62 protein-coding genes, 2 tRNA genes, 1 pseudogene and 2 other annotated features (1 of these 67 cut by a window edge) are annotated in these 56,995 nt (G+C 39.8%); of the genes and pseudogenes, 27 read left to right on the top strand and 38 right to left on the bottom strand.

The window, feature by feature from the left end:
* Positions 1-104: 104 nt before the first annotated feature.
* Positions 105-2,063 carry a lipoteichoic acid synthase gene (gene ltaS / locus NFS43_RS15850; protein WP_251553719.1) on the bottom strand — a complete coding sequence of 653 codons (1,959 nt, stop codon included), beginning with the start codon at positions 2,061-2,063 and terminating at the stop codon, positions 105-107.
* A gap of 449 nt (positions 2,064-2,512) precedes the next feature.
* Between ltaS and NFS43_RS15855 the strand changes: the two genes are divergently transcribed.
* Complete coding sequence (locus NFS43_RS15855; protein ID WP_251553720.1) at positions 2,513-2,692, top strand: hypothetical protein; 180 nt, start codon at positions 2,513-2,515, stop codon at positions 2,690-2,692.
* A gap of 34 nt (positions 2,693-2,726) precedes the next feature.
* Complete coding sequence (locus NFS43_RS15860) at positions 2,727-2,906, top strand: H-type small acid-soluble spore protein (RefSeq protein ID WP_251553721.1); 180 nt, start codon at positions 2,727-2,729, stop codon at positions 2,904-2,906.
* Between the two features lie 28 nt (positions 2,907-2,934).
* Here NFS43_RS15860 and NFS43_RS15865 read toward each other — a convergent pair whose 3' ends face one another.
* Both NFS43_RS15865 and NFS43_RS15870 read right to left on the bottom strand, forming a co-directional pair.
* Positions 2,935-3,096, bottom strand: a complete 162-nt coding sequence (locus tag NFS43_RS15865; protein ID WP_251553722.1) for a hypothetical protein — start codon at positions 3,094-3,096, stop codon at positions 2,935-2,937.
* A gap of 64 nt (positions 3,097-3,160) precedes the next feature.
* Positions 3,161-4,318 carry an acyl-CoA dehydrogenase family protein gene (locus NFS43_RS15870; protein WP_251553724.1) on the bottom strand — a complete coding sequence of 386 codons (1,158 nt, stop codon included), beginning with the start codon at positions 4,316-4,318 and terminating at the stop codon, positions 3,161-3,163.
* 187 nt (positions 4,319-4,505) lie between these two features.
* Here NFS43_RS15870 and NFS43_RS15875 point away from each other — a divergent pair, with 187 nt between their 5' ends.
* Positions 4,506-5,753 carry an ATP-binding protein gene (locus NFS43_RS15875; protein ID WP_251553725.1) on the top strand — a complete coding sequence of 416 codons (1,248 nt, stop codon included), beginning with the start codon at positions 4,506-4,508 and terminating at the stop codon, positions 5,751-5,753.
* 214 nt (positions 5,754-5,967) lie between these two features.
* Positions 5,968-7,473, top strand: coding sequence for a nitrate/nitrite transporter (locus tag NFS43_RS15880; RefSeq protein ID WP_251553726.1), 1,506 nt, complete (start codon positions 5,968-5,970; stop codon positions 7,471-7,473).
* A gap of 37 nt (positions 7,474-7,510) precedes the next feature.
* Here NFS43_RS15880 and NFS43_RS24415 read toward each other — a convergent pair whose 3' ends face one another.
* Together NFS43_RS24415 and NFS43_RS15890 are read right to left on the bottom strand one after the other, a co-directional pair.
* Positions 7,511-8,347, bottom strand: coding sequence for a 3D domain-containing protein (locus NFS43_RS24415; RefSeq protein ID WP_277613955.1), 837 nt, complete (start codon positions 8,345-8,347; stop codon positions 7,511-7,513).
* A 243-nt stretch (positions 8,348-8,590) separates the two neighbouring features.
* Entirely contained in the window at positions 8,591-11,131 is a 2,541-nt protein-coding gene (locus tag NFS43_RS15890) for a PAS domain S-box protein (protein ID WP_251553727.1), read from the bottom strand.
* A gap of 289 nt (positions 11,132-11,420) precedes the next feature.
* Here NFS43_RS15890 and yhfH point away from each other — a divergent pair, with 289 nt between their 5' ends.
* The gene (yhfH, locus tag NFS43_RS15895; RefSeq protein ID WP_251553728.1) at positions 11,421-11,555 is read left to right on the top strand and encodes a protein YhfH; all 135 of its coding nucleotides are present in this window, start codon (positions 11,421-11,423) and stop codon (positions 11,553-11,555) included.
* A 183-nt stretch (positions 11,556-11,738) separates the two neighbouring features.
* Complete coding sequence (locus NFS43_RS15900) at positions 11,739-11,924, top strand: hypothetical protein (RefSeq protein WP_251553729.1); 186 nt, start codon at positions 11,739-11,741, stop codon at positions 11,922-11,924.
* A gap of 76 nt (positions 11,925-12,000) precedes the next feature.
* On the opposite strand, the gene NFS43_RS15905 is transcribed toward NFS43_RS15900, so the two are convergent.
* Entirely contained in the window at positions 12,001-12,246 is a 246-nt protein-coding gene (locus NFS43_RS15905; protein WP_251553730.1) for a cold-inducible protein YdjO-related protein, read from the bottom strand.
* A 29-nt stretch (positions 12,247-12,275) separates the two neighbouring features.
* Between NFS43_RS15905 and NFS43_RS15910 the strand changes: the two genes are divergently transcribed.
* Both NFS43_RS15910 and NFS43_RS15915 read left to right on the top strand, forming a co-directional pair.
* A complete protein-coding gene (locus NFS43_RS15910; RefSeq protein WP_251553731.1) occupies positions 12,276-12,413 on the top strand; it encodes a hypothetical protein in 138 nt (45 codons plus the stop codon).
* Positions 12,414-12,511: 98 nt separating this feature from the next.
* The gene (locus NFS43_RS15915; protein WP_251553732.1) at positions 12,512-13,114 is read left to right on the top strand and encodes an SCO family protein; all 603 of its coding nucleotides are present in this window, start codon (positions 12,512-12,514) and stop codon (positions 13,112-13,114) included.
* A gap of 82 nt (positions 13,115-13,196) precedes the next feature.
* On the opposite strand, the gene NFS43_RS24420 is transcribed toward NFS43_RS15915, so the two are convergent.
* Positions 13,197-13,328, bottom strand: a complete 132-nt coding sequence (locus NFS43_RS24420; protein ID WP_277613956.1) for a hypothetical protein — start codon at positions 13,326-13,328, stop codon at positions 13,197-13,199.
* Positions 13,329-13,525: 197 nt separating this feature from the next.
* Here NFS43_RS24420 and NFS43_RS15920 point away from each other — a divergent pair, with 197 nt between their 5' ends.
* Positions 13,526-15,145 carry an ABC-F family ATP-binding cassette domain-containing protein gene (locus tag NFS43_RS15920; RefSeq protein ID WP_251553733.1) on the top strand — a complete coding sequence of 540 codons (1,620 nt, stop codon included), beginning with the start codon at positions 13,526-13,528 and terminating at the stop codon, positions 15,143-15,145.
* Positions 15,146-15,183: 38 nt separating this feature from the next.
* Here the strand turns inward: NFS43_RS15920 and NFS43_RS15925 are convergent, their stop codons facing one another.
* Positions 15,184-15,318: a YuzL family protein gene (locus NFS43_RS15925; RefSeq protein WP_251553785.1), complete on the bottom strand. Its 135-nt coding sequence runs from the start codon at positions 15,316-15,318 to the stop codon at positions 15,184-15,186.
* 98 nt (positions 15,319-15,416) lie between these two features.
* Between NFS43_RS15925 and NFS43_RS15930 the strand changes: the two genes are divergently transcribed.
* Positions 15,417-15,659 carry a YkuS family protein gene (locus tag NFS43_RS15930; protein ID WP_251553734.1) on the top strand — a complete coding sequence of 81 codons (243 nt, stop codon included), beginning with the start codon at positions 15,417-15,419 and terminating at the stop codon, positions 15,657-15,659.
* Between the two features lie 121 nt (positions 15,660-15,780).
* Here NFS43_RS15930 and NFS43_RS15935 read toward each other — a convergent pair whose 3' ends face one another.
* Entirely contained in the window at positions 15,781-16,944 is a 1,164-nt protein-coding gene (locus NFS43_RS15935) for a D-alanyl-D-alanine carboxypeptidase family protein (RefSeq protein WP_251553735.1), read from the bottom strand.
* 88 nt (positions 16,945-17,032) lie between these two features.
* A pseudogene (gene mprF, locus NFS43_RS15940) lies at positions 17,033-19,567 on the bottom strand (bifunctional lysylphosphatidylglycerol flippase/synthetase MprF).
* Between the two features lie 215 nt (positions 19,568-19,782).
* On the opposite strand from mprF, the gene NFS43_RS15945 reads away from it, so the two are divergent.
* The 3 genes from NFS43_RS15945 (at position 19,783) to pflA (ending at position 23,701) form a co-directional block, all read left to right on the top strand.
* The gene (locus NFS43_RS15945) at positions 19,783-20,238 is read left to right on the top strand and encodes a cupredoxin domain-containing protein (RefSeq protein WP_251553736.1); all 456 of its coding nucleotides are present in this window, start codon (positions 19,783-19,785) and stop codon (positions 20,236-20,238) included.
* 314 nt (positions 20,239-20,552) lie between these two features.
* A complete protein-coding gene (gene pflB, locus NFS43_RS15950; protein ID WP_251553737.1) occupies positions 20,553-22,811 on the top strand; it encodes a formate C-acetyltransferase in 2,259 nt (752 codons plus the stop codon).
* A 131-nt stretch (positions 22,812-22,942) separates the two neighbouring features.
* Positions 22,943-23,701 carry a pyruvate formate-lyase-activating protein gene (pflA, locus tag NFS43_RS15955; RefSeq protein WP_251553738.1) on the top strand — a complete coding sequence of 253 codons (759 nt, stop codon included), beginning with the start codon at positions 22,943-22,945 and terminating at the stop codon, positions 23,699-23,701.
* 98 nt (positions 23,702-23,799) lie between these two features.
* Here pflA and NFS43_RS15960 read toward each other — a convergent pair whose 3' ends face one another.
* Positions 23,800-24,093, bottom strand: a complete 294-nt coding sequence (locus tag NFS43_RS15960; RefSeq protein ID WP_251553739.1) for a hypothetical protein — start codon at positions 24,091-24,093, stop codon at positions 23,800-23,802.
* 99 nt (positions 24,094-24,192) lie between these two features.
* The gene (locus NFS43_RS15965; RefSeq protein WP_251553740.1) at positions 24,193-25,221 is read right to left on the bottom strand and encodes an IS1595 family transposase; all 1,029 of its coding nucleotides are present in this window, start codon (positions 25,219-25,221) and stop codon (positions 24,193-24,195) included.
* Positions 25,222-25,734: 513 nt separating this feature from the next.
* Between NFS43_RS15965 and yidC the strand changes: the two genes are divergently transcribed.
* Complete coding sequence (gene yidC / locus NFS43_RS15970; protein WP_251553741.1) at positions 25,735-26,538, top strand: membrane protein insertase YidC; 804 nt, start codon at positions 25,735-25,737, stop codon at positions 26,536-26,538.
* A gap of 42 nt (positions 26,539-26,580) precedes the next feature.
* Here yidC and NFS43_RS15975 read toward each other — a convergent pair whose 3' ends face one another.
* The 3 genes from NFS43_RS15975 to NFS43_RS15985 form a co-directional block, all read right to left on the bottom strand.
* A complete protein-coding gene (locus tag NFS43_RS15975; RefSeq protein WP_251553742.1) occupies positions 26,581-26,928 on the bottom strand; it encodes a fluoride efflux transporter FluC in 348 nt (115 codons plus the stop codon).
* Positions 26,925-27,320: a fluoride efflux transporter CrcB gene (gene crcB, locus NFS43_RS15980; RefSeq protein WP_251553743.1), complete on the bottom strand. Its 396-nt coding sequence runs from the start codon at positions 27,318-27,320 to the stop codon at positions 26,925-26,927. Before crcB ends, NFS43_RS15975 begins: the two co-directional genes overlap by 4 nt.
* 77 nt (positions 27,321-27,397) lie before the next feature.
* Positions 27,398-27,601, bottom strand: a complete 204-nt coding sequence (locus tag NFS43_RS15985; RefSeq protein WP_251553744.1) for a DUF6501 family protein — start codon at positions 27,599-27,601, stop codon at positions 27,398-27,400.
* Positions 27,602-27,830: 229 nt separating this feature from the next.
* Here NFS43_RS15985 and sda point away from each other — a divergent pair, with 229 nt between their 5' ends.
* Positions 27,831-27,956 (top strand): sporulation histidine kinase inhibitor Sda, encoded by a 126-nt coding sequence (sda, locus tag NFS43_RS15990; RefSeq protein ID WP_420910337.1) that lies wholly within the window; start codon positions 27,831-27,833, stop codon positions 27,954-27,956.
* Positions 27,957-28,035: 79 nt separating this feature from the next.
* Here sda and mnmH read toward each other — a convergent pair whose 3' ends face one another.
* The 9 genes from mnmH to trpE all read right to left on the bottom strand — a co-directional run bounded on the left by mnmH (position 28,036) and on the right by trpE (position 36,354).
* Positions 28,036-29,109, bottom strand: coding sequence for a tRNA 2-selenouridine(34) synthase MnmH (mnmH, locus tag NFS43_RS15995; protein ID WP_251553747.1), 1,074 nt, complete (start codon positions 29,107-29,109; stop codon positions 28,036-28,038).
* A gap of 192 nt (positions 29,110-29,301) precedes the next feature.
* A complete protein-coding gene (locus NFS43_RS16000) occupies positions 29,302-29,733 on the bottom strand; it encodes a hypothetical protein (RefSeq protein ID WP_251553748.1) in 432 nt (143 codons plus the stop codon).
* Between the two features lie 232 nt (positions 29,734-29,965).
* Complete coding sequence (trpA, locus tag NFS43_RS16005; RefSeq protein ID WP_251553749.1) at positions 29,966-30,751, bottom strand: tryptophan synthase subunit alpha; 786 nt, start codon at positions 30,749-30,751, stop codon at positions 29,966-29,968.
* Positions 30,744-31,952 (bottom strand): tryptophan synthase subunit beta, encoded by a 1,209-nt coding sequence (gene trpB / locus NFS43_RS16010; protein ID WP_251553750.1) that lies wholly within the window; start codon positions 31,950-31,952, stop codon positions 30,744-30,746. Before trpB ends, trpA begins: the two co-directional genes overlap by 8 nt.
* Positions 31,949-32,572 carry a phosphoribosylanthranilate isomerase gene (locus NFS43_RS16015; RefSeq protein ID WP_251553751.1) on the bottom strand — a complete coding sequence of 208 codons (624 nt, stop codon included), beginning with the start codon at positions 32,570-32,572 and terminating at the stop codon, positions 31,949-31,951. Before NFS43_RS16015 ends, trpB begins: the two co-directional genes overlap by 4 nt.
* Positions 32,569-33,360 carry an indole-3-glycerol phosphate synthase TrpC gene (gene trpC / locus NFS43_RS16020; protein WP_251553752.1) on the bottom strand — a complete coding sequence of 264 codons (792 nt, stop codon included), beginning with the start codon at positions 33,358-33,360 and terminating at the stop codon, positions 32,569-32,571. The genes NFS43_RS16015 and trpC overlap by 4 nt, the downstream gene beginning before the upstream one ends.
* On the bottom strand, positions 33,361-34,386 hold the full coding sequence (gene trpD / locus NFS43_RS16025) for an anthranilate phosphoribosyltransferase (protein ID WP_251553753.1): 1,026 nt from the start codon (positions 34,384-34,386) through the stop codon (positions 33,361-33,363).
* Positions 34,358-34,969: an anthranilate synthase component II gene (locus NFS43_RS16030; RefSeq protein ID WP_251553754.1), complete on the bottom strand. Its 612-nt coding sequence runs from the start codon at positions 34,967-34,969 to the stop codon at positions 34,358-34,360. Before NFS43_RS16030 ends, trpD begins: the two co-directional genes overlap by 29 nt.
* A complete protein-coding gene (trpE, locus tag NFS43_RS16035; protein ID WP_251553755.1) occupies positions 34,966-36,354 on the bottom strand; it encodes an anthranilate synthase component I in 1,389 nt (462 codons plus the stop codon). Before trpE ends, NFS43_RS16030 begins: the two co-directional genes overlap by 4 nt.
* A gap of 61 nt (positions 36,355-36,415) precedes the next feature.
* Positions 36,416-36,665: a binding site (T-box leader), on the bottom strand.
* Between the two features lie 40 nt (positions 36,666-36,705).
* Positions 36,706-36,955: a binding site (T-box leader), on the bottom strand.
* Positions 36,956-37,136: 181 nt separating this feature from the next.
* Here trpE and NFS43_RS16040 point away from each other — a divergent pair.
* From NFS43_RS16040 to NFS43_RS16050, 3 genes are all read left to right on the top strand, one after another.
* Complete coding sequence (locus NFS43_RS16040; protein ID WP_251553756.1) at positions 37,137-38,432, top strand: bacillibactin exporter BcbE; 1,296 nt, start codon at positions 37,137-37,139, stop codon at positions 38,430-38,432.
* Positions 38,433-38,514: 82 nt separating this feature from the next.
* A tRNA-Gly gene (locus tag NFS43_RS16045) sits at positions 38,515-38,588 on the top strand.
* A gap of 11 nt (positions 38,589-38,599) precedes the next feature.
* Positions 38,600-38,691, top strand: a tRNA-Ser gene (locus tag NFS43_RS16050).
* A gap of 42 nt (positions 38,692-38,733) precedes the next feature.
* On the opposite strand, the gene NFS43_RS16055 is transcribed toward NFS43_RS16050, so the two are convergent.
* From NFS43_RS16055 to NFS43_RS16070, 4 genes are all read right to left on the bottom strand, one after another.
* Positions 38,734-39,627 (bottom strand): DUF362 domain-containing protein, encoded by an 894-nt coding sequence (locus tag NFS43_RS16055; RefSeq protein ID WP_251553757.1) that lies wholly within the window; start codon positions 39,625-39,627, stop codon positions 38,734-38,736.
* Positions 39,628-39,697: 70 nt separating this feature from the next.
* Positions 39,698-40,285 carry a DMSO/selenate family reductase complex B subunit gene (locus NFS43_RS16060; protein WP_251553758.1) on the bottom strand — a complete coding sequence of 196 codons (588 nt, stop codon included), beginning with the start codon at positions 40,283-40,285 and terminating at the stop codon, positions 39,698-39,700.
* Between the two features lie 13 nt (positions 40,286-40,298).
* On the bottom strand, positions 40,299-42,692 hold the full coding sequence (locus NFS43_RS16065) for a DMSO/selenate family reductase complex A subunit (RefSeq protein ID WP_251553759.1): 2,394 nt from the start codon (positions 42,690-42,692) through the stop codon (positions 40,299-40,301).
* A 1-nt stretch (position 42,693) separates the two neighbouring features.
* Complete coding sequence (locus tag NFS43_RS16070) at positions 42,694-43,356, bottom strand: TorD/DmsD family molecular chaperone (RefSeq protein ID WP_251553760.1); 663 nt, start codon at positions 43,354-43,356, stop codon at positions 42,694-42,696.
* 198 nt (positions 43,357-43,554) lie between these two features.
* Here NFS43_RS16070 and NFS43_RS16075 point away from each other — a divergent pair, with 198 nt between their 5' ends.
* On the top strand, positions 43,555-43,848 hold the full coding sequence (locus tag NFS43_RS16075; RefSeq protein WP_338150614.1) for a DUF6509 family protein: 294 nt from the start codon (positions 43,555-43,557) through the stop codon (positions 43,846-43,848).
* A gap of 32 nt (positions 43,849-43,880) precedes the next feature.
* Here NFS43_RS16075 and NFS43_RS16080 read toward each other — a convergent pair whose 3' ends face one another.
* Positions 43,881-44,084: a cold-shock protein gene (locus NFS43_RS16080; protein WP_251553762.1), complete on the bottom strand. Its 204-nt coding sequence runs from the start codon at positions 44,082-44,084 to the stop codon at positions 43,881-43,883.
* Positions 44,085-44,305: 221 nt separating this feature from the next.
* The gene (ku, locus tag NFS43_RS16085) at positions 44,306-45,190 is read right to left on the bottom strand and encodes a non-homologous end joining protein Ku (protein ID WP_251553764.1); all 885 of its coding nucleotides are present in this window, start codon (positions 45,188-45,190) and stop codon (positions 44,306-44,308) included.
* 125 nt (positions 45,191-45,315) lie between these two features.
* Here ku and NFS43_RS16090 point away from each other — a divergent pair, with 125 nt between their 5' ends.
* Positions 45,316-47,157: a DNA ligase D gene (locus NFS43_RS16090; protein ID WP_251553765.1), complete on the top strand. Its 1,842-nt coding sequence runs from the start codon at positions 45,316-45,318 to the stop codon at positions 47,155-47,157.
* Between the two features lie 8 nt (positions 47,158-47,165).
* Here the strand turns inward: NFS43_RS16090 and dapF are convergent, their stop codons facing one another.
* From dapF to NFS43_RS16105, 3 genes are all read right to left on the bottom strand, one after another.
* Positions 47,166-48,149: a diaminopimelate epimerase gene (gene dapF, locus NFS43_RS16095; RefSeq protein ID WP_251553766.1), complete on the bottom strand. Its 984-nt coding sequence runs from the start codon at positions 48,147-48,149 to the stop codon at positions 47,166-47,168.
* A gap of 77 nt (positions 48,150-48,226) precedes the next feature.
* Entirely contained in the window at positions 48,227-49,009 is a 783-nt protein-coding gene (locus NFS43_RS16100) for a hypothetical protein (protein ID WP_251553767.1), read from the bottom strand.
* Between the two features lie 181 nt (positions 49,010-49,190).
* On the bottom strand, positions 49,191-50,045 hold the full coding sequence (locus tag NFS43_RS16105; protein WP_251553768.1) for a patatin-like phospholipase family protein: 855 nt from the start codon (positions 50,043-50,045) through the stop codon (positions 49,191-49,193).
* Positions 50,046-50,487: 442 nt separating this feature from the next.
* Between NFS43_RS16105 and NFS43_RS16110 the strand changes: the two genes are divergently transcribed.
* Positions 50,488-51,048: a GNAT family N-acetyltransferase gene (locus NFS43_RS16110; RefSeq protein ID WP_251553769.1), complete on the top strand. Its 561-nt coding sequence runs from the start codon at positions 50,488-50,490 to the stop codon at positions 51,046-51,048.
* A 146-nt stretch (positions 51,049-51,194) separates the two neighbouring features.
* On the opposite strand, the gene NFS43_RS16115 is transcribed toward NFS43_RS16110, so the two are convergent.
* Both NFS43_RS16115 and NFS43_RS16120 read right to left on the bottom strand, forming a co-directional pair.
* Positions 51,195-51,353 (bottom strand): hypothetical protein, encoded by a 159-nt coding sequence (locus NFS43_RS16115; protein ID WP_251553770.1) that lies wholly within the window; start codon positions 51,351-51,353, stop codon positions 51,195-51,197.
* A gap of 104 nt (positions 51,354-51,457) precedes the next feature.
* Complete coding sequence (locus tag NFS43_RS16120; protein WP_251553771.1) at positions 51,458-52,231, bottom strand: SDR family oxidoreductase; 774 nt, start codon at positions 52,229-52,231, stop codon at positions 51,458-51,460.
* A 178-nt stretch (positions 52,232-52,409) separates the two neighbouring features.
* Between NFS43_RS16120 and NFS43_RS16125 the strand changes: the two genes are divergently transcribed.
* The 5 genes from NFS43_RS16125 (at position 52,410) to NFS43_RS16145 (ending at position 54,334) form a co-directional block, all read left to right on the top strand.
* The gene (locus NFS43_RS16125) at positions 52,410-52,652 is read left to right on the top strand and encodes a spore germination protein (RefSeq protein ID WP_251553772.1); all 243 of its coding nucleotides are present in this window, start codon (positions 52,410-52,412) and stop codon (positions 52,650-52,652) included.
* Between the two features lie 18 nt (positions 52,653-52,670).
* The gene (locus tag NFS43_RS16130) at positions 52,671-52,913 is read left to right on the top strand and encodes a spore germination protein (RefSeq protein WP_251553773.1); all 243 of its coding nucleotides are present in this window, start codon (positions 52,671-52,673) and stop codon (positions 52,911-52,913) included.
* 78 nt (positions 52,914-52,991) lie between these two features.
* Entirely contained in the window at positions 52,992-53,411 is a 420-nt protein-coding gene (locus tag NFS43_RS16135; protein ID WP_338150615.1) for an Hsp20/alpha crystallin family protein, read from the top strand.
* A gap of 74 nt (positions 53,412-53,485) precedes the next feature.
* Positions 53,486-53,944, top strand: a complete 459-nt coding sequence (locus NFS43_RS16140; RefSeq protein WP_251553775.1) for an Hsp20/alpha crystallin family protein — start codon at positions 53,486-53,488, stop codon at positions 53,942-53,944.
* Positions 53,945-53,959: 15 nt separating this feature from the next.
* Entirely contained in the window at positions 53,960-54,334 is a 375-nt protein-coding gene (locus tag NFS43_RS16145) for a hypothetical protein (protein WP_251553776.1), read from the top strand.
* Between the two features lie 68 nt (positions 54,335-54,402).
* Here the strand turns inward: NFS43_RS16145 and NFS43_RS16150 are convergent, their stop codons facing one another.
* On the bottom strand, positions 54,403-54,864 hold the full coding sequence (locus NFS43_RS16150; protein ID WP_251553777.1) for a FixH family protein: 462 nt from the start codon (positions 54,862-54,864) through the stop codon (positions 54,403-54,405).
* Positions 54,865-55,004: 140 nt separating this feature from the next.
* Between NFS43_RS16150 and NFS43_RS16155 the strand changes: the two genes are divergently transcribed.
* Entirely contained in the window at positions 55,005-55,250 is a 246-nt protein-coding gene (locus NFS43_RS16155) for a DNA alkylation repair protein (protein WP_251553778.1), read from the top strand.
* 72 nt (positions 55,251-55,322) lie between these two features.
* On the opposite strand, the gene NFS43_RS16160 is transcribed toward NFS43_RS16155, so the two are convergent.
* Together NFS43_RS16160 and NFS43_RS16165 are read right to left on the bottom strand one after the other, a co-directional pair.
* A complete protein-coding gene (locus tag NFS43_RS16160) occupies positions 55,323-56,144 on the bottom strand; it encodes a hypothetical protein (RefSeq protein WP_251553779.1) in 822 nt (273 codons plus the stop codon).
* Positions 56,145-56,296: 152 nt separating this feature from the next.
* Positions 56,297-56,995, bottom strand: partial view of a lmo1851 family serine protease gene (locus NFS43_RS16165; protein ID WP_420910338.1) — the 3' portion only. 765 nt of this gene lie beyond the right edge of the window; the window shows 699 of its 1,464 coding nt (coding positions 766-1,464); its start codon lies off the right edge, out of view; it ends in the stop codon at positions 56,297-56,299.

Raw genomic sequence — 56,995 nt, forward strand, 5'->3', positions numbered from 1 at the left:
AATATTATATCATATTAACGCGGTGAATTAATAAAGAATAAAGATAAAATAAAAGCTGTCGAAGGTTTTTCGACAGCCTGAGAAGAATTTAATCTTCTCTCGGATTAATCACTTTCTTCAGTTTTCTCTGTTTTGCTTCCTTTTGGTCCTAAATATTCATAGTCATTTGGATTAATTGGAGTATACCCTTCTGGCTTGTAAAAACGCAGCAAGTCTTTATATACTATTTCATCTGACATTTGAAGTTCGGTATTGACTTTGTCTGAAATAGCTTTACATGCATCAGCATTTTCAGCTAACTCTTCAGTTACTGTAGAATAACATTTGCCCTTCACTTGCAGCACATCAGGAGACATAAAGTCTCCATTTCTAAATAGAGCCCAGTTTCGGTGGTCTGGTGACAATAGGTCTGAACCAAACTCAAGATAGTCTTTCGTATCAACACCCAATAAATGCAATACTGTCGGACGCACATCGACTTCACCGCCGTATTGTTCCTGAATGCCGCCAGTTACGCCAGGGACATGGATAAATAATGGCACCCGCTGCAGGTTGGCATTGGTTACCGATGTGATTTCATCAACACCAAGGACTTTTGTCATTGCTTCGTTATGGTTCTCAGAGATACCATAATGGTCACCATACATGACAACCATTGTATTGTCGTATAGTCCGGCTGCTTTTAAGTCGTTAAAGAATTGTTCCAAAGCCTCATCCATATAATGGGCAGATTGGAAATATTGATTCACTACTTGGTCATCTGTATCTCCAGCAGGAAAATCCGTATCCCCTGGATCCATTTCAAATGGGAAGTGGTTCGATAACGTAATAAATTTCGTATAGAATGGCTGCTTTAAGCTAGTCAGCAATGGCATCGATTCAGTAAAGAACGGCTTATCCTTTAAACCATAGTTCTTCACATCTTCATCATTCATATCGTAGAATTCAGCATCAAAGAACTGGTCATAGCCAAATGATTTATAAATGACATTTCGGTTCCAGAATGTTTTATAGTTCCCATGGAATACTGCAGAACTATATCCCTGCCCTTTCAAAATAGCAGGCATTGCCTGATAGGTGTTTTGTGCTTTATTGACAAACACTGCCCCTTGGCTCATTGGATAAAGTGAATTCTCCATTAAAAACTCTGCATCGGATGTTTTCCCCTGTCCGGTTTGGTGGAAAAAGTTTGGAAAATAGAATGTATTTTGGTCACGAGTTAACGAATTAAGGAATGGAGTAACTTCCTGACCATCAGGCATTTTATAATCAATCATGAACGATTGGAATGATTCCAATGAAATATAAATGACGTTCATGCCTTTTGCCTTGCCAAAGTATTCTGGGTTTGGGGCTGCGTAGTTTGCTTTGCGGTAGTTTTCTACCTCAGTCACATCACTGGAATCCGCTAAAGCACGCTGGCTTGAAGAACGGACATTTTGAATCGCATCATAGATTGTAAAGTTATAGGCCCCAAGATATTTGACTAAATAGTTCCTGTCAAAAGAGCGTGTCAGAAGCTGAGGGCGATCCTTTTCAGCAAGCCCTAAATTAAACAAAAATGTTGTAATGGAAAACAAGAGAACAATTTTATAGGATTTTCTATTTGTTTCCATTGAATGTTTGAACACTGTTAAAGCAAGGACAATTAGGATAATAAAGTCGGTAAAATAAAATACATCTAACGGTGACATTAACGATAGAGCACTGTCTCCCAGCTGTCCGGCATTTGTTTTTGTCTGCATAATGACCGGGATGGTAATGAAATCACTAAAGAAACGATAATACGCGATGTTTGCGTATAACAAGAATGACAAGATAAAGTTTGTGATAATCATAACAAGTTTAGTCCGCTTTTTAAACAGCAGGGCAATTCCAAAGAAAAACAGCGCGGAACTAAGCGGATTAATCGCAAGCAAAAATTCCTGAAGACTATTATCTATTCCTAAATTAAATTCGATTTGATAAGCTGCATAGGTTTTGATCCAAAATAACACGACAGCAATTGCAAAAAATGTAAGGTTATTTTTAGTTATTTTTTTAATAAAACTTATTTGTTCCATTTTAATTCTCCTCTCACTTACCAGATTTATCATCGGTAAACGAACCTCAATTACTATAGCACATTTTATATAAAAAGAAAAACATAAAATGCTGTATAGCTGAGATCTTTCTCTTCCTCAACATGCTTCATAACAATACAGCTGATACAAAAGCTTGGACATATTTTCCTGTTCTTAATAATCTTTCTTATGTTTATGCATCTGTTTTATTGGACATGACTGCTCAAATATATTAGACGATTATTTTGCTAATTAGTTTCAACAAATTTATAAAAAATTATTTTGCTTCAGGAACGGTTTATATTTACTATTTAACCGTTTGATTGTTCTACATATCATATACTTGAACGGCTATTTGTGCAATAAGATTTTAGTCTCAAATTTGCATGATTTTTGCCGGAATGGCAAATCCTATTAATGAATGTAGATGTTGAAAAGAGGAGATAAAAGTGCCAAGAATCAGGCCAAACTTTACAAAAAGCCCCTATTTTGTTGATGAACCGGGAAACTGGCATTTACAGCCTGGTGCTCCAAAAGAACTTCAGAAGGAGCTTGAAACCTATTTGAGGGATTTGGAAACAATTGATGAACCCGGCACGATAAATGGAATCAGGATCGACCCTTTGTAAACTGAAGCTGGTATAACATAGGAGGAGTGACAGTATGGATACAAGACGTGTAAAACAAATTTTATCTTCATCAGCCGATATAGAGGTAAAATACAATGGCGCTTCTGTATGGATTGACCAATTAAACGAGGATGGAAGAACAGCTACCGTCCATTTGCGCGGTCCACTTGAAGAACGGACCATCGTTGAAATACATGAACTCGTAGAAGAATAAAAAAAGAGGCAGGGTCGTAGTTCCTGCCTTAATTCATGTCTTCATTTTCTCTGGTTAATGTACTTGGCTGCGGCTGCTCGTTTTGCACAATACTAGTTAGGCTTTCCCTCTTGTATTGGCTCTTATCCTTTCCGGCGCCAGGCAGTGCATTAGCCATCGGAAGCCGCTCAAGTTCTTTGCCTCTTGGCATATCCCACACTCCTTTTAAAGATAGGGTATCCAGCAATTCTCAGTTTAATCCTGGCTGCCTCGAATTATCTTTTAAGAAGGTTTTCGATACTATATGCGGCAAGCAGTTGAATCGTCATATCATCCATAGGAGGATTATGGAGACCCGCTCTAACGTCCCGATAGTAGCGCTGCAATGGATTTTTTAAGGATAGGCTTCTAGCGCCTACCAGCCGCATGGCTATATCCACAATTTCAACTGCGAGGTTGGTAACGGTTAATTTTGCTGCTCCAAGAGCTGGCCCCATGCTATCTTTTTCCAGCTGATCCGCATGGTCCCATTGATTGGCTGCCCCATACAAGAAATACTCCGCTTGCATAATTTTCAATTCCATTTCGCCAATTTTTTGACGGACGGCAGGCAAGCTGATAATCGGCCCCTGAATGTTGTTTGGTGCATATTCATTAGCAAACGCGATAGCAAATTTTCTGGCCGCTTTGGCAATCCCCAGGTAGCAGGCAGGAATATGCAAAAGCCAGCCTTGTGCACTTTTTTTGCCAGGAACCATTTTTTCCACAAGATTCTCTTCGGGTATTCTCACCTGATTCAAGACAAGGTCATGGCTTCCAGTCCCCCGGAGTGCAATGCTATCCCATGTTTCTTCTATCTGCACCCCTGCGGAATCCCGTGGAATTAGGAAGTTTGCTGTCTCATTTGTGTCCTCGATACTGGCGCTGACAATAAAGTAATCCAAAACAGGAGACATCGTGGTAAAGGTTTTTCTTCCATTAATAAGCCAGCTGCCCTCTGATTTTTTCGCAGTGGTTTCAGGCCTTCCACCACGTGTCGGGCTTCCTGTTTTCGGTTCTGTTGCAGCACTGTTAATTAATGCGCCTGCTTTGACCTCTTCGCATAAGTTTTTATAGATTGGTTCCTGCCAGCTTTGCTTTTCATGTAAATTCATGATAATGCCCATATGCCAGCCAATGGCTAATGAGGTTGAGCCATCCCCCATTGCAATCAATTCTTGAAGACGGAGCAGCTCGTACAGCGATATTTGTTTTCCGCCATATTTTTTTGGTACCGTTAAAAAGGTATAGCCTGTCTCCTTTAGGTCCTGGATATTTTCAAAAGGAAATCGGCCAGCTTCATCTACTTCATGTGCTCTTGATAAGAAACGATTTGAAAGGTCTTCCATAATAGCCAGCCGCTCTTCAGTTGTCATAGCATTTTGGAAATTCAATGTAATCTCTCCCTTTTTGTTTTCATTTTTTATGAAGTATTTTAGTTTAAATAATTCAAAACTTTCATTTTTTGGTATAATTTTAATGAAAACTGGAAATCCCTTATTTACTGGTTCCCACTATTGACAATACCATACTTTAAGACTTGGCTGCTGCTTAAATGCCCAAGTTGGGAGGTTGTTTGCTGTGGCTGATTTTATTAAAGATTTAATCCTTCACTTTTTTATTATGATGCTTATCCCTCTCACATACATCTTACTGTCCAGACAAAAAAAGGAATTGAATTTTCAAATTATCTTTGAATCTGTCCTGTTAATCACTTTATATTTAACCATGTTTTTCCCGGTTTACATTGGAAATGGTGCTGAATTTGATTTAAAATTTATTCCAATATTTATTTCATTAATATATGGCGGACCTTTGTTAGGGTTTATCGCGATCCTTGCGTTACTTATCATGGAGCTATCTGTTCACGGCGCACAAGGTTTCATTATGCTCATTAATTATACCATCATTATGCTTCCATTATTGCTTGTACGAAAATGGTATCTCCGTACATCCATGCAAAAAAAGATGGCAGTTGCCTTCTGCTGCTATTTAGCGATTACCATTACCCGATTTATTTTCCTTATTAATATAGAAAGAAATGATCTTTTTGTCTATTTGCTGTTGTTTTCTATAGTATCATTCCTTTCATTAGGCTTTACGATTTATTTAATCGAAACAAATGACAGGCAATTATATATGATTCAGCAGCTCCAGAACGCTGAAAAATTAAACTCTATCAGTCAATTAGCCGCATCTGTCGCCCATGAAATCAGAAATCCAATGACAACTATTCGTGGATTTATGCAGCTATTAAAGGATGAAGAAAACCTAACAGCCAATCAACAATTGTTTGTGAAGATATCTTTAGAAGAGTTGAACAGGACTCAAGCCATTATTGATGATTTTCTCTCATTAGCCCGTCCCAATAAAAATGAATGCCAATTGATTAATATATCCTTGTTATTAAAAGAAGCCATCGAATTTATGAAACCTTATGGAACCATTTCCGGGGTACAAATATCAGCCAAGGTTACTGATGATCTATATATCAATGGCTATCAACATGAGTTTAAACAACTGATGATTAATTTAATGAAGAATGGGATTGAAGCTATGCCTAACGGAGGGGAATTAAGTGTAATCGCCTGCTCTGACCCAAAAAGCCATGTGGTGATGATAAAGGATGAAGGAATTGGGATTTCGGAAACCCAATTAAAGCAATTAGGACAGCCCTATTACTCAACCAAAACCCGTGGAACGGGACTTGGGCTATTAATTTCATATAACATTGCCAAAAGAATGCAAGGGAAAATAATCATCGACAGCAAGGTGAATGTAGGAACCGTCTTTACACTTACTTTCCCCAAAAAATCTCTCCCCTCATAACAAAGTGGAGAGATTTTTTTTGAAATTTAGGCCTCCAAAAGATGGAAGTGTTTTAATGTTTTTATCTGTAACGATGATGTAATTGTGCCTTTCCTCACTGATGATGAAGCACATATGTAATATACTCAATTATGGGTTAAAAGAACCATATTTATATTTCTTTCGTTTTCAATAGGATGGAAAAAATGCACGAAATGGGATTAGGGGGATCTTTATGAATAGTGGATTCATACAGCTTACCATTCAAACTGGGAGTCTGGCTGCTGGATTTATGGTATGGGTTATTATTTCATTCTTAATGCCGTTTATCAATGCGGAAATCCCATTATCCTCGACTCAGGTTTCCATTGCAACGGCAGTGCCGATTATCCTGGGTTCTCTTCTTAGATTTCCAATTGGTTATTGGACAAACCGTTACGGTGCAAGAGTGGTATTTACAATTAGTTTTCTGCTTTTATTAGTGCCCATTTTCATTATCAGTTATGCCCATACCTTTACCATGCTCCTTGCTGGAGGCTTCATCCTCGGGATAGGCGGAGCTGTGTTTTCTATCGGAGTGACATCCCTGCCTAAATATTATCCAAAATCGAAGCAGGGAATGGTCAATGGCATTTATGGGGCGGGAAATTTCAGCACAGCCGTTACTTGTTTTTTTGTCCCGTTTCTTGCTGAAGAGTTTGGCTGGAGATCGACCCTTAAAATTTATCTGGTGATTATCCTATTTTTTGCCTTGGTCAACTTCTGCCTGGGTGATCGAAAGGAACCAAAAGTCATCGTTCCCATGAAAGAGCAATTCGACCAAGTTTATAAAAATCCAAAACTATGGTTTTTAAGCTTGTTTTATTTTATTACATTCGGGGCATTAATGGCCTTTACCCTGTATATTCCATCCTTTCTGGTTAATCATTTCGAATTATCCAGTGTGGATGCGGGATTGCGGACTGCAGGTTTTATCATGATCACCACCTTGTTTAGGCCCGTCGGAGGCTGGTTAGCCGACAAGTTTAATCCATTTTTAATCCTAATGGCAGTATTTTTTAGTTTAACCTTTGCTGGATTTCTGCTTTCTTTCACTCCCTCCCTCCCTATCTATTCTTTTGGGTGTTTATTGGTAGCCATTTTTGCCGGGATAGGAAATGGAGCCATCTTTAAGCTGGTGCCTTTTTATTTTTCAAATCAAGTAGGGATTGTAAATGGAATTGTATCAGCCATTGGAGGGCTTGGCGGATTCTTTCCTCCCATTATATTAACTGTTTTATTTAATATCACCGGAAATTATGCGATTGGATTTATGTCATTATCGGAGTTCTCATTGGCTAGTTTAGTTATAGTCGTTTGGCTGTTTAGCCAGGAAAAATTGGAGGTATCTGCAAAAATTGTTCACCATGCTGTCGAAGGGATTTGCATCACAGATGTGGATGGGATCATCCAGCAAGTCAATCCAGCCTTTACAAGAATTACCGGCTATACCCTAGAGGAAGTAGCTGGAAAAACATTAAGTGTCCTGCAATCTGGTGAACATGATCTGCATTTTTATAAAGACATGTGGGATAGTATACTAACAAAAGGTTTTTGGGAGGGCTATATCTGGAATAGGCGAAAAAATAATGAGATTTACAAGGAATGGCTGACGATCGTTGCCATCAAAGATGATTCAGGAGAAACAAAGAATTTTGCAGGAATGTTTATGGAAGAAAAAGATATTCCCAAGTTTATGTAACTAAATTAAAACAAAGCTGCACGAAGGCAGCTTTGTTTTAATTTATAATTTGAAGTGTCACTTCTTTTTTACCCCATTCAAGTGCATCCTGCTCTGAAGGAATAAACACATCAATGCGGTTCCCTTTTATGGCGCCTCCAGTATCAGCAGCAATCGCTTCCCCATATCCTTCGACATACACCTTTGATCCAAGTGGAATCACATTTGGATCAACAGCAATTACTTTTTCATGAGGATTTGATTTAATGTCTACCCCTGTAGCCGTAATTCCTGAACACCCTTCACAATAAGCAGTATAGGCAGTGGCTTTAACCGTTAATTCCTTTACAGGGGGCTCATTTGCTGCTGTTTCTGCCTTTTGATTATCAGCTGTTACAGCTTCCCCCGAATTTTCATCCGTTTCCTCGGCTATTGGCAGGCTTGATTCAGGTTCTTCAGAAGGCTGCTGTATCTGATCAGTAGTCTCTTTACCACTATCCGGAGCTTGAACCTGTTCTTGACCTGATTCTGCCATTCCTATTTGATTATTTGGTACAGCTGCGGTTGGTGTAATCATGCCAAAATCCACATCGTCATCTATTAAATGACCAGCCATGGTGACCGGTGCAGCTGATTTAAGTTTATTTGTTTTAACCCAAAATAAATGGCTGTCATTCCCTTTCTTCTGATTAACTTGTCCCGCCATCGGGTACAAATCAGAGGAAACCATTTTGGATGAAATTGTATTCCATTTTTCAAGGTCTAAAACCGCCAATTTTTCAGGTTCCATTGAAAAACCGCTGGTTCCAGCCGTTAACACGGCTGCTTGTACATTAGCGCCAACAGATACGGAGAGTACTGATGCAGCGATAAATGTTTTGATTTTAAAAAGCATTTTCATACCTCCTATGTTCTTTAAAGCTAACGGTTATGTCCATGTTAACATAAAAAATGCGGATATAAAGAACAGGAGGATGATAATTGGTTTACAACCAATTCAGTTATATTACAATAGCATTTCGAGTGGACCTATCCTTTCCTTGACTTCCAAATATTACACAAAAATAAAAAGCGAAGGGGTTCCTTCACTTTTTTTAAATAATAAATAGAGTTACAAATCGAAAATAATCTCTCGTTATTAGGCCGTTTTTGCCGGCAGCAGGATATTAAATGTGGTCCCTTTATTTGGCTCACTTTCTACAAATACTTTTCCATTATGGCTTTCGATAATTTTAAAACTCATCATTAATCCTAGCCCATTGCCCTTTTTCTTTGTTGTGAAGAAGGGCTCACCCAGTTTCTTCAATTTATCCTTGGGAATTCCTACCCCAGTATCTTGAATGGATATTTGCACATTATGATCACGAATCATCGTTTTCACATGGAGGTCTCCGCCATTTGGCATTGCTTCAATCCCGTTTTTAATAAAGTTTAAGAACACTTGCTTTAACCGATTTTCGTCACACTCGATCTGGATAATTTCTTGATCGCAGTCGAAATGCAAGCGGACGTTTTTCTTTCTGGCTTCAAATTCAAGCAAGGATACAACATTTTTGATTACTGGAACAACATTCTTTTCCTCTAATTCCACTGCTTTTGGTTTTGCGAGTACCATAAAGTCCTCAACAATGTTATTTACCCGATCAATTTCATCAAGAATGATGTTCAAAAACTCTAAGCGCTCCGGATCTTTTTCATCCAGCTGCAAAAATTCAGCGTACCCTTTCATGGATGTCAGCGGATTTCGGATTTCATGCGCTACCCCGGCAGCCAGTTGCCCGACTGCAGCCAATTTGTCTTGACGATGAAGAACCTCTTCCTGCCGCTTTCTTTCTGTAATATCATTCCGAATCGCCAGGTATTGATATGGCTTTCCTTTTTCGTTTAAAAAGGGAACAATCGTCGTATCTACCCAATAATAGCTTCCATCTTTAGCTTTATTGCGAATTTCACCTTTCCATACCCCGCCAGTACCGATAGTCCGCCACATTTCCTTAAAAAATTCCTTTGAATGGTAACCAGAATTTAACAAATTATGGTCTTGGCCAATGATTTCCTCACGGCTGTATTTTGAAATTTCACAGAACTTATCATTCACACTGGTTATCTTGCCCTGCGCATCTGTAAATGCCACAATGGAGGATTGATCCAAAGCAAATTTTATATCGGTAACTTCTTTAATCGTTTCCTTTAGATGTTCTTCCGCTCGTTTTCTATCAGAAATATCTGTCCGGATTGCTACATACTGATACGGTTTTCCTTTGTCATTTAAAAACGGGACAATTGTTGTATCGACCCAGTATAGGGAGCCATCCTTTGCGCGATTGCAAATTTCACCCTGCCAAACCTTGCCTGAGCCAATGGTTCTCCATAAGTCTTTAAAGAATTCCTTTGATTGATATCCCGAATTTAAGATCCGATGGTCATTGCCAATCAATTCCTCACGAGAAAATTTAGAGATCTCACAGAATTTATCGTTAACGGAGGTAATTCTCCCCTTTTCATCTGTAATAGCCACAATGGAAGATTGGTTCAGGGCAAACGTAATGTCCCTGACTTCCTTGGTTGATTCTAACAGGCTTTGTTCAGCCAGTTTCCGTTTCGTAATATCGGAACGAATCGCGATATATTGAAACGGTTTTCCTTTTTTATTGAGGAAGGGAACAATCGTCGTATCCACCCAATAGAGTGAACCATCCTTTGCCCTGTTCCGAATCTCACCGCGCCAAATCTTCCCAGACTGGATGGTCATCCACATATCACGAAAAAACTCTTTGGAATGATACCCGGAATTGATCAACCGATGATTCTTGCCAATGATCTCCTCTTGGCTGTATTTCGATATTTCTTCAAATTTATCATTTACGTACACGATGGTTCCTTTTGCATCAGTTATAGCTAAAATTGTAGAGGCATCAAGGGCAGCTTTTATATCCTTTAAATTGGTGTCACTGGCCGCCAGCTGTTTGCTGATAAGCGTACTGGATACAATAAGCCCGCCCATAATTAATACAGAAACAAACAACACCAAATAAATAATAAAAATATTTGCTGAACTCGTTCTGCCAGCCACTTCAGCTGCAGAAATAATAGACGATTTTTTCAAAAGAACATGCCCTTCAGCAATGGCCAGCGTAATAATAATCGAACTGACTGGCTTTAACCATACTTTATTCTCTTTTGTAAAGCTTTTAGAGGAAAATAGCATCCATAATGACAAGAACAGTGCAGCAAAAATTAAAAAACATGAAAAAATAAATAAGATAAGATGATATTGTATGTTTACTCTCATCGAATATATATTGACAACATGGATCGAAAGGACAGCGATCGTTAAAAACAAACTGCCTGAAAGTAAGTGATATATTCGTATTTGTTTCCCGAAAAAAGGAAAAAATGCCATAGCGGTAAAGGCAACGCCAATAAATATGGAGAGTATCGTTAATGGAATATTGTATTGGGCTAAAAGATTAACATCGGATGTTAATAAGCCAAAAAAATTAGTTACCCATATTCCAATCCCCATTGCAATCGTTCCGCCAAGGAACAGCCAACTTTTATTTTTGTCAGATGAACGAATGATAGTAAACATATCCAAAGCTGTATATGATGCCATAAAGGTTAAACCTATAGCGATAATAAAAAAATAAGGATAAAAATCCCCAATCAGACCATTCATTAATCCACATCTCCCCTATCCCCTAGAGTTACTACTATAATTGTAATGTAAACCTAGACGTTATGGAAGTATAAAATACAGGAGGAAAGTCCCGATCCAATCCAGCCAACCCATTACTCAACTTTTTTCTATTCATGCTAATAAATTTCCCTCCACTAGTACTAAAGGCTAAATTTTTAAAAAGTTTGTGTTTTTTAAAAAAAAGGCTACACATTTTTTATTTTTTTGTTTATACTGTACTATAACAACAGTAAATTTTTAAATCTGTATTAATAAAGGAGGCTTTTATATGTTGATGAGTCCAGTAGAATTTTTTCGCAATATGCCTAAAAAAGAATGCCCTGAATGCGGCCAAGAAATGGAAGAACAAGCAGAGTCTTACATGATGGAATGTGAAAGATGTTTGGCAAAAAAAGCTGAGTAACACAAAAACTCTCCATTTGGAGGGTTTTTTTTCAGGTTATAACCTGATTGATAGGAGCGAAAAAATCAGCAGCCCCAATTAACAAGAATTTTATTTATAAGAAATTCCCTTTACCGAGAGAAATCGGCAGACATAAACGAGAAACTCTTTGTAAATCCTCTTATATAAAGGAGTTGATCGAGGGTGGCGAAGCAAAACGATTATCTTACAACTGCACCAAAAAAGAAATCACTTACCATTAATAATGGGGCCACGTTCCCAAATTTAAAAAACGTGCCCGGGGATTCAGTGGATGAGCATGAATTTTTAGAAGAAGCCAACACGCTTCTTGCAGAAAATGAAGTCGGACAGCAGAACGAAAACCTGTAAAGGACCTCCATAAACGCCCAATATTGTTCCTAAATAAAAAGACTGTCAGCTATAGACAGTCTTATTCATCCCATTATTAGATTTTCGGTAGTTCTTTTATTTCTAACAACATTTCTGTGCCGCACATTGGACAAAGTAAATCGTCCGCAGCAAAATCCTTTCTCATCCAGCCAATACAGTTTTCATCCATACATGAATAAATTTCGGTTTCTACCAAGACTGTTTCCATTTCTTCTTCTTTTGCCCGTTTGCCAAAAAAAATTGGAACCGCCTCCTTTAAATCATAGTATGTCCAAAAACTAACATTTTCATTGTCAATCATTTATATATTTATGCGGAGGGATCAAAGACATGCTATCCAATAAGAAAAGATTTACAATAGCAGGAACAGACATCGAAGAGGTCAAAAAGCTAAATAGCCAATCCGGTTTGAGTTATAATCAGGTAAAACAGCTGCTCGCAGAAAAATATTTACAATCAAAAAAATAAGAGGAAGACTCCCTTAAGGGACATCATCCTTTTTGTTCACAAAATATCCATATCTTTTTTAAATAAACTTCACTATCTTTATGGTAGGAGGGGATTTAATGAAAAAGGTCTATCTCATATGCAGTCTAGCTGTCATTATAGGAATTACTGCCGGAATTTCCTTTTTTTTAATTCGGGATGCTAATGCTTCTATTCCCGGAGACGCTGCCTTAATTGACCAAAACGGTGATAAATACATTTTTGGAGCAGATCAAACAAAGTTAAAACTTGTGGAATTCATCTATACCCATTGCCCGGATGTATGTCCGATGACCACACAAAAAATGGTGGAGTTAAAACAGGATTTGCAAAAGAATGGAGCATTTGGCAAAGATATTGAGTTTATTACGATTACAATTGATCCTTATCGTGACAGGCCAGAACAATTGACCAAATATATGAATGGATTTAATATTGAAAATAATGGAGATTGGCTGTTTTTAACTGGTGAAAATACCAATATTAAAGCTGACCAGGAAACACTTCAGAAAATCACTGAACCCCTGCAGTTCCAGTACAAAGATCCTGGGAATGGACAGTTTATCCATACCACATTTGCCTACTTAGTGGATGACAAGAATAAGTTCGTTACGAAATTTCCAATGGGGGAGGATTTTGACAAGCAGGAAGCCTATAACAAAATCATGGATCAAATCGAATAACGAAGCTGTCAGGCATTATTAATCATTTGATAAAAAAAACGGTTAATCCCAAGGATTAGCCGTTTTTGTTCCAATTGCCTATTTAATTCACGGACGAAGGAGTTTTAAGCTGCAGTAATGATAAATGGTAATTGGATTTTGGTTTAGTTAAACTTGCTTTAATGCCAGCCTTTTTTAATTTGTTAACGAATTCAGAAAGCTGCTTTTTTGCCATCCATCTCACCTTCTTTTACTTCATAAACCAATTTTACAACAAATTTATGAATAAAGTGTGAAATCTTGAAAATTTTTATAAAATTATTCCTCGAAATAATAAATGGATTGAAGATCTTTTTGCTTTAAAAAATTCGCTCTTTCTCCAAATAAATGGTATAATTAAAAGCAATATGTTTTTGGAGGATACCACTTATTATGATAACTGTTAGTAATGTAAGTTTAAGATATGGAGACAGAAAACTTTTTGAAGATGTCAATATAAAATTCACCCCCGGAAACTGTTATGGCCTTATTGGGGCAAACGGTGCCGGCAAGTCCACTTTCCTAAAAATCCTTTCTGGTGAAATTGAAGCGCAAACCGGTACGGTACAGCTTGGACCAAATGAACGGATGGCTGTATTGAAGCAAAACCATTTTGAGTACGAGGAACATCCTGTACTCCAGACTGTTATTATGGGGCATACCCGCCTCTACGAAGTCATGAAAGAAAAAGACGCCATTTATATGAAAGAAAATTTCACAGATGAGGATGGCATGAAGGCAGCAGAACTGGAAGGAGAATTTGCTGAACTGAACGGCTGGGAAGCCGAGTCAGAAGCAGCCATTCTTTTAAAGGGACTAGGTATCAGTGAAGACCTTCATGACAAGAAAATGGCTGAACTATCGGGTTCCGAAAAGGTTAAAGTCTTGCTTGCCCAAGCATTGTTTGGCAAACCTGATGTTCTTCTTTTGGATGAGCCAACCAACCACTTAGATATTAAAGCAATCCAATGGCTGGAAGAATTCTTGATTAATTTTGAAAATACCGTTATTGTCGTTTCCCATGATCGTCACTTTTTAAATAAAGTTTGTACCCATATTGCCGATTTAGATTTTGGAAAAATCCAAGTTTATGTAGGCAACTATGACTTCTGGTATGAATCGAGCCAATTGGCGTTAAAAATGGCCCAGGACGCCAATAAAAAGAAAGAAGAAAAAATCAAGGAGCTGCAAAGCTTTATTGCCCGTTTTAGCGCGAACGCTTCAAAATCAAAACAGGCTACTTCCCGAAAAAAACTGCTGGATAAAATTTCGCTTGATGATATCCGCCCGTCCTCACGGCGCTATCCGTATGTTGGATTTACACCAGACCGTGAGATTGGCAATGATCTATTAAGGGTTGAAGGTTTAACCAAAACAATTGATGGCATAAAGGTATTAGACAATATTAGCTTTATTATGAATAAAGGCGATAAAATTGCATTAGTAGGCACTAATGAGCTTGCCAAAACAACTTTGTTCAAAATCTTAATGGGAGAACTGGAAGCGGACAGTGGTTCCTATAAATGGGGAATTACCACTTCTCAAGCATATTTCCCTAAAGATAACTCCGAGTTCTTTGAAAACTCCGATTTAACCTTAGTTGATTGGCTCCGCCAGTTTTCTCCAAAAGATGATAGTGAAAGCTTTTTGCGCGGATTCCTTGGCAGAATGCTGTTCTCTGGAGAGGAAGTATTAAAAAAGGCCTCTGTACTATCTGGCGGTGAGAAAGTCCGCTGTATGCTTTCCAAAATGATGTTAAGCGGAGCAAATGTTTTGGTGCTGGATGAGCCAACAAACCATTTGGATTTGGAATCCATTACGGCGCTTAATAATGGGCTGATTAACTTTAAAGGTTCGATGTTGTTTGCTTCTCATGACCATCAATTTATTCAGACGATTGCTAACCGCATTTTTGAATTAACGCCAAATGGCTTAATTGACAAGCAGATGAGTTATGATGAATATCTTGAAAACAGCGAAATACAAAAACTTGCAGCTGAAATGAATAAGTAATTTTATTATGGGCACCAGATACTGGTGCCCTTTTTTGGTTATGGTCTTTTTTGTTTTTTCCTGGATGATGGCTCCATTCTGGAACCAGTTTCAGCTGTAGTAGTCCCTTGCCCTTCTGTTTCCGGCGAACCAAGTGCCATTTTCGATGGATCTTTTTTGCGTTTGCCCAATATGTACACCTCCCTCCCTAGTGTTGGAATCAATATCCCTGATTATGCGGAATATTTTTAAGTGCTCGAGGCATCCTAATTATCAGGAGGAGGTGTTTGATATGGCTAGAGTTGGAGTAGAACAATCTCTTACAAATATTCAACAAGCTCTTAGGGATAAGGGACATGATGTAGTGGAATTGAAGCAAGAGTCAGATGCAACGAACTGTGATTGCTGTGTGATTACAGGGATGGATTCTAATGTGATGGGTATGCAGGATACCGTAACAAAAGCTCCAGTTATTGACGCAAACGGATTATCCGCAGACGAGGTATGTCAAGCAGTAGAAAGCAGACTTTCATAATTATTTCATTTTAAGACTAAAGGTTCCACTTTAGTCTTTTTTGTTTTCATCCTTTATGATATTAGCCTCAACCTTCGTATAAAAGCCATGAAAATTAAATTTTCATGGCTTTGGGCAGCGGTTATAGGTTTCGTGTAAATTTCTTTCCAGCGCCAAAAAGGATGGCAATAAGTGCAAGGATGATCAGTCCATACCCTCCTGCACTATAGATACTTGGAGTAGTTGACTTCTGTTTGTTTAGTTTTTTTGGTGTTTCTTGCTTAGGTTTTGATTCTTTGTAGGTCAATTGAACCTGCTGGAGGACTTGTCCATTGTTGTTTTCAATGGACAGCATCCCATTTTCATCCAATTTCTTAACAATTCCACTTATATCCTCCGTTATCATCATATCATGATCAGGAAAATACTCTTTATTATCTACTGTGAAAAGATCACCCTGATTTATGGAAGAATGCTGATAATGTGTCGATCCATAGTCAAATAAAGCCGCTGTGTCAGTATACTTATCATTTTTTAGGTCTGATTTTAAAACGACAGCTGTCATTTTTATTTTGCCGTTATCTGCGGTCGTGGCCAAGGTTTGTTTTGACTCCGTTACATAGCCTGTTTTTCCGCCAGTTATCCCTGGGTAAGGCAATTCTCCTTTTAACATCCGATGATGTGTGTACAGTTCCGTTTGCCAGGCTTGTCCCTGCCACATCATTTCCTTAGTCCCGAAAATCTCAGCAAATACAGGATTTTTCATCGCGTAATTAGTAATTAACGCCAAATCCATGGCAGTTGTGTAATGATTTTCATCAAACAATCCATTTGGATTGGTAAAATGAGTGTTTTTCACTCCAATATTAGTTTGCAAGTATTGATTGATATTTTCTGAAAAATGTTCTACACTTCCATCAATATGTTCGGCTATGGCAACAGCTGCATCATTGCCGGAATTGATTAACATTCCCTGAATAAGCTTTATTAATGGGACTTGCTCCCCTTCTTCTAAATAAACCCTTGTGCCATCTTGTCTGGCAGCATTCGCGCTTACTTGGGCCACACTGTCCAAATTGCCTTTATCAATTGCATAAATGGCGGTAGCAATCTTGGTCAAGCTTGCCGGATACATTCGCTGATCAGCATTTTTGGCATAAAGAACGGCATTGGTCTCCGTATCTAACAGGGCAGCTGCCTCGCTTTTCAGCTGTAACTCCTGATCTTGCGGAGATTGTGCCATAACGTCCATCTGAGTGGTTGATAAAAAATAGAAAACAATCAAAAGAGCAAGAAATTTTTTCAATTATAACACCCTAACTTCTATTTGTTGTGTCCATTATAAGCAGATATATATGAAATTCCGTCATTATACACTAAACTGACTGTATTTTCTACGGTCTACTCCTAGAAATCAATAAGGTAATTTGTGCCATAATGATTGGCAGTGAAGATTTTTTCCGATATGCCAAATACTTCGGTTCCCATATGTCCGTATATTTTTCCTTGAATTTTCTTAAACCTTGAAAATGATAGATAAAATGGCCATGCAAAAATATTTGCGCTGCGATTTTTTCACTTAAAAAGGAGAATTTTGAAAGTCCGACATTTGCTAAAGGGGCCATGCCCATATTGAACCGCTGATATCCCTTTTCCTTGGCCCATTCCATTATCGCCAAAAAGGAATAATCAATGATTTTTACCGGCAGTTCCGGCCTGAAACGAATGAGGTCAACGGATATCGTTTCGTTCTCATCATAAAAATACATGATACTCATGAAACCAAGCATTTGATTTTTTTAATTGCGAATGACAGCAACTGGAGCCTTATTTAAATAATCTTCATCAAAATAGCCAATGGAAAAGCCTTTCTCTGTCCTGCCTTGAAGCCATTCAGTTGAAACGGCTCGCAATTCAGCGAAAAGGGTTTTGGAAAATGGCGGTTTCACCACTTCAAATGAATAGTTTTTCTTGGCATATTGGTCTTTTAGATCGCGAAAGGTTTTCATGTTTCGGTCGGAAAGTGAAAACAAATGCAAATTGACAATTGCTTCTTCACCTAATTTAAAAAAAGCAAAACCATGGTTATGTAGATATGGCAGCATCCCCTCGCCAACTTCGTAAAACACGAGGGTAAAGCCATGCAAATCAGCCAATTCTTGAAATTCCTCGATTGCATTAGACAATTCGCTTTTTTCCCCAATCGGGTCTCCCAATATAATGAACTTATCAGCATACCTTTGATAGGTGATCAATACATTCCTTTTGCTATTCCAAAAAATATATTTATCATGCAGAAAAATTAAATGGGAAAAGCCTTTTCCTCTGAAGCTTTGGATATAAGCATAGATTTCTTTTTCCTGGGCCGAAGACCTGATATATTTCCATTTTTCAGGTTTACTAATTAGGTAGCCCATTAGCATTATGACGGAAGCAATGATTAATCCAATAACTGCACTGTTGAATAAATCCCGATAATCAACAATGATGTAGGGCAGCAGCGTTTTGGGTATCTGCATCTTTGCTGTCGGTAAATTTAAATAACCAATAAACAAATACATAGAAGTAATAATCAGGATTACGGCAATGTCAAAAATTGTTTTGCCCCATGTCAGACAATAACTTTCCCTGTAAAAATGCCCTCTTGAAGCTCTCAGCAGCAGAGCTACCGAAATTAAAAAGATAGCTTCTTCATAATCAATCCCTTTAAAAATAGAGAATAACGCGGCAAGGATTAGCGCTAAAATCGTTAATTCATATGTTCGCTTTACCCGATATTCAATTCCGCGAGACAGTCCTAGAAGTAAAAAGCCAGCGGCTACCGAAAGCTGATGGGACAAGTTGACAACAGGAAAAGCCAATAACTCCTTGGCAATCTTCAGCCTGGAGATGATCCCTGGAACACTTGCGGATAGCAGTAATATCAAACCCGATACAAAAACAAGCACGGTTAAAATGACATGGCTTAAGCCCTGTGCAATTGCTTTTGGAAGGTCATTCCAGGATTGATTCCACTTTTGCCAATATAATTTCACAAAGAAAATGAAGCTGATGACAAAGGGAATAATGTAGTAGCCACTCCGGTATAACAATAACAATACCAGCACTTTCTCCTGGGGTATCTGCAATCCCTGCATCCCCCAGATAAATACCAAATCGAATGAACCGAATCCTCCCGGAATCATACTAATAATGCCGGCACATGCTGCAGCAACATAGATAGGAAATAATTCCCCTGCAGAAATATGAACCCCTACTATTCTGGATATACAATAAATAGCCCCAAATACTGCTGCCCACTCTATAATAGAAACAATGATAAGGTTTGTTCTCGCTTTAACAGTAATCAGCGGTTCCCTATCCTTTTGGGCTTTATAAGAGTGGATGGCTAAAAAAACTGGCAAGTAAAGACACATACCGATAACCGCAAAATAAAGCCACTTACTCTCCTTAAAAAGAGGGAAATCACGGAAACCGATAGCGGCTGCCCAGGCAAAAACAGAAATTCCCGTTAAGTAAAAAAGCGAAACTGCTGCGATCGCTCCGAGAAGCCGGCGTTTATCCTGCTCCAGCCTGCCTAAAAAATACGTCCTTAATAATGCCCCAGCTATTCCCCCAAATCCAATTAAATTTGAAAAGGAATTAGCAATAAAAGACTTTTCCAAAAGTTCAATTTTCGGCACCTTTTTGCCAAGGACTCTAACCAGAATGACATCATACAGCACCATTGGAAGTACAGCCGCAAATGTAATCAAAAGGATAATAATGATCATCCAAAAATGAAGCTGATCCACTTCATTTTTTAGAAGTTCAACATTCAACTGGCTGATAAACTTTTTAATTTCTGCCATTGCAATAACTAACAAACATAAAGGGAATATGATTTTGATAAGGTTTACAATTTTTTCTTTACTAAACCGCAACAACATGACCACCTAATTTTTATTCCTGAATTCACTATAAACGTTTTTATAGGAAAATGGTATTAATTTCTTTATAAAACTCCTACTATCATCCTTGACATTTTTTCTTGAATACTTTGCAGATTTCTTTTTATTAGTAAATAATTTTAAAAAAGAGACAAGTTTTACCTACCCTCCAGCATAAGTATAAGTTAGGACAAATTATCCGAGGGGGGTTTTCATTGAAATTCTTAGTATTAAAAAAAGAGACGCTTTTATACTTTTTAACGGCAGTAATCATGTTGGCAGCAATTTCCGCGTGGTTTATGCTAAAGGCCGGGGATACGGCAGTGTTTAATCAGGAATCCAGCGAAGGAAATGTCCGAGAAATTCATATGGTCACGGTGGAATTTAAAACAAAATTGAAAGACGGCAAGGAAGTCGAGGTATACCGATGGGATCCAGGCAGCATCGTTTTAAAAACCGGGGAAAAGGCAAAATTATACATTAGTGGAATTAACGGTGATGAACACCCTTTTTATATTGAAGGAACGGATATAAAGGGCACAGTAAAAAAGGGGAAAGAAACCATTGTCCCATTGGAATTTGACAAACCAGGGACATACCATTTAATCTGCCAAATGCATTCGGATCGGGAAACAAACGGTCCAATGATAGCCGATATAGTTGTAAACTAATCACAGGGGGTCTTTCTCCTGTTTTTTTATGCTGTTTCAACTATTAACACTATGGAAATGTTGATATTTCAAGCTTTTCTTTATATAACAGATGGTTAATTTGTATTGTTTTTTATAGTACAGTTTTTATGATTTTCTGTAACAGAATAAAAAATTGTCACCATTTTTTCAAAAAATCCTATAAAAAATACTAGTTTCACAATTTATTAACATTTGCTCGTTGTTTCACAATTCTATGCTGTTATACTTGAGGTGTGGAAGAAAAACAATCCTGTTACAAAAATTGTTTTTATTAAACCAAGAGGTGAATAATGATGGAACAATGGCAAGGATTTAAAACTGGAGTTTGGGCGAAGGAAGTAAATGTCAGAGACTTCATTCTAAAAAACGTTACTCCTTACACAGGTGATGAAGGCTTCTTAGAGGAAGCTACAGAGGCAACTAAAAAACTTTGGGAACAAGTAATGGAACTTTCCCAAAAAGAGCGTGAAGCAGGCGGAGTACTAGATGCCGATACTAAAATCGTATCTTCAATCACATCACATGGCCCTGGATACTTAGACAAAGAACTTGAACAAATCGTCGGTTTCCAAACTGACAAACCTTTCAAACGTTCATTAATGCCATTTGGCGGAATCCGCATGGCAAAAACAGCTTTGGAATCTTATGGATTTGAATTAGATAAAGAAGTTGAACATATTTTTACCGACTACCGTAAAACACATAACCAAGGTGTATTTGATGCATACACTCCCGAAATGAGAGCTGCCCGTCATGCTGGTGTAATTACTGGCCTTCCAGATGCTTATGGCCGCGGACGTATCATCGGCGACTATCGCCGCGTAGCACTTTACGGCGTTGACTTTCTTATGAAAGAAAAGTTAAGAGAGTATAACTATATTGGCAGCCGCACAATGTCAGATGATGTCATTCGTGACCGCGAAGAATATAGCGAACAATATCGTGCATTAAAAGAATTAAAACAAATGGCTGCTTCCTATGGCTATGATCTATCGCAGCCGGCGAAAAATGCAAAAGAAGCAATTCAATGGTTATACTTTGGCTATCTAGCAGCCATTAAAGAACAAAATGGTGCTGCCATGAGCCTTGGCCGTACCTCAACATTCCTAGATATTTATATTGAAAGAGACTTGCAGAATGGTACCTTAACAGAAAAAGAAGCCCAAGAATTAGTGGACCATTTTGTAATGAAACTTCGTTTGGTTAAATTCGCCAGAACACCGGAATATAACGAATTATACAGCGGCGACCCAACTTGGGTAACGGAATCAATCGGAGGCATGGCTCTTGATGGCCGGCCATTAGTGACAAAGAACTCTTTCCGATTCTTACACACTCTTGATAACTTAGGACCTGCTCCAGAACCAAACTTAACGATTCTTTGGTCAACTAAATTACCTGAAGCATTCAAACAATACGCAGCAAAAATGTCGATTAAATCAAGTGCCATTCAATATGAGAATGACGATATGATGAGAGAAATTTATGGTGATGATTACGGAATTGCCTGCTGTGTATCAGCCATGAGAATCGGCAAGCAAATGCAATTCTTCGGCGCTCGTGTAAACATGGCCAAAGCATTATTATATGCAATTAACGGCGGTGTCGACGAAAGATATAAAACACAAGTCGGACCAGCTTACCAGCCAATTACCTCTGAATATTTAGATTATGATGAAGTAATGAAAAAATATGACATCATGCTGGATTGGTTATGTGAATTATATGTAAATACCTTAAATGTCATCCACTACATGCATGACAAATACAGCTACGAAAGAATTGAAATGGCCCTGCATGACCGTGAAATTCTTCGTACAATGGCCTGTGGTATTGCCGGACTTTCTGTTGCTGCCGACTCACTAAGTGCCATTAAATATGCTAAAGTAAAAACGATCCGTGACGAAAATGGCCTTGTTGTTGATTATGAAATCGAGGGTGACTATCCTAAATACGGCAACAACGATGACCGTGTTGATGAAATTGCTGTCAGCCTTGTTTCAGAAATCATGAATAAAATTAGAAAGCATAAAACATACCGTGGTGCAATGCCAACTCAATCCGTATTAACCATCACTTCCAATGTTGTTTATGGCAAGAAAACAGGAGCAACTCCTGATGGACGTGAGGCAGGCGTTCCATTCGCACCAGGCGCTAACCCAATGCATGGCCGCGATTCAAAAGGCGCTCTTGCTTCCTTAACTTCTGTAGCAAAATTGCCTTATGAATCATCTTTAGACGGTATCTCTAACACATTCACGATCACTCCAAAAGCGCTTGGCCGTGAAGATGATACACAAGTTAAAAATGTCGTTGCTATGCTCGATGGTTATATGACTAAACGCGGGCATCATCTCAATGTGAACGTCCTGAACCGTGACACATTGTTAGATGCCATGGATCACCCAGAGTTATATCCACAATTAACGATTCGTGTTTCTGGATATGCGGTTAACTTTATTAAACTTACTCGTGAACAACAGATCGATGTTATTAATCGTACATTCCATGAAAGTTTGACAGCTGCAAAAGAACCTGTAACGATTAGTTAATAAACAAGCATGGGGAAGGAAGAAATCCCTTCCCCCTGTTTTAACACATTAATTGAGAATGATTGACAATATCAAATACAAATATGCATAAGCAGCCTTGCGCTTGATCATTTGAAGGGAGAGCATTTATTATGAACGGAAATATTCATTCCATTGAGTCATTTGGTACAGTCGATGGTCCTGGCATTCGTTATGTCATTTTTACCCAAGGGTGTTTGCTGCGATGCCAGTTTTGTCATAATGCCGATACATGGGAGATTGGCACAGGAAAGCAAATGTCAGTGGAAGAAATCATCCAGGATTTAACTTCTTACCTTCCCTTTATTGAAGCGTCAGGCGGAGGCGTAACAGTTACTGGCGGTGAACCGCTTTTGCAATTGCCATTTCTTTTAGATTTATTTAAAGAATGCAAAAAGCTCGGAATTCACACAACAATTGATTCGTCTGGCGGCTGCTACTCAACTGCCCCTTTGTTTCAAGAACAATTAAATGAGGTTTTAAACTATACGGATTTAATTTTATTAGATTTAAAACATATCAACCGCAAAAAGCATATCAGCTTAACCGGCATGGGAAATGATCATATACTTGACTTTGCCAGATATTTATCAAATCGAAAACTGCCCATTTGGGTACGCCACGTCTTGGTTCCATCAGTGACAGATGATCCCGAGGATTTACAAAAACTTGGAGAATTCATTGGCACGTTGGAAAACGTAGAAAAAATTGAAATTCTCCCCTACCACCAGCTTGGTGTCTATAAATGGGAGGCGCTTGGATATGACTACCCATTAAAAGAGGTGGAACCTCCAAGTCAATCCCAGGTAGACTATGCTTATCAAATGTTAACTGCCCATTGGAATCAAAAGAAAAACACTAATTCCATCTAGGAACTAGTGTTTTTTTAACTTAGGCTCTGTTAAATTTTAATGTTGATAATTCAATAAAAAACAAGGAAACTCGTTCGGGTTTCCTCAATTTTAATTTTCTATGGTTCAGAAATCCCATTTGCCAATAGTAACAGAAATAACCATATTGATAGCGGTATCATAAATGCAATGTTTGAAAGGATACTGAATACTTTTACAGTCTTATTTTTTGACTTGATTCCTAATATTAAAGACACAATAAATCCAATATCTATCAAAATATATAAGAAAATGGGAATCCGTAGATTAATATTTGGGAATATCCGACCATTAAAGACAAAGAAAACAAGTAGTGCAACTAAGAACATTACTAAAGTTAAAATTATTGGATAAAATTCTTTTTGTTTTTTCAAGATACTACCTCCTTTCATCTATTCACGTTCCAATTGTAACAGAAAAATGTGATAATTTGGTAAGTTTTTGTAATTTCTACTTCGTTAATTGAATAAGGGCTACACATTAAATTTTGATAGCCTCAAACTATCATATGTGTCAGTCATTTCAAACACAAATGATGTTAATAGGAATTCTTTTAAATGCTGATTATTGCTTTCGTTACTACGACTATCGACAAATAAGAACCAAGCAAGGTAATTATCAAAATATTTCGTAGCCACACCTTTAAAGCAATTTATCCATTGTTTTAAACGAGAATGGAGACCATTGACGTTCTGGATGTGATACAAGCCCTTAATAACGTGTTTTCCATTATCCGATTTTATCCGATAATGTTCTAAACCTTTTTCCTTAGCATAGGTTTTATAAGCTCTCCAAGCATCAGTTACAAGCACGTTTTCATTTGAAAGTTTAGAACCAATTAAATTATCAACTTTTGTTTTAACGATACGTCCCATACAAGCAACTTTGGAGACGGTTGCTTTGGTTCGGTCTCTTGCAACAAGAACACAAACCTGTTCGTGGCTTATTCCTCTATGTTTAGATTTACCACCACGTTTGCGAGGTTTGCGGTCAGCAATGCCACGTTGTCCTTTTTGAGAGTATAAGAAATAGGTCTCGTCAATCTCAACGATACCTTCAAAATGCTCGAAATCCATTTGTTTCAAAGCGTTTGATAGTTTGTGTCTCCAATAAAAAAGTGTAACCCAAGTAACCCCTACGATTTCAGCCGACTTTCGCAGGGAGTAGCCTTTGAACATACAATCAACAAATGTAATCCATTCGTTTCCTTTTCGAGTACGATACAAGACAGTATTAGTTGTATCAGTGAATGTTTTACCACAACATTTACAGCGATACCGTTGCCGACCATTGTATTTTCCGAATCGAACAACGTGTTCAGATGAACAATGAGGGCATTCAAACCCTTCTTTAAAGCGGGTTTCTCTCATTTCATTGATTAAACGACCACCCGCAGTTGAAGAAGGTGTAACATAGCGTTTTACCCAATGGTAAACTTGCTCTTTTTTAGTGTGTGGTAATTTGTCGATATGTTTTAACAAGTTGCTAAACGCTTTACTCACCTTGATTACCTCCCGAATGTTTGTTCCTATTTTGATTATATCAAGGATTCAAAGAGGTAGCAAATATCAACATTTACCTTTAACAGAGCCTTAACTTAAAATGAAAGTGAAATTCAGGCTGTTAAAGAGTTTCATTGATTATTTGGCCAATCTCCTATATACTCATATCATTGGTTCTGGTTAGCGAGGTGGAAATTTTGTTTCAATTATTGATTGATCATATGGATATGACAACCTTTTATGCCCTTACGATCAGTTTTTATTTTAGTCTCTTCTTAAAATTCTTTTGGTCATGGGGAATTAGATATTCAAATTTAGGAGTCACCAATACAGAGAAAACAAAAATGATTCAGCCTCAGTTCTTTTACCAGAAAAATAATCGTTTAGCCAGAAGCTTGATACTCATCCACATTGTAAAATATATTCGCAGGAAAGAATGCTCTAAGGACGATTCTGAGGAACCGATTTCCTCCCTACTTCAAATGACTATTTAATTACTTTATAGGAGGAAATATGAGAAAAAAACACTCTTCACTTATTTTATTTGCGCTATTATCTTTAACGGTCCTCGTATTGTCAGCATGCTCTGGACAATCAACACAAGCTGCCCAAACGGGAAATAATGATGGATTTTTCCATACTTATTTTGTAGAACCGTTTACGTTTATTATTAACTTTTTTGCTGATTTTTTTAATGGGAATTACGGGCTGGCCATTATTCTTGTTACCCTTATTGTCCGCCTTGCATTAATGCCATTAATGCTGCGACAGTATAAGAATTCAATGGCCATGAAGGAAAAAATGGATAAATTGAAGCCAGAGATGGATGAGATTCAAAAGCGGTTAAAGGCCGAAAAAGATCCGCAAAAACAGAAGGCCATTCAAGCAGAAATGATGGGGCTCTATCAAAAACACGGTGTCAATCCGCTTAATATGGGCTGTCTGCCGCTGCTGATCCAAATGCCGATTTTAACTGGCTTTTATTACGCCATTAGAGGTTCGCAAGAGATTGCCCATCACAAGTTTTTATGGTTCAGTCTCGGACAGCCTGATATCGTCATCACCATTCTTGCCGGTGTCATTTATTATCTGCAATTTAAAGTTCAACAAACGACGATGCCTGAAGCCCAGCGTCAGCAGATGAAAATTATGGGACTGATGTCTCCGCTGATGATTGTGATGTTCTCTTTCAGCGCACCTGCGGCCCTTCCGCTTTATTGGGTTGTCGGCGGAATCTTCTTAACCATTCAAACGATGATTAGCCATCGTCTTTACCAGCCTAAAAAGACAAATGAAATTCCTGCTAAACAAAAATAGGAAAATAATCAAAAGGCATCGGTTCACTTGAACCGATGCCTTTTATATGCTTGTGCCCACTATAACTCCGATGAATGATAAAATAATTCCAATGAAATAGCTAAAAATCAAGTAAAAGTATGACCGCCGCATTTGCCCCGTCTTTTTTAACTGTTCTGCATCAAGATGCAAGGTTGAAAATGTAGTTAAAGCTCCCATAAACCCTGTACCGAATAAGACATATATTGGCTGTGGAATCGTTATGCCACCTAAAAACCCCAATAAAAATGCCCCCGCCATATTGACTAAAAATGTTCCTGCCGGGAACTTTGGCCGGTTAAATTTGCGGCTAATCATAAACCGGATGATTGCCCCTATAAAGCCGCCCGCTGCCACAAGTAATATGCTCATACTAGTTTACCTGCTTCCTTGTTAGACCCGCCGCCGACCGCCGCACCAGTTCGAACTAACAGGATTCCCCCTATAAAGCTTAGAGCTAAATAAATGATGGCCAATGTATAGTATGCCTCTTCCATTAAATGAATGGTTTCTAAACAAAACGTTGAAAAAGTGGTGTAGGAGCCAATCACTCCTGTGGTTAACCCTGTCAGCAGCTGTGAAGGGATTCTTTTGGAATTGCTCAAACGGCTTGTCACCCAGCCAAGAGCAAATGCCCCTGATAAATTTATGATAAGGGTACCAAGTGGAAAAGCGCCCTCCCAAATATGTGCCGTCAGCAAAGAAATGCCATATCTAAGCAGACTCCCAATGACACCGCCCATTCCTACAAAAAGATAAACCAATGCCAACACTCCATTATTATTGATTTCAGTAAACAGGAAAAGAGGCTGACAAAACCATGCCAGCCTCCCTAAAGTCTTTAGGCGTCCTCAAAATATTCCTTATAAAATCCGCCTACTTTACCAGAGTTATCTACAATGTAGTAAAACTCCTCTGTTTCATTTTTCACATCATAAACTTTTCCTTCTGTTAATACATTATTGACAATATATTTTTTTGCATTTGTATGTACACACTTTACCTTTTTAATTGTCTCACGATCTCGCCATGATAAATGAATCATTATGACCACCGTTCCTTTATTTATAGTCCATTTTCTAGTATAAACAATCAAAGCCAGTGTAGCAACTGTTAAAAAGCTATTTCGTCCCCCAGTTGCCTATAAAAAATCATATTGACAAATTCGTGAAAATCCAGCAAAAAGGGTTCTCAAATCATAGCAAAACCATTACAATAATAAAAACTGAATATTCAATCCATTTTCCAAGGAGGGCATTCTCAAATTGAAAATAATGAGTAACGAGCAGTTAGTTGTTTCGTATCGAGATGCATTGAAATCTGGCAAGGAAAAGGAATGGATAAAAATTTTAAAGGAAGAAATTGAACGGCGCGGGTTAAGACCTTTTAAGAATCGCTAGGAAATTGGCGCATTAACGTGAAAAAACCGCATGGCTGCGGTTTTTTCCGTTTTAGCATATTAAGACCGGGTGTCCAAATCTAGAGCTGTGGAACCCCTTCGATCGGTTTAAAACCCTGCTCTTCTAATTTAACCACTATTTTTACAGCCGCATCCTCTGGGTCTTCCGCAAAAACATCGAAAAATTCACCTTGATAATCTTGTCTTGCATAATCATACCTAGGGTCGTAATAGTGTTCCAGCAGGATCGGTATTAATTCCTGATAGTTATGATCTTTCACCAGCTGCTCCATTCTGCCCCTAATCTCCATATTCTTAACCCTTTTTGCCACCCTCTCCATGCTTAGGGAAATTTTTTCATGGTACCAAGGTTCATGCTGATAAGGCAATACATACTCCTCAACAAGCAATTTCACTCTTTGTTCTAGCGGAGTATGGATATAAATATTCACACCCTTAAACTTAACATCCATTAATTTCTCAGGCTGAACGGCTTTGCCGATTCTCTTGCTCTCTGCTTCCACTAAAAAATAGTCCGCATCGGCAATCTCTTGAAGTCCTTTGAATAGAAGGGAATCGAAAATCTTTTGATTGTGCCCTTCGCCTAAACCAATTGTTCCAAAAATCGAGCCCCGGTGTCCCGCCATTTCTTCCAGATCGAGGATCGGATAGCCTTTTCGTTTTAAAATCTTCAATATTTCCGTTTTGCCAACACCTGTCATACCATGTAAAACCACTGCCTTGTTGGGAATTTTCCCTTCTATTTCTTCTAAAATATAATGGCGGTAGGCTTTATAACCACCTATTAATTTCCACGCATAAATACCGGCAAATTCTAAAAAGGTGACCACGGATTTGCTGCGCATTCCCCCGCGCCAACAATGAATGACTAACTCACCTTTATCCTGGTAGGATTTTATCGTATCCAGCATTTCAGGAATTTTGGGTGAAACAATTTCCATGGCTCTCCATTTTGCTGCATTTTGCCCCTTTTGTTTATAGATGGTCCCGATTTCCTGCCGTTCAGCATCAGAAAACAACGGAACATTAATAGCACCTGGGATCGCACCATCCTTGTATTCTATAGGTGACCGGATATCAATAATCACTGGGTTATCTATTTCAAAAAGTTTTTCAACAGCTAGTTCCTTCATTTTTAATTACTCTCCTAAAATTTTGTCCACAGAGACAAAGTTCGATTAAAACAAACAAAACTTCCACATAAGGGAAGTTTTAAGAAAACCGTTTCGCCAGTAAATTGTACAAAATAGTATATTTTTATTATATAGCAGTTAATCTGCTGTTTCAACTAGTTGAAGTCATCTCCATTAATTCACTGCAAGAAGTTACAATCCAAATGGTGTACCAACCAATTTTTCTATCGTTTTGCAAAACAAGGGCCAATTTTTAGGAAAGCTTTCCGCCCCTTCGAATTTATACACCTTTTCTTTTGTCCGAAGCTCGACACTCCAATATTTCCCATCCAGGATAATCCCATCTTCCCTTTGGTAAGCAGGCTCCCAATCCCACACATTAATCGAATATAATTCACTTTTAAACTCTTCTAAATTCCCTGGCTGAACAAGCGGCAAATTCATAAAGTGTCTGGAATCGTCGGACGTGCTCCAAACAACAAAAACAAACCAGTTTTTCAAAAAATTGATCCGAACCTGTTGAGATAAACCGCCAAAACGCTCAACCGTGACAGTTAACTGTTGTGGAGCTTTAGCTGGATGAATCAATAGCCTCCGGCCGTTCATGCCAAACAATTCCTTCACTATTCTCTCCTCCTGAACTTCACGATTCTCCAATTTAGTCTACATTATAATGTAACTAGTCCGATATGGCTGTAACAAATCGCACGTTTAAGAAGATTGTTAAGAAGGAGCTGTCCAAAAAACCAAGGGTTTCAGACAACCTCCCCCGCAGTATATCGATGGCAATTTGAAAAAACCGTTCTATATACTGGTTTAGGTGTGGTGTCAACCCTTAATGGACAGCCCCTACTGTTTAAATTTTGGCCGAGGTCCTTTTAATAACGGACATAAATGTTTCCAATTCCGTAATATTGTTTTTTGCAAATAATTCAACAATCTTACTTCCGACGACCACGCCATCGCAGTATTTTGTGAGCTCAGCTATTTGTTCTTCGTTAGAAATACCAAAACCAGCTACAACAGGGATTGGGCTAACCTGCTTTACTGTTTGCAAAAATGCATTCAATCCACCGTCAAACTCGCCTCTTGCTCCAGTTATACCTTTGACGGTTACCGTATATAAAAAGCCGCTGCCTTTACTGGAAATTTTCCGCACTCTCTCAACTGGGGTTGTAGGTGTTACAAGTCTAATCAATTCAACCCCTGCTTTTAGAAACTGAGGTAAAATGATTTCTTCTTCCTCCATTGGCAAATCTGGGATAATGCACCCATCAACCCCAGCAGACTGGGCCTCTTGCACAAAACGATTTATACCTAATGAATATATGGGATTTAAATACGTCATGAGGATGATTGGGATTTGTACCAATTCCCTTGCCTTGGATAATTCGACAAGAATGTCCTTAAGATTGGTCCCGTTTTTTAAAGCTCTGATTCCGGCTTGTTGAATGGTTGGACCATCAGCTACCGGGTCAGAAAACGGCACTCCCACTTCAATGGCTGTGGCGCCAAACTTCTCCAATAATTGAAGTCGTTCCACTAAACAGGAAAGGCCGCCATCCCCAGCCATGATATAGGGGATAAACGCTTTTCCATCTACTGCAGTTAACTGCCGAAAGGCCTGTTCAATCCTATTCATTTGTTTCTCCTCCGTGCAATCTAGATTTTACTGCATCCACATCTTTATCTCCCCGGCCTGATAAACAAACCACCATATTCTGCCCTGGCTCCATTTCAGCAGCGAGCTTTATGGCAAATGCCACGGCATGCGCGCTCTCTAGTGCCGGGATAATCCCTTCAAGCTTTGATAAAATCTGAAACGCCTCCAGTGCTTCCTGGTCGGATATAGAATGATACTGGGCACGTCCGCTGTCTTTTAAATAACTGTGCTCTGGACCTACCCCAGGATAATCCAGTCCTGCAGAAATTGAATGGGCTTCTTGTATTTGGCCATTTTCATCCTGCAGAAGATACATTAACGCCCCATGCAACACCCCGGGTTTTCCTTTAGTTAATGAAGCAGCATGGAATGGAGTTTGAATCCCATGGCCGGCAGCTTCCACGCCATATAAACAAACCTGTTCATCTTTTATAAAAGGATAAAACATGCCCATTGCGTTACTTCCTCCGCCTATGCAGGCCACTACAGCCTCAGGCAGCTTTCCGTTTCTGTCCAAGAACTGCTCCCTTGTTTCCGTGCCAATGACGCTCTGAAAATCCCGGACAATCATTGGGAAGGGATGCGGCCCCATGACCGAGCCTAATAAATAATGTGTATCATCTACATTTGCCACCCAATATCTAAGTGCCTCATTAACGGCATCTTTTAAGGTGGAGCTGCCGGAAGTCACGCTTACCACCTTCGCCCCCAATAGTTCCATTCGAAATACATTTAGCGCCTGGCGTTTGATGTCTTCTTCTCCCATAAAAATCATGCATTCCAGATTCAGTAATGCACAAACAGTGGCTGTGGCCACCCCATGCTGCCCTGCTCCGGTCTCAGCTACAATTTTTCGTTTTCCCATCCGAACAGCCAGCAGCGCCTGGCCAATTGCATTATTGATTTTATGTGCTCCCGTATGGTTTAAATCTTCCCGTTTCAAATAAATATTGGCACCGCCAGCATGTTTTGTAAGATTTTCCGCAAAATACAACGGTGTTTCCCTTCCAACATATTCCTTTAACAAATGGCGAAATTGTTCTTGAAATTCCTGGTCTGCTTTTGCTTCATTATAGGCAGCCTCTAATTCCATCACGGCCTTCATCAATGTTTCCGGGACAAACCTTCCCCCAAATATGCCAAAATGCCCTGTTTCGTCCGGTAATGTGTAAGTGCTCATCTAACTTCCTCCTGTCCCGTTCTTTTGACCCTATCAATAAATGTTTTTATTTTATTTAAATCTTTAATTCCATTGGTTTCAACCCCTGAACTAACATCCACCATATAGGGGTTGATGATCCTTGCTGCCCCCTCGACATTTGCCGCATCAAGGCCGCCAGCAAGAATCAGTTTTTTGCCAGATACCACATTTGTATCCACTTGATTCCAATCGAAAGATATGCCATTTCCGCCCCTGTACTTGCCTTTAGGTCCATCCAATAATAAAAAATCGCTTGGGTAGGCATTCAAATCTGCTAGTTTTTCATTGCTTTGAAAATTAATGGCTTTAATAGCCGGGAGAGTCAGTGACTCACAAAATTCAGGTGTTTCCTCCCCGTGCAGCTGGATATGGGTAAGGCCTGCAAAAGCAGCGATTCTCTCGATTTCATCTCTTGTTTGGTTCACAAAAACCCCGACTTTAAACACTTTCTGAGGCAGTCTGGCAATAATTTCTCTTGCTCTTGCTTCCGTCACTTTCCGTTTGCTTTCCGCAAAGACAAAACCGATGGCATCTGCCCCATATTCAGCTGCTTTTACACCGGTCTGAACATCTGTAATCCCGCAAATTTTTACTTTCATTGCTTAGCTCCTTCTATTAATGGGAGGCAAAAATCCAAAAAGGTTTGTTTGATATCGGAGCTCTTCATAAATGCTTCCCCGACCAGGATGCCATTTGCCCCAACATTTTGGACTCTTCTCACATCTGACTGCTGATGAATCCCGCTCTCACTGATTAAGAAGGCTCCAGAACGTTTTATTTGTGCTGCCAGCTTTTCCGTTACCTCCAGTGAAACGTTAAAGGTTTTTAAATCCCGGTTGTTTACCCCGATGATCTCTGCTCCCATTTTTAGGGCAATATCCAATTCCTGCTGATTGTGAACCTCCATCAGCACCTCTAAGTCTAAATTCCTCGCATATTGGTAGAGTTCCTGCAGGCTCGGTTGATCTAAGGCTGCTACAATTAACAGAATGATGTCGGCTCCATATGATGCAGCCTGGTCAATTTGCAGCGGATCGATGATAAAATCCTTACAGAGAATCGGCAAGTCAACTGTTTCACGAACTGCTGCCAAGTCGGAAAAGGAACCTTTAAAAAAAGTTTGGTCAGTTAAGACAGAAATGGCCGCAGCGCCATAGTCTTCATATATGGCTGCCTGCTCTCTGGGATCAACCGCATGATTGATGACTCCTTTTGATGGTGAAGCTCGTTTATATTCTGCAATAATGGAAATATCTTCTGCCCTTTGCAATGATTCAATAAACGACCGCTTCACAGGCTGCCGTCCTGATTGCTGCACTCCTTTCTCGCGAAGAGCCTTTACTTCTTGTTTTTTTTGTTCAATGATTCGATCCAATATAGTTTCCATCTAAATAGCCTCTCTTTGTACGGCTTGGGATTTTTTAATGAGTTCTGCCAGTTTTTCATATGCGGCCCCAGAATCAATAACCTCTGATGCTGCTTTTATTCCCTCCGGAATCGATGGGGCTTTTCCGGCTGTATAAATGCCTAGGCCTGCATTCAGCAATACCGTATCGCGGTATGCGCCCGCTTCTCCTTTTAATACACCTAACAGGATATCTGCATTTTCCTTGGCATCCCCGCCTTTAATGTATTTGTTATCATACACTGGCAAGCCAACTTCCTCCGGATGGAAAGAACGGCTGGTAATGACACCATCCTCTAAAATCATTAAATGGTTTTCCCCTTGCAGGGAGGCCTCATCCATAAAGCCCGCCCCATTTAACACAACAGCCCGTTTGCGCCCCAGCTGCTTTAACACTTCGGCAAATACGTTCAATAAATCTCTCCGGTAAACGCCAAGCAATTGGTAATCTAACGGAACCGGGTTTGTTAACGGGCCAATAAAATTGAAAACCGTCGGTATTTTTAATTGGCGTCTCACCATCGATATCTTCTTTAACCTTGGATGTACATTTGGGGCATAAAGAAAGACGATTCCAATATCCTCCAGGATTTCCTCAATGCTTTCTGCCGGCAAATGTAAATTTACCCCTAAGTGTTCAAGCACATCGGCACTCCCTGTTTTGCTTGAAATGCTTCGATTGCCGTGTTTTGCGACCGGGATTCCCGCTCCGGCGATGACAAAGGCGGAGGTTGTGCTTACATTGAAGCTTGAAGAGCCATCCCCTCCTGTACCGCAATTATCGATTGCCTGAGGAAATCTTTTTTTGAAGGCAAGAGAATTTCCCATTAACGCCTTGACAATTCCTACGATTTCATCCACTGTTTCGCCTTTTGATTTAAGTCCCATTAAAAAGGCGGCAATTTCTGATTCAGATACCTCTTCCCCTAAAATAAAGTCCATGGCCTCCTTCATCTCATTTTCAGAAAACGATTTTTGTTCAGCCAATTGGAGTAAGTAATTTTTCATGCTTCTTCTCCCCTTCAATTTCATATAAAAAATTTTTTAGTATTTGTTTTCCCGCTGGTGTCCCGATGGACTCAGGATGGAACTGCAAGCCAAACACAGGATATTGGATATGTTTGACTGCCATTATTTCCTGATCGTCCAATGAATAAGAGATGGCCTCCAATTCCTTTGGAAGGGTTCGTTTTTCAATAATTAATGAATGATAGCGCATGACCTCCAGCGGGGATGGCAACTCGTTAAAAATTCCGTTTCCACTGTGGTTAATCAAGGAGGTTTTTCCATGCTTAACCTGTGCCGCCCGATTGATTGCTCCACCAAATGCGGCACCTATAGCCTGATGTCCTAAACATATCCCCAATATCGGGATTTCCTTATAAAAGGTTTGGATCAATTCAACACATATCCCTGCATCTTCCGGTCTTCCTGGTCCCGGGGACAGGATAACCGCGGTCGGTTTTAATTTTTTTATATCTGTGATTGAAAGTTGGTTATTTCGGTAAACGGATGCAGTCTCCCCTAATTCACCTAAATACTGATAGAGATTAAACGTAAAAGAATCAAAGTTATCAATAAGCAGAATCATTTTGGCACCTCCAAAAACGATCTTAGTTTATTCAATGTTTCCTCATACTCTGATTCAGGTACCGAGTCATAAACGATTCCGGCTCCAGCTTGAATATATGCCTTTTTGTCCTTCAAAATCATTGTCCGGATTGCTAAGGCAAAATCCATGTTCCCGTTAGCCGACAGGTAACCAATCGCCCCTGAGTAAAGTCCCCGTTTCGATTTCTCCAGCGAATTAATAATCTCCATTGCCCTCACTTTAGGCGCACCGGATACAGTTCCTGCTGGTATACAAGCTGCCAGGGCATCAAGTGAGGTGTTGTCAGACTTAAGCCTGCCGCTAACTTCTGAAACGATGTGCATCACATAGCGGTATTTCTCAATCGCCATGTATTTTTCAACCTGAACAGAGCCGAATTCGCATACTTTCCCAAGATCATTTCTGCCAAGGTCAACCAGCATCTTATGTTCTGCCAGTTCCTTTTCATCCTGAAGCAGTTCCTGCTCGATCGCCTCATCTTCGGCACTGGTTTTTCCTCTTCGTTTTGTCCCGGCGATCGGATTGGCAATGACCGTTGTTCCCCTAGTTTTTATCAAGCTTTCAGGCGAGGAGCCAATTACGGTATATGCCTCAAAATCGATATAAAACATATAGGGGGTCGGATTATTAGCCCGATGTTTGCGATAGAGTGCTAATGGAGAACCAGTAAAATCAGCCTTCATCCTTCGCGATAACACCACCTGAAATATATCTCCCGCTAAAATATGTTCCTTGGCAGCCTTGACATTCTCAATAAACTCTTCCTTCCCCGTATCGGAATAAAACTCAGAAAATTCATATTGCAGCTCCTCTTGATCCTCAAAAGGCTGCTTCAGCTCAGTCAATAGCTCGTTTAACCGAACTTCAATCACTGCTTCGTCACTATCCTGTAAAAGCGGGATTCCAAACAGGAACACTTTTTCCTCTAAATGGTCAAATACCACCAATTCTTCAAAAAACATCAGGTGGACATCCGGCATTGATAATTCATTGGGGAATTCCTCGCCGAGCTCTTCATAATGCCGAATGATGTCATAGCCTACATATCCAATGGCTCCACCAGTGAACGGAAAAGGAATTTCATCGGTCTCGATTGCGGGTATCAGGCTGTTGACAATTTCCAGTGGTTTTCCGGTCAACCTCTGCCTTTGACCATTTCGATAAATAAGCTGATTTTGGTCTCCTTGGGAAATTAATTCAAAAGCAGGATCCGCACCAATAAAGGAATAACGGCCCGAATCATGATATTTGTGAGAGCTTTCTAATAAGAACTTTTTCTTGCCGCTGATTTTTTGCAAAATGGAAATCGGCGTTAACACATCACCGCTAATCTCTTTTAAAAAATAACCTGTCTGTGTCTTCATACAGCCACTCCTTTCAAAATAAAAAAATCGCCCTCTATATGCCCAGCTGCTGCTAAGGCATATAGAGGACGATTTCCAATCGTGGTGCCACCTCTTTTCGAAGCAGTATTTCCTGCTTCCTCTTTCGGATACTGAAACGACTGACGAACAATATCCTATCCTTTTAACGGCGGAAATCCGGGTATCCCTACTAAAGGTTCAAGATACCTTTCACAAGCCCATTCCACAAATCCGTTCATACCAGGCTCCCACCTTCCCCGGCTCTCTGTGAAGAACTAAAAATGTGTACTCCTCTTGTTCAACAAGTTAACTTATTTATTTTTGCTAAATAAAAAGGGTCCTCCATCCTGCAAAAAGGACGGAAGACCCGTGGTGCCACCTTCATTAGCTACATCAATAGCTCACTTTACCGATATCGAGCAAATGCTTAATATCTGTCTCCTGTAACGATGAGATTTCGCCAAAGCCTACTGATCCCGATTGGATGGTTCGGTTTGGAAGCTCAGAAGTCCATTCGCTATTTCTTCAACACTGATTCACACCGGCCATCAGCTCTCTTTTAGAATCCGAAATAGGTACTACTCTTCCTCATTGCCATTCCTTTGTTTTATTGGTATCAATCATATTAAAGTTTTTTAGGGATGTCAAGAGGTTTTGTTTAAATTTTCAAAATTGCCGTTTTTTTAAAATGCCATTAAAAGGATTTCCTTTCAATCGTTTTTTTTCTTAAAAAACGTCCATATTAACAGTACAACCAAAAGGAAAGCGGGATAGATAGAAAAATGGAGCATATCGAACGATTATCGAATAACTCACCAACCGCTAAAAGCAAGAATTCGCATAAAGAACAAAAAAAGGCGAGTGAGATTTCAAAGCAAAAGTGGGCTATTCTCTCAATATCATCTATTCCATTGGTCATGACTTTAGGAAATTCCATGTTAATTCCTGTACTGCCTGCCTTGGAAAAAGTATTATCAATCACATCTTTTCAATCTAGCCTAGTTATTACTGTCTATTCAATTATTGCCATCCTGCTCATTCCAGTGGCAGGGTATTTATCTGACCACATCGGCAGAAAAAAAGTCATCATTCCTAGTCTCATGATTGCTGCTGCTGGCGGACTAATTTCCGGTTGGGCAGCATGGAAAACAGAGGATGCCTATTGGATAATCCTGGCTGGGCGGGCACTGCAAGGTGTAGGAGCTGCCGGGGCATTTCCAATTGTCCTTCCGTTGGTGGGAGATATGTTTAAAAAAGAGGATGACGTAAGTGCCTGTTTAGGCCTGATTGAAACATCTAATACGTTTGGAAAAGTATTAAGTCCAATATTTGGGGCTTTTTTAGCTGGTTTTGTTTGGTTTCTGCCTTTTTTTGCGTTTCCAGTGTTTTGCGCCATTTCTGTGATTTTACTTATTTTTCTTGTTAAGTCTCCGAAAAAAAAGGAGAAACCAATCCCATTTAAAGATTTCATTATCAGCGTCAAGAAAACCTTTACGAAAAGCGGCCGGTGGCTTTATGCGATTTTCTTTATTGGCGGAATCATGATGCTTGTTCTGTTTGGGATTCTTTTTTATCTGTCGGAAATCTTTGAAAAAGAATACGGCATCAAGGATATAAAAAAAGGCTTCTTTTTGGCATTGCCTCTAGGGGCTCTTTGTTTGTCTTCCTTTATCAGCGGAAAATTAATTAAAAAAAATAAAGTTTTGATGAAATGGCTGACCTTCGGCGGAATTTTTGCTGCCGCCTTGTCCATTGCTGCCCTGTGGTTTTCGATTAAATTATGGTATATGTTATCCATGTTTTTAATTGCAGGTGTTGGAATTGGAATCAGCCTTCCAAGTTTGGATGCCCTTATTACGGATGGCGTTGAAAAGAAGGAACGGGGAACGATTACTTCCATTTATAGTTCTATGCGTTTTATTGGCGTGGCAGCAGGACCGCCTATTATTGCGTTATTAATGGATTATTCCACTCATTGGATCTTTATCCTGCTCAGCGGATTGGCGATTCTTGCTGCCATTGTAACCCTAATCGCAATTAAACCGCCTCCGAAAGAAGAGAACTCTCAAAAGAGCTGATAACTCAGCTCTTTTTTCCATGAATTTTTTCTTTTACAAATCTAATTATTATGTTATAATAATAATCGTCCTTGATAGTAATGCGGGTGTGGTTTAATGGTAGAATTTCAGCTTCCCAAGCTGACGGCGGGGGTTCGATTCCCCTCACCCGCTCCATGAACTTTTTTGGAGGAGTACCCAAGTGGTTATAAGGGGGCGCACTCGAAATGCGTTAGGGCGGGCGACCGTCGCGTGAGTTCGAATCTCACCTTCTCCGCCATACATACGAATGCAAGCACCAGTTGAACTGGTGCTTTTTTAATTATACTAGAGGACTTAGCCAATCCGAGTCCCTTTCTTTACATATTGGGCATTCGTCCTCACTTTTATGGAAGGAAGGAAATTCCGTATTGCATCTAGGGCATATATGATAATAAACAGGGATTCGACAAATCGATTTTTTCTTTATTTCAGGTGTAATCCGTATTGCTGATTCCGGACAAATATCGGTACAATCCTTACAATTCACACATTTCTCTGAATCAATCCGCAAGGCTTCAGCTTCGAGCATAAAAACATTTTGTGTGCAGAAATAAAAACAGGCATGACATATGCTGCATTTCTCTTTTTCTACTTGGACTGTATAAAATTGATATTCTGAGTAATGCTTTGTCAACGTCCACTCCCCTGATTGGATTCTCCATGCTGCCGGGGTTAATTGCCGTCCCCTCTTTTTGAAGGAAGAAAACAGCTTTCTCCTCGTTAGTTTTTCCTCATCAGGAATAGAAAGAAGTTGAATCGGGCTATGGCCCATTAAAGCTAGTTTTTGATTGGCCTCTTCAATAGCGGTTTTCCATTGTTCATTAATTGAAGAACCATGGGCTGCAATCGATTCCATACCTTTCTTTTTATAAATGAGGAGCTCTTTTTCTGAGATGGAATATTCATGATTATAATCAAGAGACCCATTTTCAAAATTCCTTCCAATTGGGATTCCCACTATCGCTGACAGCGGACAAGATATCATACACTTGCCACAGTCATGGCAGAGGTCGGTATTAATTTCGATAGCCTGCGGGCCGATCCTGATTGCTCCCAGCTTGCAGGCATCAGCACAATAGCTGCAGCTTGAACGAGGATTTCTCTTCCTTGAGCAAATTTTTGTGATTTCCATATCAACGTGCATGCTCTCCAACCATTTCGTTAAAAAAGACATCCTATCACCTCATTTAAAAAGGCTGCAGGATTTTTTTCGTTCCTGCAGCCCTTTTGAATCCTTGAACCCATTAAGAACTCGATAGTTTCGCATCCTTATGCGGGGTAATGACAAGATTGGGATTTGTAATCGTATCGCTTGGCAGGCCTTTGATTTGACTGACATTTCCATATTTTTTTCGCAACTCATCAATTGGTCCAAACTCAATGGCACGCATTGGACAGGTAGCCACACAAACGGGGTCCTGTCCATCTTCTTGAAGGTCAATACATAAATTGCACTTATTCGATTTAAAGACCTTTGGATTATATTGGGGAGCACCATATGGACAGGCCTTGACACAAAGCTGGGTGCCTACGCATATGTCTTGATCAATGGTAACAACCCCATTGTCTTTATCCTTAAAAATCGCGCCAACCGGGCAGCTTGGGAGGCATTTCGGATTTGTGCAGTGATTACAGGATATACTATAATAAAAAGCGTTTATATTATGGACCAATCCTCCGCCTGGCTGATCAATAAAATTTCCCTCTTCATAAGAATATACCCGCCTGAAGTTAATTCCTACTTCAAGATTATTCTTGTCTTTGCATGAAACACTGCATGCTTTGCATCCAGTGCAAAGGCTTTGATTAATATAAAATCCTAACTGTTCCAACTCTCCTCACTCCCTATGCCTTTTTTACTTCAACAAGATTGGTTAGCTGCGGATTCGCCTTGGCTAGAGGTGTAGGGCGCTGAGAGGTCAACACATTCACTGCCCCCCGTTGATCAATCCCCGTTTTATCAGGGGTATACCAACCTCCTTGAGGTATCGCGCAAACCCCTGGAGTGATTCTGGGAGTTACTTTTACATCAATAACGAGCAGCCCGCGGTCATTAAATACTTGAACCCTGTCGCCATTTTGGATGCCGCGTTTTTCTGCATCTTTTGGGTTCATCCACATTTCCTGTTTTCCAGCTTCCTCCAGCCATTCCTGATTGTCATAAGTGGAATGGCATCTTCGCTTATAGTGCCAGCTCGTTAATTGCAGCGGATATTGGCCAATAAGCGGGTCTTCCGGTCCTTCCCAAGAAGGAATATATTTCGCAATTGCAGGGATTTCATCATGCTGATTCATGTCCCATAATGCCTTTGAGAACAATTCAATTTTTCCGGAAGGGGTTTGAAAGGGATGATTTGCCGGATCATCAATCTGTTCTTTAAATCCTACCAGCGGCTCATCATATTTAAAATGGTATACGCCCTTCTTCTTAAATTCTTCATAATCAGGAAATTTAGGATCGATTTCCTGCTTTGTTCTTTTGATACTTTCTTTTACGATGTCCAGAGTGGTTTTCCCCTCGGTGAATTGTTCTTTTAAACCAAGCTTTTCCGCCACATCGGCAAACACATCGTATTCATCGCGGCACTCATATAACGGCTCAATGGCTTTATTCCCTAAAATCACATAGTCGCCGCCGCCCCAAGGGAAGCCAATATCATGCCGTTCAAAAAAAGTTGTCCCTGGGAGCAGGATATCAGCAAACTTTGCGCTTGGAGTCATAAAAATATCACTTGCCAGAATAAATTCTACTTTCGATTCATCTTCAAGAAGTTTACTCGTTTTATTTATGTCAGCATGCTGGTTAATCAGCATATTCCCCGCCAAATTCACAATCATTTTGATATTGGAATTTAACTTTTCTGCCCCCTGCAAACCGTCAGCAGCAGTCATTTCCGTTCCTTTTTCCACTGCCATCGTCCAAAGGAAGCATGGAATGGACGTTTTGACAGGATTTTCGTATGTAAACGGACGAATCATGTTGGAACGGCTCCAGCTGCCTGTTCCAGCGGCCCACGTGCCAAGCTTGCCGACATTTCCTGTCAAACAGGCAAGCTGTGCCCCGCCGCGCATAAATTGTTCGCCGTAGGCCTGGCGCTGGGCTGCCCAGCCTTGAATTAATGCCCCCGGCTTACTAGTGGCATATTCTCTCGCTAACTGCCTGATTTTATTGGCCGGGACACGGCAGATTTTTTCAGCCCATTCCGGTGTTCTAGGGATTCCATCCTGCATGCCCAATAAATAACTTTTCAAAGATTCATTTTTAGAAACACCCTCTGGCATATGGTCCTCATCGAAGCCAATACAGTATTTATCCAAAAAAGCCTGATCGTGCAATTGTTCAGTCACGATCACATAACCCATGGCATCCATTAAGGCGTTATCGGTTGTCGGAAGAATCGGGATCCATTCATCTGCAAAAGCAACAGCTGTATCACTATAGCGCGGGTCAATGACGACAATTTTCGCCCCATTATTCTTTGCTTGGACCAAGTACTCTCGATAGGGTGTTGAAAAAATCATTTCGGATGGATTTTGTCCCCAAAGAATAATGTATTTGGAATGCAGCAGTGAATCAAAGCTGCTGCCTGTAAGATTGGTCCCATACGTGTAAGGTGTTGCTACAGATCCTGCCCCAACACTATAGTCACCCCGGTATTCAAGATATCCTCCGGTCAGCGACAGCAATTTCCTCGCTGAGTTCCGTCCGCCATGAAGCCCGCTGCTTTGGCCGGTTGCATAGTTTACATATCTGGATTCAGGACCGTACGTATCACCAATCCGTTTGATTTCAGAAGCAATCGTATCAATGGCCTCTCCCCAAGTGATTCGTTCAAATTTCCCCTCTCCCCGCTTGCCAACTCGTTTCATCGGGTATTTTAAGCGTTCTGGGTCATATAGCATCTTTCTATAGTTTTGTCCTCTTACACACGCTCTAAGCGGAGGTGTGGATAGGTCGCCGCCCTTTTGTGTGTCTGTACTGACCCGCACCACTTTCCCATCTTTTACATGCGCTTTAATTACACATCTCCCGCCACAGTTTGTGATACTGCAGGTAGAGACAATTTGCTCTGTTTCCTTTGCACTTGCTGGTTTTTCATCCTGCTTCCGTTCCACGAGCATTTTTGTGCCAATCCCTCCGGCTACCACTGGCAGTCCAATGGCGCCAGACCATTTTAAAAATGTCCTTCGCTGCATTTTATTGGTTAATAAATTTTTTAACGGATTCTGTTCAGACATATCATAATGCCTCCCTAGCATCAATAAGTGCCTCTAAATCACACCAGCAAAAATCTTCTAGCAGCATAGCCGCTCCTAAATATAAGGAGCTGGTTGTGTTTTCGAAAATTCGCTCACAAAATGGAGGAATCCAAGTTAATAGGTGGTTCTGAAGAAATTCAATCTGGGTTGAAATGAATCGTTTAAGTTCCTCCAAATCAATTTGCTGCAAGGATTGTTCTGAAAGAAATATCATAAATTCCAATTCCAGTAATAGATGATCATCGGGTTCCTTATTCTCCTTTATGTTTTGGAGTCCGAATTGATAATACAGGTCTCTTATTTGAAACATGCATTCTTCAAATAGAAGGTGGTCCTTGCTCCGGTAGTAAGATTCCCATGGTGGTGCAGCCAGTTGGCCAGGGCCGATAAACAAACGGTGAAATTCTTCCTTCTGTTTAAGGATTTGTTCGTCAGAAATTTGATTGAAAAATTGCTCTAGGGTTTTTCCAATTTCTTTTTGAAATTCCTCCAGTTCTTTAAAATTAATGCCTTTTCCTAAATCGTAGAGAAACTGATCTGCCTTTGGCTCCATAAACAGTAAATAAATTAGCTGATAAACATTTCTCCTTGATTGTAAAAAGGGCATCAAATCAAAATCAAATACTTCTCCAGTAGTGGTCATATGTCTACCTCTAATACTATTTTCTTTTTGCTCTTTTTCATCTTATCGTATCGCTTCTATTCATTGAGCAAGCATGTGCAACATTTCACATATCTTTCAAATCTCTTGTTACAAAATTGCAATAATTTCATTTTGAAAGCTAGCATTTTTATTTACAGAAGAAAGATGTGTATAATAAAAACGAAAAAATAGTAAAGGATGATTTTGTTGAACATTACTGGGCATACAGTTGAAAAACTGGTAGATCCATTTGGAATGCTTTCTGGTGACCGCTATGAATTTTTCTTAAACCTTAAAGTGGATGAAGAGGATGAACTTTATTCTGAAAAAGGAGTTGGCTTGAGAGTACTGTTCGTTGCTGATAACGGAGAGATGAAAATTTCTAATTATCATTTCTATGAGGAAGAGACAGAAGAGGTGCTAGACTTTGAACTTGAGGAAGACGAAGAAAGGCTTGTCTTTGATTATTGCAAAGATCATTTAGAAGAGTAAAAAAGCAGGTTTCACCCTGCTTTTTTTCATGGTTAATAGGCTTTGTTATTATGGTTGCTGATAGCCTGCAATTCTTTGGTGGCCACTGTCATTTCACTATTGCAAATCGGACATAGAGGTTCTGCACTGCTTTTGAAGTTATCCCGAATCCAGCACTTGCACACTGGTGAAGTGCATACCCAAACCTTCGTTTCCTCTAATTTAATTTCCTCCGTATTTCTCCTGCCAAAAGTCAAAATTATTGCCCCCTTTAGGATTTATGCCACACAGTAACTAAAAAAGTGATGCCACAATTAAAGCATCACCTTTTTCTAAGATAAAATGCCGTACTCCACGGTGGCTATTAGACATCCCCACAATCGTGCAGCACGGCGGCTAATCTTTAAATATATTGAACGATCTAAAAAAGCTTACTTTAATCATATCCTATATTTTACCTTTTGTCAATCCAGGAATCCTAAGCCTGTTTTTTGACCTTTGCAGGAGCTTTTTTTCTTGGAGCAGCTTTAGGACGTTCCGTACCTGCTGCAGATGTTGCTTTAGCGCGAATATCTCCTGCTGCTTTCCCCGGTTTTGTCCGGTCTATGGATGCCTGAAGGGCAGCCATTAAATCAGTCACATTTGCAGGTGTATCTTTTGCTGAAGCAGTAACGATTTCTTGCCCTTGCCTTTTTGATTCAATCAACTCAAGCAATGCAGTACGGTATTCATCCGTATACTTTTCTGGCTGAAATTCTGACGTCAATTGGTCAATTAGCAGAATGGCTGTGTCCAGCTCTTTCTCTGTCACTTTATCCTCACCAGGAACATTTGGCACATCGCTTGCATTTCTCACTTCATCTGGATAATGGATCGTTTCCATCACTAATATATTTTCATATACGCGAATGACCGCAAGCTGTTCTTTGGACCTGATCACGATTTTGGCCAGTCCCACTATTTGCGATTCCTGGAGGGCTTTCCGCAATAAAGAATATGCCTTGCCTCCCCCCTCATTTGGAGACATGTAATAGCTGCGGTCAAAATAAATCGGATCAATTTCTTCCATTTTGACAAAATCAATAATTTCGACTGCTTTATCTTCGTTTTCCTTCCGCAGCTTCTCTAACTCCTCTTCATCCAGCACCACAAATTTGCCTTTTGTATACTCATATGCTTTTACAATGTCCTCTGGCTTTACTTCCTCTTCACAAACAGTACAGACCTTTTCATATTTAATTGGGGAATGACATTTATTGTGCAGGGTCCGTAGCTTGATATCCTTGTCTTCTGTAGCAGTATGGAGCTTGATTGGGATATTGACCAGGCCAAAGCTGATACTGCCCTTCCACATGGTATGCATAATTAAGGTCTCCCATCTTTTTGTTTTATTTTGTGCTTGGCAGATGAAGTCATTCCTACGAACTGCTGGAAAATGGATGATTGTAATGGAATAAGCCAAAATAAAAATAAAAAGGGGAAATATCAATGAAACCAATGCTGCCAACCCTGACGTTTGACCGCCCAATTAAGAAGGGATGGGTGTATGAAGTGAAATATGATGGATTTCGAGCCTTATTAAAATGGGATGAAAATGGGATAGGTCTAATCAGTCGAAATGAAAAGCCATTGCTAGAGCAATTTCCAGAAATAAGCGGCTTTTTATTAAAGCTGGAGGAAAAATTTATGCCTTTCCTGCCCTTACAGCTGGATGGCGAACTGGTTTCACTCGAAAACCCATACAAAGCAGATTTCTCAAGCCTTCAGATTCGCGGCCGATTAAAAGCGAAAAATAGAATTGCGGAGCTGGCTGAGGTTTCTCCCTGCCGGTTTATGGCTTTTGATGTGCTTGCCATTAGAGGGAAATCGCTAAGCTCTTTGCCCCTTCAAAAGCGGAAAGAATTACTGATTGATTTCTTCGAATCCCTGGAACTTGAAACAACAGCTGATCCATCCAGCAGCCAGCTGCTTCAGCCGGTTCTCCCCTATGACAAATTTGATGAATTGTGGGAAAAAATTGTTCTCTATGACGGCGAAGGAATTGTCGCAAAAAATATAACCAGCCTATGGGAGGAAGGAAAACGGTCAACAAATTGGTTGAAATACAAAAATTGGAAATATGTGAGCTGCTTTGTCACTTCATTCGATAAAACGAACGGGTATTTTTATATTGGGGTTTATCAAGATAAACAAGTGGCCAATATCGGTCAAGTACTTTTTGGATTTAAACCGGATGAAAAGCAGGCACTAGGGCAGATCGTCAAACAAAACAAAATCAGTGAGGATCAACAATTTATTTATGTCGAACCAGCAATCTGTCTCGAAGTAAAATATCTTGAATTGTACGAAAACCAGCTGCGGGAACCGCATTTCCATCAGTTTCGCTTGGATCTCAAGCCGGCCGATTGCACGTATGAACAGTTTATTTTCCAGCAGAAGAATTTGCCAGAAGAATTAGAAATTACCCATCCGGATAAGCCTCTTTGGGAAAATCAGGACATCCGAAAAGCGGATTACATATTGTATTTGCGAGAAGTATCTCCCTATATGCTGCCCTTTTTAAAGGATCGGCCGTTAACCGTCATCCGCTATCCCCATGGTATGTTTGGGGAAGCCTTTTATCAAAAAAACTGTCCCGACTATGCCCCAGAATTTGTCCATACTTATGCAATGGAGGATATCAACTATATTATATGCAATAACCTGAAAACACTGATTTGGCTTGGAAATCAATTGGCGATTGAATTTCATGTTCCGTTTCATACGATTTACAGCCACGGAGCCAGTGAAATTGTCTTTGATTTGGATCCCCCTTCGATTGATGCCTTTCCCTTGGCAGTCAAAGCTGCTCTGTTGATTAAAGAAGTGCTCGACCAGCTAAATTTGATTGGATTTATTAAAACATCCGGAAATAAGGGGTTGCAAATTTACCTGCCGCTCCCGGAAGGACAATTTTCTTATGACGATACGAGACTATTTACAAGCTTTATTGCTGAATACCTAATCTCTAAGGACCCTGGTTCCTTTACCATTGAAAGAATGAAAAAGAATCGGGGAAACAGGCTGTATGTTGATTATGTTCAGCATGGAGTAGGAAAAACAATTGTTGCTCCATATTCGATGAGGGGAAATGAGCATGCAGGTGTTGCCACTCCCCTTTTTTGGGAGGAAGTAAACGAGAAGCTGGAGCCAAGGAAGTTCACCTTAAAAACTGCCTTGCGGAGGATTAAACAGGGCGACCCGTTTAAAAATTATTTTCAAGCCAAGACCCTCCAGCCTTTTGCACCTGTCTTGGACATTTTAAAAAACCAAGCATCCAAAAAAGGATAAGGCCAGCCTTATCCTTTTAAATATTCATCCAAATATTCCTGTACTTCTAATTGCAGTTTCTGATAGGAACCTTGTTCAGCCAGCCCTGTTTTGGCCGAAACCGTAAAGGTACCCTTAACTAAATCGGCAGTGATGCTGGCATTGTATAGATAGGTCGCATTTCCAATTAAGTCGATGGAATAATCTTCGCCCTGCTGATGGACAATACATTTGACTTTACCGCCATTGTTATAAACATCGATGGCCGATTCAAACCTGTTTAATCCCTGAAGACAGGTTACAAGTGAAGAAGCCGACATGGCGGTTCCGCAAGCATTCGTAAAGCCAACGCCGCGTTCAAAAGTTCTGACGTAAATTTCTCCAGGCTCAAGTACCTTCACAAAGCTTACATTCACTCCGTACGGGAACAATCGATTGGGTCCGTTAACCTTTTCGCTCAGCCGTTTTTGTGTATGACTATTTAATATAGCCTTGTCCACAAGAGTAATCAAATGCGGATTTGGTACTGCTACAGCAGTAAACCTCAATGTCTCTGAAAGTTGATGAATTGGTTCATTCAGCAGGACAGGCTGCGGCAGATTTAACGGCAATGCGCCCAGATCAAACAAAACCGGAGATATTTCTACCTGGTAGGTATGGATGTCCGGATAAAGCTCTTGATATTTGCTAACCTTTAAGTCAGCCTTCATGGTCTCGACAACGGCATGGTCAAGCCCTTTCAATTCACAAATATAGCGCGCTGCCAATCTTAATCCGTTTCCGCACATCGAGGCTTCCGACCCATCCGCATTAAACACACGCATTTTTCCGTCGGCGTGTCCGCTCTCCATGATAAATAAAACCCCGTCTGCCCCCAGCTCAGTCTCCCGGTTACAGATTAGTTTTGCGAGGTCTGCCCTTTCTGTCTCTGTAAATGTATATCCAGTTGTGATTTCATCCACTAAGAAGAAATCATTTCCTGAACCATGTCCCTTGATGATGTCTAATTTCACCGAAATAACCCCCGAACCCTTTTTAAATGTTAAATTTATGATACCAAACAAAAAGAATTTGGGAAACCAATTAGAACTTATCTTTCCACAAAATATTCCTGAATCAGAAAAGCTAATTGGAGCAGTTTTTCTGATTCAGGCAAATCTTCCTGGATTGAAAGAACCGGGGTATTAGCGTCCGGAAAAATCGGGCTCCACTCCAAGGGCATCCATCCGCGCCTAAGCCTTGCAACTTCACGGTGATTTTCGTTTAACACTTGTTCATCCATAAACAGGGAAGAACCTTCAACAGTACCAATCAACTTATGCTCCCTATCCAGCAGCTCTCCCTTTCTTTTTTTCTGGAATTTATTCTTGCTGAAAGATCCAAGATAATTCATATTCTGGCCATAGACTTTGATGCGGCTCCCTTGGAGTTGAAATAATCCAATGGTTTCTTCCTGATTATTGTAAAAGCGATAAATTTTTGGCCATCTCCATTTCATTAAGCCCTTTTGGTGCTGTTTTTTTATCGTACCGGCTAACATACCATCTGGAAAATAGAGGTGCAGCTTTGGTGTCTGGCTATTTTGGCATAAAACTAAAAGCTGCCGGGCATCAAATACGGACCGGGAGATTGTTTCATGACTCTGATTTTTCTCGATACTCCTGCTAATTTGGATTGATTGTTTCATGCGATAGAGATAGATTTGAAAACTGAATAAGCTATAAAGCAGGAACGGAATCGTAAGCTTCATCATTTCTGGCTTGTTAAAAATGGCGATATTGCCCACAATAATTAATAAGGAAGGAATTAACGCGGCTATACTGTCATTTAGGCTGATTTTGGCTGCATCTCGGTAAAAATCGTTTATTTTCATCTAGAAAACTCCTTATCAATTCCTCTTATACTACTCTATTAACCTAAAGTGCAAAAAATGATAGAAGTTTTCCAGGATAAAAAGAGGCCGTCCATTAAAGGGTCCGGCTCCACTCCTAAACACAATATATAGAACATATTCTGCAGGGTGGCGCCTGACCTCCTTACCTTTTGGACAGCCTTTATGAATGAATATAGGTTACGATTCTGTCTTTTAATGCCTGGGCATCCCTATAGCCTTGATTGTACAAGTCTTCCAATTTGCCAGGGTCTCTTTCCATCCTGCCTACATTCAGCGGCTCTGTTGGACGAATAATCAGTACGTGTCCCTTTTTCTCTTCTTCCTCTAGATAGGAGAGTGTCTGATTATATGTCTGGAAGCGTTCCTGCAAAGCTTTTTGCAGCCCTTTGTATTCACTATATTTGCGTTTGACAAGGAAGTGAAATTTGGAAGGTTTTTTCCGATAATCCACATTTCTAGTTAAGATGACAATATTTTTTAAATATCCATCCTTCTGTGCTTGTTTGATGGGGATCGGATCACTGATGCCGCCGTCAAGCAGGATTTTATTTTGAAACTGAACCTCTGGCGCAATAAAAGGAAGTGAGCTCGAAGCTCGCAATACTGCCAACAAATCTCTTTTGTAATCCTTCTTCTTGAAATACACCGGCTCTCCTGAAAGGCAGTCAGTCGTTCCAACTACAAACTCACAAGGACTGTCATAAAAACTATCATAATCAAAAGGAACATGCTGATTTGGGATTTCGTCAAATATAAAATCCATGCCAAAAAACTGCCTGTTTTTTAAATAGTTTCTCCACGATATATATCTGGGGTCGGAGGCATATTCTATAGTAACCGTTTTATTTCTCCCTTTTTGTTTGGATAAATACGATGCTGCATTACATGCTCCTGCTGAAACACCAATTACGTAAGGAAAAAATAGGTTATTCTCTAAGAAGAATTCCAGAATTCCGGCAGTATAAACTCCGCGCATTCCCCCTCCTTCTAAAACTAGACCGACTTGTTCTGCCATATTATTCGTCCTTCCTTTTATTCGATATAATAGATAATTATAGGGTATCATCCTATCCATTAAAAATAAATGACTTTTGCCAGTATCATGTCCAGGAAGGCAATTTATGACCATTTTCCTTTTCGAATAAACAATGTAGAAAAATGCAGAAAAATGGGAAAAGACATTGGAAAAAATGACACAAAAAAACTATTTTCTTTTTTCTTTTTTTCTTGTATGATACTTTAGGTAACTACAATTTTAGCGAATCTTTGGAGGTTTACAGATCTGTAATACCGATGAATCCAAAAATAAAATAGGGAAGGCAAATGGTGCGCCACCAGTTTTTCTGGTTCTAGTGGGTTCGATTCCCACCCCGAAATTTTTTTTCAACTTAAAAAAATTTCGTGGGTGGGCCGTTTCTCTTCGTATGGAATGGTATGCCCCAATTGGAGGGATTTTCATGCTTAAGAAACGTGATCTTTATGACAGCCGTGAATTGTATGAACTGATGACGCATCCAGATGTCTTCCCTTTTGTGCGTCAAAAAGCCTATTCCTATGAAGAATTTTTCTTTATTACGAGGCAGACAATTGAAGCAGAAGAACAAGGACAATTAATTTCCCGGACGATTCTTGATGAGTGGGGGACACCCATTGGCACCATCAGTTTATTTGATATTGAGGAAAATGCAGGCTTTTTGGGAACTTGGCTTGGAAAACCGTATCATGGAAAAGGATATAACCAAGCTGCGAAAGCGGCATTTTTCCAAGAGCTGTTTTATGAAATTGGGATTGAAACAGTGTTTATGAGAATCCGCAAAGAAAATATCCGGTCGATCAAAGCCGCTGAAAAATTGCCGTATGTCATTAAGGCTAACGAAACAAGGAAATCTCTTTATGATCAATTAAATGCCAATGAAGAGATATATGATTTATATGAAATTCCAAAGGATCTTTATACCTTGCATTTGCAATGGAGCACCTCCCAAGATGGCACTTCATCACAACGATTAGAAGCGTAAGCTGAAGTTCCTGTCCAAAAAAGGGGCTGTCCAAAAGCAAAGGGTCAGACACCACACCGCAATATATAGACGTGAATAAAAAACGTTCTATATATTGGTCCAGGCGTGGAGTCGGACCCCTAAATGGACAGCCCTATTAGTGCCATTTATTCAAGCAGGTTCTGATCACCTGTTTCCCTAACCTCGTTTATCCCCATTTGGAGCAAAAATTCATCTAATTCCTCATTCGTCAGCGTTTCAAAGCGGCCATCATGATATAATACTTGGGTTTGATTGGGATTAATCCGGTTAAGGTTAAAACTCATTTTCTTTGCTCCTTTCCTTCTATGCTTACTTCATAGTATCAACGGAAAGCAGCCCTCTCATACAAGAATATCTAATAGTTCCAAAAATTTCAAACCATTCAAAATTACCCTTTAAAAGCTTTTCCCAATACATCTGCTCCTCCAGTAACAGGCAGCACGCCGCCGGTAATGAAATCGGAGCGCTCATCAAGCAAAAACGCGATCACACGGGCAATATCTTCACCAGTCCCTTGTCTCTGAACAGAAGAATCATCTTTTGCGGCCTCTAAGGATTCTTTTATGTCCTTTTCTTTCCAGTCATCCGTTATATCGCCCGGACAAACCATATTGGCTGTAATTCCGAATTTTGCCTCTTCGATCGCTATGGTCCGTGTAAGGGACAGCAATCCTGTTTTTGCAGCGGCAAAGGCCGAACGGTACACCCAGCCAGGCGCGGTTTCTACCCTGTCATAGCCCACGGTGATAATCCGGCCCCATTTTTGCCGCCTCATCACCGGAATGACAAGTTTGGACAAATAAAATACAGCACTTAAATTCCCTTGGATCAGATAATTCCATTCTTCAAAGGAATAGTCCGCCATCACTTTGCGTTCATGTATGTAGGGCCCAGCATTATGAATTAATACATCAATGGTTTCATATGTAGAAAGGGTCTCATTTACAATGCGGATGCAATCCTCCTGATTCGCCACATCCCCTCGGATCGCAATGTTTTTGGTTCCATATCGATTTGATATCTCCTCTGCCAAAGAAATCGCTTCGGATTCACTATGTCGATAATTAATCACGAGCTGATAGCCTTGTTCCGCTAGATATATGGCTGTCCTTTTTCCGAGCCCAGAGGCTCCCCCTGTTACCAGCGCCGTTTTATCATTCATTAGCCATCACCCTCTATTATAGATTTCAACCCTTGTTACTATGTTAAAAAGTTTCCAGACTATATGCAAACATTTCATTTCCTATCAGGCACTTGACTGGCCTTCCCTATTATAATTAATTAACCTATGGGCATTTATTTGCATAGTATAAGTTAACAAACTAAAAGGATGTGACAGGATGCAGACTGTAATAAACATTTTCAGCTTGAAAATTAACAGCGTATCTAACAACGGGTCTGTCAACATCGGTGAAGCACTTCATAATGCTCATACTGCCAATACAAAATCACAAGGACAAAATTCTTCTTTTGGAGATTTTGCACCGCCGACAGCTGCCATGGAAAATACTTTTATCGATCCGGATCTTAATGATATGGGAGATATCGCCAATCCTGCGAATGTTTTTTCTAATCCCATCTAAAAGGACTGAAACAGAAAGATGCCTTTTCAAATTAACATTTTTAATTTTAAAAATAATGCCATCAATAATAATGGGAATATTGATTTCGGACCGATTGTGCATAACTCCCATACTTCTAATACCAAATTGGTTGGAACCAACGCCGCATTTGGCGATTTATCACCAGCAGCCTCTTGCCATGCAAATGGTTATGCAGATGTCGATGTAACCGACCAAGACCAGATTTTAAATCCATCTGCGCCAATATCAAATCAATTTTAACAGCTGAAAGGATGAAAAACTATGTTCCCATGGAACATTTTCCCCTTTAATAAAGACATGAGGGAAACTTTCCAGAAGATGAAGCCAGAAGAAATTGATAAATACGTTCAAGACATCATCGGAAAAGTGCTGCCCTCCAATATGGGGGGAATGATGAACCCGCAGGATATGTTTAAGGGTTTCGCCTCCCAGCAGGACCAAGTTTCAACCAATCCAGGAAAATTGCATTCTTCCGCTTTTGAAACGCATGATTATGTATTCGTCCGGATCTTCATTAAAGATGAATCATGGATAAAAAAACTAAAGCTTTATCATACATCAAATCAACTGATCCTCGAACATATCCCCGAGGAAGGCGACAAACACACGATAACACTTCCTGCCATTGTTAAAAAGAAAGGCGCTACAGCCAATTTTAAGGATGGCATTCTTGAAGTGAAAATCCCCAAGAATGTGGATATGCAATTTTCCCAAATTGACGTGACAGAAATCTTATAACACTATTTTTATTGCATGATTTTTTTTGCCGATAATATGATGAATTAACGGGGGTTTAAAGGGGAGTGAACATGATGGAGCTTGATAAATATAAAAAATGGATGGAGGCTGCCCAGCAGTTTCAATCGGAGACGTTTTGGAATAAAATATTCGACACCCCGAAAGCAGGCACACCTTTAACTCCAGCAAAAATGTCTGAAATGATTCCGAAATGCGACTTATATGAAACCGATGAAGATTTGATTGCCGAGATTGAACTCCCAGGTATCTCCAAAGATTCTCTCCAAATTACAGTACAACAGCAATTGCTCACCATCACCGGCGAATTTAATACCCTTAAGGAAAAGCATAGGTATCATTTAAAAGAGCGGCCCCATCACCCATTTAAAAAAGAAGTCACTCTACCCTATCCGATTAAAGTCAAAAAGGTTAGATCGGCGCTTCGCAACGGCATATTATTGATTGCAATGCCATTTTCAATGGATGACGTTGAAACCATTCCCATCGAATTTAATTATCCAGCAGCAGAATAGAGGGGTAACATGCGAGTGTGGTATCGTATTTTCACCAAGAACAGCACCCTCACATCAAAAATGATCGAACTGGAAAAAAAACTTACGGAACTGGAATCAAAGGTAAACGAAGGGAAAGAAATGAAAAATGGAAGCCAAGTGGCAAAAGAACAGGACCCCATCCCTTCGATTCATGTTGACCATTTAACGGTTGAAAAAATCATTATTGAACATTTAGATTATGCCAATAACTTTGGGCAATTAGGCATTAAAGAATTAACCGGCAAATTAAATATTGGCACAAGCTATGAAGGTGATTTTTCAAAAGAATTTGATGAAAAGGTTAATGAATTAATCCAAAACAAGCTTGACAATGAGCTCAGGGTAAACTTAAAACCAAGGAAAGAATGATGCTAAAGAGACCGGCCATACTGTTTACAAGAAGATTCCGGCTCTTTAGCATTCTGTATAAGTCCCTGTTACTTTTCTTTCCCCTGCATATCCATTCCATCCATAGAATCCGTTGTGTTTTGATCCTCTGGTTCACTCGGCTCACCGATAATAAATTCTTTTTTCGGCATAGTATGCATATCCCGGGCAGTGACATGGGAAATAATATAATAGGTACCATTCTGTGGAAACGATTTTTCCAGGCGATATATCCCATTTTCAGCATGTTCCACTTTTATTTTTTCATGGTTTTCATCCTTTGAACGCCAAATTTCAAATACGACTTCATCCGCATCGGTAACCGCTTCCCCTCCCTGCGTCACTTTCGCCTCCATTGTGACTGGTTGGTTTGCCTCACCCTGTTCAGGGGTAATCGTCAGTTCTACTTCTACTAAGTCGGGAACCTCATTTTTTTGATCATTTTCCTTATTGCAGGCTGCAAAAAAGAAGATCAAAGATACGGCCATCATCCCCAAAAATACTTTTTTCACTTTTCTCAATCCTTTGCTTTATTTTTTCATCTTTCCAATCTGAGTCTTGGTTGTTGTCAGTTATCCTCAATTGCATTGTTACATAATTAGCCACATTATTGCAAAAAATACATTTTACTACTATATGAAAGGAGCTTACTATGTCTACTCCGTATAGATGCCCTAATTGCAAAACCAATCGAAGCCGCTTTAATATTATTCAACAAGTATCACAGTCAGTGAAACTCGACCCACGTACAGGAGATATAATTCGAGAGTATGCTGAGAATGAATTGGAACCCTTTCATTTGCCATACAATGGACCGGAATATCGAATCCAATGCGGTGCTTGCGGACTGGTTGAAGATGAACGGACCTTTCTGAAGTTTGGCGAACAGCCCATGTAATGTTATCCTCATGATTCTTGAAAAAACACCTTTACTTAAACAGGGGGCTTCCCAAAGTAAAGGTGTTTTTTTCTATGGAAAATGATTTTCATCTAAAAATGAATCTGAATCTATTTTCCACGATCCTGCCGGTGAAAACCTGACCAAATGAATGATTCCTTTATAGGACATCGGACCTTTATTTATGACATTCCAATCCACTTCTACCGGAACTTCAAGATAAATTTCATTTTTCAAGTCTTCAGGAGGGAGATATTCCATTCTAATAATTCTTGCGTTATCCACTTTTTTTAAAATAGGTTTCCAATTAATGGCTTGCAATGATGCTTTTGAGACAATACGGGAATCCTGCTGCTTAAAGCCCGCAATATAAGCCTCAATTACCTCGTAAGGGTTCGCCTGTCCCAAATATTTGTCCAAGTTTCCTGAGGCTTTATAAATCATCAGCATATGTGAAAGGTCCATTTTGTTCGTCCGGTGTGTAGTACTGCCATAAAAATATATACAAAAGTGGCCCGGAAAATTATTTTTGAGAGCGCCCGCTCCATGAGGCATGCCATGCATGGAAGCCGCAATCCGCTGTTTCTTGTAGATGGCAATGATTGCTCTGCGCTTCCAGCTCCATTTGCCCCCATAGATTTCTTTCATGGTTTTTGTGTCTTCCGCAGTCAATGGCTGAACGTCTGCATGATGACTTCCTGCACGCCGCTGGACATTGAATTTTTTTCCTGTTTCAAGGTCCATCACTGTAAATTTAGTGTACTTTGGCAGTATTTGATCAACCTCATTCCAATCAAGCATTTCAATCTTTAAACGAGACGCCGTTTTTGCTGATACGGAATGGACAGTTAAGAGGGAATAGAAAAGCAAAAGTATTAACGATAATTTCTTCATTCTCATTCCCCCTGTTTGGCATTTACACATTAATAATTTAAGATTTACCTTTACATTAGAAATTCATGCATTCATTTCCGATAAAAAAGTCCCGATTCCATTTGAAATCGGGACTAATATTTGCCAATCAATCAAAATAAGCAAGCTAGGAATTATTTCATTTCCTCTTTCAAGACTTCCACAGCTTTTTGCAGCTGGGTGTCATTTGCTTGGATTTTTTCTCGTAATAGTTCCATTAATTTCATGGTACTATCACCTTTTAGAACCCCATCGGCCGGCAAACCGTTATCCGTTTGAAATGCCACGACCGCAGCTTTCGTTGTTTCATCGAAGAAGCCATCCTCACGGCCAGGGTCATATCCAAGAGCTTTCAGCATTTTTTGGGCTGTTTGGATCTCAGTGGAGGAATTGGAAAGGGTTAGTTCCTTATCTGGATTAATAATCGATAGAGTCGCATATTCTGGCAATGCAACCTCTACATCTGGATTAATCCCTTTCTTATGGATCCAGTTTCCATTCGGTGTCAGCCACTTGGCAATCGTGAATTTTAGGTTAGATCCGTCGGAAAAATCAGATGCTGTTTGGACTGTTCCTTTTCCAAACGATTTTTCACCTACCAGCTTTACGCCAGCTGATTCTCTTACCGCTGCTGCAAGAATTTCTGAAGCACTAGCACTGCCCTTGTCGATCAAAACAACCAATGGCAGGTTGGGATTTCCATCATTTTCCGAAGCAATTTCCTTAATCTTACCATTCCGGTCTTCTTCTTTTACAATGATCTTTCCTTTAGGAACAAACATACTCGAGATACTGACCGCTTGATCCAATAATCCCCCCGGATTTTGTCTTAA

Origin of the sequence: Neobacillus muris (assembly GCF_943193175.1) — a bacterium.
Taxonomy (GTDB): domain Bacteria; phylum Bacillota; class Bacilli; order Bacillales; family Cytobacillaceae; genus Neobacillus; species Neobacillus muris.

Excerpts from the sequence above, each read along its gene's own strand:
- ltaS (WP_251553719.1), bottom strand. The coding sequence starts at position 2,063 with ATGGAACAAATAAGTTTTATTAAAAAAATAACTAAAAATAACCTTACA.
- NFS43_RS15860 (WP_251553721.1), top strand. The coding sequence starts at position 2,727 with ATGGATACAAGACGTGTAAAACAAATTTTATCTTCATCAGCCGATATA.
- NFS43_RS15865 (WP_251553722.1), bottom strand. The coding sequence starts at position 3,096 with ATGCCAAGAGGCAAAGAACTTGAGCGGCTTCCGATGGCTAATGCACTG.
- NFS43_RS15880 (WP_251553726.1), top strand. The coding sequence starts at position 5,968 with ATGAATAGTGGATTCATACAGCTTACCATTCAAACTGGGAGTCTGGCT.
- NFS43_RS24415 (WP_277613955.1), bottom strand. The coding sequence starts at position 8,347 with ATGCTTTTTAAAATCAAAACATTTATCGCTGCATCAGTACTCTCCGTA.
- NFS43_RS15890 (WP_251553727.1), bottom strand. The coding sequence starts at position 11,131 with ATGAATGGTCTGATTGGGGATTTTTATCCTTATTTTTTTATTATCGCT.
- yhfH (WP_251553728.1), top strand. The coding sequence starts at position 11,421 with ATGTTGATGAGTCCAGTAGAATTTTTTCGCAATATGCCTAAAAAAGAA.
- NFS43_RS15905 (WP_251553730.1), bottom strand. The coding sequence starts at position 12,246 with ATGATTGACAATGAAAATGTTAGTTTTTGGACATACTATGATTTAAAG.
- NFS43_RS15910 (WP_251553731.1), top strand. The coding sequence starts at position 12,276 with ATGCTATCCAATAAGAAAAGATTTACAATAGCAGGAACAGACATCGAA.
- NFS43_RS15915 (WP_251553732.1), top strand. The coding sequence starts at position 12,512 with ATGAAAAAGGTCTATCTCATATGCAGTCTAGCTGTCATTATAGGAATT.
- NFS43_RS24420 (WP_277613956.1), bottom strand. The coding sequence starts at position 13,328 with ATGGCAAAAAAGCAGCTTTCTGAATTCGTTAACAAATTAAAAAAGGCT.
- NFS43_RS15920 (WP_251553733.1), top strand. The coding sequence starts at position 13,526 with ATGATAACTGTTAGTAATGTAAGTTTAAGATATGGAGACAGAAAACTT.
- NFS43_RS15930 (WP_251553734.1), top strand. The coding sequence starts at position 15,417 with ATGGCTAGAGTTGGAGTAGAACAATCTCTTACAAATATTCAACAAGCT.
- pflB (WP_251553737.1), top strand. The coding sequence starts at position 20,553 with ATGGAACAATGGCAAGGATTTAAAACTGGAGTTTGGGCGAAGGAAGTA.
- pflA (WP_251553738.1), top strand. The coding sequence starts at position 22,943 with ATGAACGGAAATATTCATTCCATTGAGTCATTTGGTACAGTCGATGGT.
- yidC (WP_251553741.1), top strand. The coding sequence starts at position 25,735 with ATGAGAAAAAAACACTCTTCACTTATTTTATTTGCGCTATTATCTTTA.
- NFS43_RS15975 (WP_251553742.1), bottom strand. The coding sequence starts at position 26,928 with ATGAGCATATTACTTGTGGCAGCGGGCGGCTTTATAGGGGCAATCATC.
- NFS43_RS15985 (WP_251553744.1), bottom strand. The coding sequence starts at position 27,601 with ATGATTCATTTATCATGGCGAGATCGTGAGACAATTAAAAAGGTAAAG.
- sda (WP_420910337.1), top strand. The coding sequence starts at position 27,831 with ATGAGTAACGAGCAGTTAGTTGTTTCGTATCGAGATGCATTGAAATCT.
- mnmH (WP_251553747.1), bottom strand. The coding sequence starts at position 29,109 with ATGAAGGAACTAGCTGTTGAAAAACTTTTTGAAATAGATAACCCAGTG.
- trpA (WP_251553749.1), bottom strand. The coding sequence starts at position 30,751 with ATGAATAGGATTGAACAGGCCTTTCGGCAGTTAACTGCAGTAGATGGA.
- trpB (WP_251553750.1), bottom strand. The coding sequence starts at position 31,952 with ATGAGCACTTACACATTACCGGACGAAACAGGGCATTTTGGCATATTT.
- NFS43_RS16015 (WP_251553751.1), bottom strand. The coding sequence starts at position 32,572 with ATGAAAGTAAAAATTTGCGGGATTACAGATGTTCAGACCGGTGTAAAA.
- trpC (WP_251553752.1), bottom strand. The coding sequence starts at position 33,360 with ATGGAAACTATATTGGATCGAATCATTGAACAAAAAAAACAAGAAGTA.
- trpD (WP_251553753.1), bottom strand. The coding sequence starts at position 34,386 with ATGAAAAATTACTTACTCCAATTGGCTGAACAAAAATCGTTTTCTGAA.
- NFS43_RS16030 (WP_251553754.1), bottom strand. The coding sequence starts at position 34,969 with ATGATTCTGCTTATTGATAACTTTGATTCTTTTACGTTTAATCTCTAT.
- trpE (WP_251553755.1), bottom strand. The coding sequence starts at position 36,354 with ATGAAGACACAGACAGGTTATTTTTTAAAAGAGATTAGCGGTGATGTG.
- NFS43_RS16040 (WP_251553756.1), top strand. The coding sequence starts at position 37,137 with ATGGAGCATATCGAACGATTATCGAATAACTCACCAACCGCTAAAAGC.
- NFS43_RS16055 (WP_251553757.1), bottom strand. The coding sequence starts at position 39,627 with ATGTCTTTTTTAACGAAATGGTTGGAGAGCATGCACGTTGATATGGAA.
- NFS43_RS16065 (WP_251553759.1), bottom strand. The coding sequence starts at position 42,692 with ATGTCTGAACAGAATCCGTTAAAAAATTTATTAACCAATAAAATGCAG.
- NFS43_RS16070 (WP_251553760.1), bottom strand. The coding sequence starts at position 43,356 with ATGACCACTACTGGAGAAGTATTTGATTTTGATTTGATGCCCTTTTTA.
- NFS43_RS16075 (WP_338150614.1), top strand. The coding sequence starts at position 43,555 with ATGATTTTGTTGAACATTACTGGGCATACAGTTGAAAAACTGGTAGAT.
- ku (WP_251553764.1), bottom strand. The coding sequence starts at position 45,190 with ATGCATACCATGTGGAAGGGCAGTATCAGCTTTGGCCTGGTCAATATC.
- NFS43_RS16090 (WP_251553765.1), top strand. The coding sequence starts at position 45,316 with ATGAAACCAATGCTGCCAACCCTGACGTTTGACCGCCCAATTAAGAAG.
- NFS43_RS16100 (WP_251553767.1), bottom strand. The coding sequence starts at position 49,009 with ATGAAAATAAACGATTTTTACCGAGATGCAGCCAAAATCAGCCTAAAT.
- NFS43_RS16105 (WP_251553768.1), bottom strand. The coding sequence starts at position 50,045 with ATGGCAGAACAAGTCGGTCTAGTTTTAGAAGGAGGGGGAATGCGCGGA.
- NFS43_RS16110 (WP_251553769.1), top strand. The coding sequence starts at position 50,488 with ATGCTTAAGAAACGTGATCTTTATGACAGCCGTGAATTGTATGAACTG.
- NFS43_RS16115 (WP_251553770.1), bottom strand. The coding sequence starts at position 51,353 with ATGAGTTTTAACCTTAACCGGATTAATCCCAATCAAACCCAAGTATTA.
- NFS43_RS16120 (WP_251553771.1), bottom strand. The coding sequence starts at position 52,231 with ATGAATGATAAAACGGCGCTGGTAACAGGGGGAGCCTCTGGGCTCGGA.
- NFS43_RS16125 (WP_251553772.1), top strand. The coding sequence starts at position 52,410 with ATGCAGACTGTAATAAACATTTTCAGCTTGAAAATTAACAGCGTATCT.
- NFS43_RS16130 (WP_251553773.1), top strand. The coding sequence starts at position 52,671 with ATGCCTTTTCAAATTAACATTTTTAATTTTAAAAATAATGCCATCAAT.
- NFS43_RS16135 (WP_338150615.1), top strand. The coding sequence starts at position 52,992 with ATGAAGCCAGAAGAAATTGATAAATACGTTCAAGACATCATCGGAAAA.
- NFS43_RS16140 (WP_251553775.1), top strand. The coding sequence starts at position 53,486 with ATGGAGCTTGATAAATATAAAAAATGGATGGAGGCTGCCCAGCAGTTT.
- NFS43_RS16155 (WP_251553778.1), top strand. The coding sequence starts at position 55,005 with ATGTCTACTCCGTATAGATGCCCTAATTGCAAAACCAATCGAAGCCGC.
- NFS43_RS16160 (WP_251553779.1), bottom strand. The coding sequence starts at position 56,144 with ATGAAGAAATTATCGTTAATACTTTTGCTTTTCTATTCCCTCTTAACT.